The organism is Aeromonas sp. R4-3, from assembly GCF_040908275.1.
Taxonomy (GTDB): domain Bacteria; phylum Pseudomonadota; class Gammaproteobacteria; order Enterobacterales; family Aeromonadaceae; genus Aeromonas; species Aeromonas rivipollensis.
In genome coordinates this window covers 1-57,072 of sequence record NZ_JBFODK010000063.1, presented here as the reverse complement: position 1 = coordinate 57,072, position 57,072 = coordinate 1, and the positions used below count along the sequence as shown (strand labels likewise).

The 57,072-nt window shown below is 62.6% G+C and carries 48 protein-coding genes and 1 pseudogene (1 of these 49 only partly in view); 33 read left to right on the top strand and 16 right to left on the bottom strand.

Annotation, left to right across the window (positions count from 1 at the left end):
• On the top strand, window positions 1–344 hold the final stretch of the coding sequence (rimO, locus tag AB5Y91_RS20585; RefSeq protein ID WP_163156177.1) for a 30S ribosomal protein S12 methylthiotransferase RimO. Its footprint begins 985 nt before the window's first position; 344 of the gene's 1,329 nt are visible here — the last part of the coding sequence; the start codon falls outside the window, past its left edge; the stop codon is at window positions 342–344.
• Between the two features lie 150 nt (window positions 345–494).
• Here the strand turns inward: rimO and AB5Y91_RS20580 are convergent, their stop codons facing one another.
• Together AB5Y91_RS20580 and AB5Y91_RS20575 are read right to left on the bottom strand one after the other, a co-directional pair.
• Window positions 495–962 (bottom strand): GNAT family N-acetyltransferase, encoded by a 468-nt coding sequence (locus AB5Y91_RS20580; protein ID WP_368170661.1) that lies wholly within the window; start codon window positions 960–962, stop codon window positions 495–497.
• A 278-nt stretch (window positions 963–1,240) separates the two neighbouring features.
• Window positions 1,241–1,411, bottom strand: coding sequence for a hypothetical protein (locus AB5Y91_RS20575; RefSeq protein ID WP_368170660.1), 171 nt, complete (start codon window positions 1,409–1,411; stop codon window positions 1,241–1,243).
• An 11-nt stretch (window positions 1,412–1,422) separates the two neighbouring features.
• Between AB5Y91_RS20575 and AB5Y91_RS20570 the strand changes: the two are divergent.
• The 11 genes and pseudogenes from AB5Y91_RS20570 to AB5Y91_RS20520 all read left to right on the top strand — a co-directional run.
• Window positions 1,423–1,602, top strand: a pseudogene (locus AB5Y91_RS20570) (hypothetical protein); the annotation flags it as partial.
• Between the two features lie 614 nt (window positions 1,603–2,216).
• Window positions 2,217–3,899 (top strand): ABC transporter substrate-binding protein, encoded by a 1,683-nt coding sequence (locus AB5Y91_RS20565; RefSeq protein WP_106887484.1) that lies wholly within the window; start codon window positions 2,217–2,219, stop codon window positions 3,897–3,899.
• A 117-nt stretch (window positions 3,900–4,016) separates the two neighbouring features.
• Window positions 4,017–5,000: an ABC transporter permease gene (locus tag AB5Y91_RS20560; protein ID WP_042648440.1), complete on the top strand. Its 984-nt coding sequence runs from the start codon at window positions 4,017–4,019 to the stop codon at window positions 4,998–5,000.
• A gap of 1 nt (window position 5,001) precedes the next feature.
• On the top strand, window positions 5,002–5,916 hold the full coding sequence (locus tag AB5Y91_RS20555) for an ABC transporter permease (protein ID WP_368170659.1): 915 nt from the start codon (window positions 5,002–5,004) through the stop codon (window positions 5,914–5,916).
• On the top strand, window positions 5,913–6,935 hold the full coding sequence (locus AB5Y91_RS20550) for an ABC transporter ATP-binding protein (RefSeq protein ID WP_005331243.1): 1,023 nt from the start codon (window positions 5,913–5,915) through the stop codon (window positions 6,933–6,935). Before AB5Y91_RS20555 ends, AB5Y91_RS20550 begins: the two co-directional genes overlap by 4 nt.
• An 11-nt stretch (window positions 6,936–6,946) precedes the next feature.
• On the top strand, window positions 6,947–7,939 hold the full coding sequence (locus AB5Y91_RS20545) for an ABC transporter ATP-binding protein (RefSeq protein WP_106887486.1): 993 nt from the start codon (window positions 6,947–6,949) through the stop codon (window positions 7,937–7,939).
• Between the two features lie 102 nt (window positions 7,940–8,041).
• Window positions 8,042–9,757 carry a glycoside hydrolase family 9 protein gene (locus AB5Y91_RS20540; RefSeq protein WP_368170658.1) on the top strand — a complete coding sequence of 572 codons (1,716 nt, stop codon included), beginning with the start codon at window positions 8,042–8,044 and terminating at the stop codon, window positions 9,755–9,757.
• Between the two features lie 236 nt (window positions 9,758–9,993).
• Window positions 9,994–10,866 carry a BadF/BadG/BcrA/BcrD ATPase family protein gene (locus AB5Y91_RS20535; protein WP_368170657.1) on the top strand — a complete coding sequence of 291 codons (873 nt, stop codon included), beginning with the start codon at window positions 9,994–9,996 and terminating at the stop codon, window positions 10,864–10,866.
• A 202-nt stretch (window positions 10,867–11,068) separates the two neighbouring features.
• Window positions 11,069–12,934 (top strand): beta-N-acetylhexosaminidase, encoded by a 1,866-nt coding sequence (locus AB5Y91_RS20530; RefSeq protein WP_368170656.1) that lies wholly within the window; start codon window positions 11,069–11,071, stop codon window positions 12,932–12,934.
• A gap of 200 nt (window positions 12,935–13,134) precedes the next feature.
• Window positions 13,135–14,688, top strand: a complete 1,554-nt coding sequence (locus AB5Y91_RS20525; protein ID WP_368170655.1) for a methyl-accepting chemotaxis protein — start codon at window positions 13,135–13,137, stop codon at window positions 14,686–14,688.
• Window positions 14,689–14,762: 74 nt separating this feature from the next.
• On the top strand, window positions 14,763–15,119 hold the full coding sequence (locus tag AB5Y91_RS20520) for an MGMT family protein (RefSeq protein ID WP_368170654.1): 357 nt from the start codon (window positions 14,763–14,765) through the stop codon (window positions 15,117–15,119).
• A gap of 21 nt (window positions 15,120–15,140) precedes the next feature.
• On the opposite strand, the gene AB5Y91_RS20515 is transcribed toward AB5Y91_RS20520, so the two are convergent.
• Window positions 15,141–15,311 (bottom strand): hypothetical protein, encoded by a 171-nt coding sequence (locus tag AB5Y91_RS20515; protein ID WP_162852227.1) that lies wholly within the window; start codon window positions 15,309–15,311, stop codon window positions 15,141–15,143.
• Between the two features lie 116 nt (window positions 15,312–15,427).
• Window positions 15,428–18,049, bottom strand: a complete 2,622-nt coding sequence (gene topA, locus AB5Y91_RS20510; protein ID WP_106887492.1) for a type I DNA topoisomerase — start codon at window positions 18,047–18,049, stop codon at window positions 15,428–15,430.
• A gap of 360 nt (window positions 18,050–18,409) precedes the next feature.
• Between topA and astB the strand changes: the two genes are divergently transcribed.
• Complete coding sequence (gene astB / locus AB5Y91_RS20505) at window positions 18,410–19,747, top strand: N-succinylarginine dihydrolase (RefSeq protein WP_368170653.1); 1,338 nt, start codon at window positions 18,410–18,412, stop codon at window positions 19,745–19,747.
• 89 nt (window positions 19,748–19,836) lie between these two features.
• Here astB and sohB read toward each other — a convergent pair whose 3' ends face one another.
• Window positions 19,837–20,844 carry a protease SohB gene (sohB, locus tag AB5Y91_RS20500; protein ID WP_368170652.1) on the bottom strand — a complete coding sequence of 336 codons (1,008 nt, stop codon included), beginning with the start codon at window positions 20,842–20,844 and terminating at the stop codon, window positions 19,837–19,839.
• Window positions 20,845–21,068: 224 nt separating this feature from the next.
• Between sohB and AB5Y91_RS20495 the strand changes: the two genes are divergently transcribed.
• Window positions 21,069–21,824 carry a YciK family oxidoreductase gene (locus AB5Y91_RS20495; protein WP_368170651.1) on the top strand — a complete coding sequence of 252 codons (756 nt, stop codon included), beginning with the start codon at window positions 21,069–21,071 and terminating at the stop codon, window positions 21,822–21,824.
• Between the two features lie 87 nt (window positions 21,825–21,911).
• Window positions 21,912–22,796, top strand: coding sequence for a LysR family transcriptional regulator (locus tag AB5Y91_RS20490; RefSeq protein ID WP_106887496.1), 885 nt, complete (start codon window positions 21,912–21,914; stop codon window positions 22,794–22,796).
• Window positions 22,797–22,870: 74 nt separating this feature from the next.
• Here AB5Y91_RS20490 and AB5Y91_RS20485 read toward each other — a convergent pair whose 3' ends face one another.
• Window positions 22,871–24,043: an MFS transporter gene (locus tag AB5Y91_RS20485; protein ID WP_111910291.1), complete on the bottom strand. Its 1,173-nt coding sequence runs from the start codon at window positions 24,041–24,043 to the stop codon at window positions 22,871–22,873.
• Window positions 24,044–24,205: 162 nt separating this feature from the next.
• Between AB5Y91_RS20485 and AB5Y91_RS20480 the strand changes: the two genes are divergently transcribed.
• Both AB5Y91_RS20480 and AB5Y91_RS20475 read left to right on the top strand, forming a co-directional pair.
• On the top strand, window positions 24,206–25,348 hold the full coding sequence (locus tag AB5Y91_RS20480; RefSeq protein WP_368170650.1) for a MalY/PatB family protein: 1,143 nt from the start codon (window positions 24,206–24,208) through the stop codon (window positions 25,346–25,348).
• A 256-nt stretch (window positions 25,349–25,604) separates the two neighbouring features.
• Entirely contained in the window at window positions 25,605–26,933 is a 1,329-nt protein-coding gene (locus AB5Y91_RS20475) for a TAXI family TRAP transporter solute-binding subunit (RefSeq protein ID WP_368170649.1), read from the top strand.
• Window positions 26,934–27,011: 78 nt separating this feature from the next.
• Here AB5Y91_RS20475 and AB5Y91_RS20470 read toward each other — a convergent pair whose 3' ends face one another.
• On the bottom strand, window positions 27,012–27,920 hold the full coding sequence (locus tag AB5Y91_RS20470; RefSeq protein WP_106887999.1) for a LysR family transcriptional regulator: 909 nt from the start codon (window positions 27,918–27,920) through the stop codon (window positions 27,012–27,014).
• 170 nt (window positions 27,921–28,090) lie between these two features.
• Here AB5Y91_RS20470 and AB5Y91_RS20465 point away from each other — a divergent pair, with 170 nt between their 5' ends.
• The 4 genes from AB5Y91_RS20465 (at window position 28,091) to ygjK (ending at window position 33,634) form a co-directional block, all read left to right on the top strand.
• Window positions 28,091–29,347, top strand: a complete 1,257-nt coding sequence (locus AB5Y91_RS20465; protein ID WP_025326213.1) for an adenylosuccinate synthetase — start codon at window positions 28,091–28,093, stop codon at window positions 29,345–29,347.
• A gap of 269 nt (window positions 29,348–29,616) precedes the next feature.
• Entirely contained in the window at window positions 29,617–30,153 is a 537-nt protein-coding gene (locus tag AB5Y91_RS20460) for a YbhB/YbcL family Raf kinase inhibitor-like protein (RefSeq protein WP_262108877.1), read from the top strand.
• Between the two features lie 11 nt (window positions 30,154–30,164).
• On the top strand, window positions 30,165–30,968 hold the full coding sequence (locus AB5Y91_RS20455; RefSeq protein ID WP_368170648.1) for a helix-turn-helix transcriptional regulator: 804 nt from the start codon (window positions 30,165–30,167) through the stop codon (window positions 30,966–30,968).
• Window positions 30,969–31,153: 185 nt separating this feature from the next.
• Entirely contained in the window at window positions 31,154–33,634 is a 2,481-nt protein-coding gene (ygjK, locus tag AB5Y91_RS20450) for an alpha-glucosidase (protein WP_368170647.1), read from the top strand.
• Between the two features lie 68 nt (window positions 33,635–33,702).
• On the opposite strand, the gene tyrS is transcribed toward ygjK, so the two are convergent.
• The gene (tyrS, locus tag AB5Y91_RS20445) at window positions 33,703–34,902 is read right to left on the bottom strand and encodes a tyrosine--tRNA ligase (protein ID WP_139744202.1); all 1,200 of its coding nucleotides are present in this window, start codon (window positions 34,900–34,902) and stop codon (window positions 33,703–33,705) included.
• A 114-nt stretch (window positions 34,903–35,016) separates the two neighbouring features.
• On the opposite strand from tyrS, the gene AB5Y91_RS20440 reads away from it, so the two are divergent.
• Window positions 35,017–36,336 carry a peptidoglycan DD-metalloendopeptidase family protein gene (locus AB5Y91_RS20440; protein ID WP_368170646.1) on the top strand — a complete coding sequence of 440 codons (1,320 nt, stop codon included), beginning with the start codon at window positions 35,017–35,019 and terminating at the stop codon, window positions 36,334–36,336.
• A gap of 45 nt (window positions 36,337–36,381) precedes the next feature.
• Complete coding sequence (locus AB5Y91_RS20435) at window positions 36,382–37,491, top strand: anhydro-N-acetylmuramic acid kinase (protein ID WP_368170645.1); 1,110 nt, start codon at window positions 36,382–36,384, stop codon at window positions 37,489–37,491.
• Between the two features lie 105 nt (window positions 37,492–37,596).
• Here AB5Y91_RS20435 and AB5Y91_RS20430 read toward each other — a convergent pair whose 3' ends face one another.
• Window positions 37,597–38,019 (bottom strand): nuclear transport factor 2 family protein, encoded by a 423-nt coding sequence (locus AB5Y91_RS20430; protein ID WP_368170644.1) that lies wholly within the window; start codon window positions 38,017–38,019, stop codon window positions 37,597–37,599.
• A 54-nt stretch (window positions 38,020–38,073) separates the two neighbouring features.
• A complete protein-coding gene (locus tag AB5Y91_RS20425) occupies window positions 38,074–38,553 on the bottom strand; it encodes a GNAT family N-acetyltransferase (RefSeq protein ID WP_368170643.1) in 480 nt (159 codons plus the stop codon).
• A 787-nt stretch (window positions 38,554–39,340) separates the two neighbouring features.
• On the opposite strand from AB5Y91_RS20425, the gene AB5Y91_RS20420 reads away from it, so the two are divergent.
• Entirely contained in the window at window positions 39,341–40,606 is a 1,266-nt protein-coding gene (locus AB5Y91_RS20420; RefSeq protein WP_368170642.1) for a RidA family protein, read from the top strand.
• Window positions 40,607–40,700: 94 nt separating this feature from the next.
• Here AB5Y91_RS20420 and AB5Y91_RS20415 read toward each other — a convergent pair whose 3' ends face one another.
• Together AB5Y91_RS20415 and tkt are read right to left on the bottom strand one after the other, a co-directional pair.
• On the bottom strand, window positions 40,701–40,904 hold the full coding sequence (locus AB5Y91_RS20415) for a hypothetical protein (protein ID WP_234677077.1): 204 nt from the start codon (window positions 40,902–40,904) through the stop codon (window positions 40,701–40,703).
• 580 nt (window positions 40,905–41,484) lie between these two features.
• Complete coding sequence (tkt, locus tag AB5Y91_RS20410) at window positions 41,485–43,476, bottom strand: transketolase (protein ID WP_171275680.1); 1,992 nt, start codon at window positions 43,474–43,476, stop codon at window positions 41,485–41,487.
• A gap of 341 nt (window positions 43,477–43,817) precedes the next feature.
• Between tkt and metK the strand changes: the two genes are divergently transcribed.
• The 7 genes from metK (at window position 43,818) to ruvX (ending at window position 49,566) form a co-directional block, all read left to right on the top strand.
• A complete protein-coding gene (gene metK / locus AB5Y91_RS20405; RefSeq protein ID WP_025326202.1) occupies window positions 43,818–44,969 on the top strand; it encodes a methionine adenosyltransferase in 1,152 nt (383 codons plus the stop codon).
• A 68-nt stretch (window positions 44,970–45,037) separates the two neighbouring features.
• Window positions 45,038–45,577, top strand: a complete 540-nt coding sequence (locus AB5Y91_RS20400; protein WP_368170641.1) for a SprT family zinc-dependent metalloprotease — start codon at window positions 45,038–45,040, stop codon at window positions 45,575–45,577.
• A gap of 73 nt (window positions 45,578–45,650) precedes the next feature.
• The gene (locus AB5Y91_RS20395; protein WP_368170640.1) at window positions 45,651–46,343 is read left to right on the top strand and encodes an endonuclease; all 693 of its coding nucleotides are present in this window, start codon (window positions 45,651–45,653) and stop codon (window positions 46,341–46,343) included.
• Window positions 46,344–46,415: 72 nt separating this feature from the next.
• Window positions 46,416–47,147 (top strand): 16S rRNA (uracil(1498)-N(3))-methyltransferase, encoded by a 732-nt coding sequence (gene rsmE, locus AB5Y91_RS20390; protein ID WP_111910306.1) that lies wholly within the window; start codon window positions 46,416–46,418, stop codon window positions 47,145–47,147.
• A 51-nt stretch (window positions 47,148–47,198) separates the two neighbouring features.
• On the top strand, window positions 47,199–48,149 hold the full coding sequence (gene gshB, locus AB5Y91_RS20385; protein ID WP_025326198.1) for a glutathione synthase: 951 nt from the start codon (window positions 47,199–47,201) through the stop codon (window positions 48,147–48,149).
• Between the two features lie 195 nt (window positions 48,150–48,344).
• Window positions 48,345–48,899 carry a YqgE/AlgH family protein gene (locus AB5Y91_RS20380; RefSeq protein WP_290071317.1) on the top strand — a complete coding sequence of 185 codons (555 nt, stop codon included), beginning with the start codon at window positions 48,345–48,347 and terminating at the stop codon, window positions 48,897–48,899.
• Window positions 48,900–49,143: 244 nt separating this feature from the next.
• Window positions 49,144–49,566 (top strand): Holliday junction resolvase RuvX, encoded by a 423-nt coding sequence (gene ruvX, locus AB5Y91_RS20375; protein WP_025326196.1) that lies wholly within the window; start codon window positions 49,144–49,146, stop codon window positions 49,564–49,566.
• Window positions 49,567–49,592: 26 nt separating this feature from the next.
• Here the strand turns inward: ruvX and yidZ are convergent, their stop codons facing one another.
• The 4 genes from yidZ to AB5Y91_RS20355 form a co-directional block, all read right to left on the bottom strand.
• On the bottom strand, window positions 49,593–50,612 hold the full coding sequence (gene yidZ / locus AB5Y91_RS20370; protein ID WP_368170639.1) for an HTH-type transcriptional regulator YidZ: 1,020 nt from the start codon (window positions 50,610–50,612) through the stop codon (window positions 49,593–49,595).
• Window positions 50,613–50,625: 13 nt separating this feature from the next.
• Complete coding sequence (locus AB5Y91_RS20365; RefSeq protein ID WP_368170638.1) at window positions 50,626–51,795, bottom strand: MdtL family multidrug efflux MFS transporter; 1,170 nt, start codon at window positions 51,793–51,795, stop codon at window positions 50,626–50,628.
• A gap of 273 nt (window positions 51,796–52,068) precedes the next feature.
• Window positions 52,069–53,226, bottom strand: a complete 1,158-nt coding sequence (gene ampC / locus AB5Y91_RS20360) for an FOX/MOX family class C beta-lactamase (RefSeq protein ID WP_368170686.1) — start codon at window positions 53,224–53,226, stop codon at window positions 52,069–52,071.
• 248 nt (window positions 53,227–53,474) lie between these two features.
• A complete protein-coding gene (locus AB5Y91_RS20355; protein ID WP_106887516.1) occupies window positions 53,475–54,914 on the bottom strand; it encodes a sodium:alanine symporter family protein in 1,440 nt (479 codons plus the stop codon).
• Between the two features lie 724 nt (window positions 54,915–55,638).
• On the opposite strand from AB5Y91_RS20355, the gene tal reads away from it, so the two are divergent.
• Both tal and AB5Y91_RS20345 read left to right on the top strand, forming a co-directional pair.
• A complete protein-coding gene (tal, locus tag AB5Y91_RS20350; RefSeq protein WP_139745836.1) occupies window positions 55,639–56,589 on the top strand; it encodes a transaldolase in 951 nt (316 codons plus the stop codon).
• Window positions 56,590–56,782: 193 nt separating this feature from the next.
• On the top strand, window positions 56,783–56,962 hold the full coding sequence (locus tag AB5Y91_RS20345; protein ID WP_043762059.1) for a DUF3545 family protein: 180 nt from the start codon (window positions 56,783–56,785) through the stop codon (window positions 56,960–56,962).
• The last annotated feature ends 110 nt before the right edge of the window (window positions 56,963–57,072 follow it).

The window sequence follows — 57,072 nt, the reverse complement described above, 5'->3', positions numbered from 1 at the left end:
ACAGGGTTGGCTGCTTCAAATACAGCCCGGTCGAAGGCGCCAAGGCCAACGAGCTGCCGGATCCTGTGCCGGAAGACGTCCAGGAAGAGCGCTTCCAGCGTTTCATGGAGCTGCAGCAGCAGGTCTCCGTTCGCAAGCTGGCCCGCAAGGTCGGCCAGGAGATGACAGTGCTGATCGACGAAGTGGACGAAGAGGGCGCCACTGGCCGATCCTTCGCCGACGCCCCCGAGATTGACGGCCTGGTCTACCTGAACGGCGAAACCGATCTGAAGCCCGGCGATCTGGTCAAGGTCCGCATCGACGAGGCGGACGAGTACGATCTGTGGGCCAGCCTGATAGGCTAAGTCCGCAGTCCACGATGGCGCCTGCCCGACAGGCGCCAATAAAAGAGCCAGTCAGTGACCCTGACTGGCTTTTTTTATTGATAGTACGAAATGGTTATGCGCGCTGAAGCGGGGCGCCAGGCGTCACCGGGTCAACGCTTCTGACGAGGGCTAGATGCCGGTATCCGCCACCATCACCAGAACATGAACGCCTTTATCATTGACCTCCTCAAGGGCCTTGAAACCATGACGGCAATAAACGCCACCGGTCAGGTTTTCGGTTTGCAAGTACAGCTTGCTGATCCCCGCCCTGCGAGCGCGGCTGAGGATCTCTGTTACCAGCAAGGAGGCGACCCCCTGCCCGCGCGCTTTTTCAACGACATATACCCCACCTAACCAATATTCGTACTCGGGAAATATCGCCATTTCACGGATCTTGAGCTCGGCAGCCCCCACCCATTCACCGGCCTGGCGCGCCAGTACGATCAGCGGAGCCCGGTCAACCTGGGTGGCCGCCATGACCTTGGCCAGCACCTGATCTTGAGTAAAGCGACCACTGTCGCGGCACCATTCGTCAAAATACCATGAGGCAGCCACGACTGCGGCAGATGGCGCATCCGCCAGTAACAACAACTCCATAAAGCCTCTTTTTCGTATAACCCCTGACCGGCTGGGGAAGGATGAACACGGCGAGGCGAAACCCAGGGTCGCACCCGCGAGCGGCGGCCTCGCCAGCAGCGAGGCTCCGAGACCGGCATGCTCTAGACAAGGTTATCGAATGGATATCATAACCAGCCGGGGAGTGGAAGGGATCGGGAGCCAAGGCGTACTTTCCCGCCATGACCCAGCAACCGGTTCTGCAGCTGGCGCGGCAGATCGGCCGGGGTGAAGGTAAAGGCGGTCTTGGCCTGCCCGGTCTAGGTGAACTCCTGGGTCAGGATCCCGAATAGGGAGCCCAGATTGGTGTCCAGGATCGCCTGGATATTGTCACCGAACACGAAATTCCAGTTGCCCGTGGTGACATGGATGTCGGACCCCTGACCGACCACGGCAAAGCTGAAGGCCAGCTTCTCGTTGGCCTGGCCCACCCGGCTCAGAGGTACCCAGCTATGACGATGCGGAGCTGGTGGTGGTCAACACCTGCGGCTTCATCGACAGTGCGGTACAGGAGTCGCTGGAAGCCATCGGCGAGGTACTGGCCGAGGCCAAGCGCCTGAAAGAGGCCGGCGTGAAGGAGACCCTGGTCATCTCCCAGGACACCTCCGCCTACGGCGTGGACGAGGTCCACATCGACGAGGCGGACGAGTACGATCTGTGGGCCAGCCTGGTCAAGTAATCCGCTAACGGATGTGGCGCCCGAAGCCAGTCAGTGAATGCTGACTGGCTTTTTTAATGCCCCTAATCAGCCAACACAAAAATCCCTTGGCAGCCGGCGCCGGGTCCTTGCGCAAATAGGACGCCCCCCATCATCACCCGACTCACCGGGAGATGCCCCTCAGTGAGCCAGCGCACAGTTCTGCCCCTCACCCCGGTTCGCTTGTTTCAAGCTCAAAAAAAGCCACTGAAGGGGAGCAAAAACGAGCACGATCCACCTCACACTATCGTCTTTGAATTGTCATAAAGGGTGACTTGGTACTTTGTGAGAATTAATGCAAGCGTATAATTTAAAAGGATTAAAAATAGAGTTTGACGATAATGACGAGAGAGTCCGAGTTTTTACGATATCGACGAAATGAAGAGTTGTTGTTTTCCTGTTAACTCTGCTTTTCTAAGGGCGTTGGATGACACAACTACAAGGGTGCAAAACCTGACCAACATTGAGGGCCGGCATCCAAGCATGGGATCCGGTGCTCCATTCCAAAACCATGGAAGACCAATAAGAAAGGAAAAAATATGCTTGCCAAAGTATCCAAAATCGCTACCTCAGTCATGCTGGGAACCCTGATGCTCGGTGCCGCCGGTACCGCCATGGCCGCCGAGAACAAGACGGTGCTGACCCTGGTCGCGCAACAGGAGACCGCATGGGTCAAGAACTTCAACCCCTTCCTGCAGGCCGGTCTGCTGCACACCACCCGTCACTTCATCTACGAGCCGCTGGTGATCTTCAACGATATGCAGGGTGGCAAACCCGTCTATCGTCTGGCCACCAACTACGCCTTCAGCGATGACCTGAAGTCGGTCACCTTTGACCTGCGCGAAGGGGTCAAGTGGTCCGATGGTGAAGCCTTCACCGCCGACGACATCCTCTTCTCCTTCAACCTGGTCAAGGCCAACAAGGCGCTGGACGAGCGCTCCATCTGGACTCAGATCAAGGGTGTCGAGAAGCTGGGTGAACACAAGGTCAAATTCGACCTGGCCGAGGTCAACACCAACGTGGTGAACGACCTGGTGCTGGTGCCCATAGTCCCCGAGCATCAGTGGAAGTCGGTAAAAGACCCGGTTGCCTTCACCAACGACAAGCCGGTCGGCACAGGTCCCTTCACCGAAGTGGACAACTTCTCCGCCCAGCTCTATACCCAGTGCCGCAACCCGCACTACTGGGACAACGCCAACCTCGCCATCGACTGCCTGCGCATGCCGCAGATGGCCACCAACGACCAGGTACTGGCTGCTGTGATGAAGGGTGACGTGGACTGGTTCGGCTCCTTCGTGCCGGACATCGAGCGCCTCTACGTCGGCAACGATCCCAAGAACAACAAGTACTGGTTCCCCGCCTCCGGCACAGTGGCGTTCAACGTCAACTTCCAGAGCAAGAACCCGGGCAATAACGAAGCCTTCAACGACATCAACTTCCGCCGCGCCTTCTCCATGGCGATGGACCGCCAGTCCATGGTGGACATCGCAGGCTACGGCTACCCGACCGTCAACGAATACCCCTCTGGCCTTGGCAAGGCATTCGCCTCCTGGGACAACCCGGACGTCGAGAAGAAATACGGCAAATACAACAAGTTCGACCTGGAAGGTGCCAAGGCTCTGCTGAAGGAAGCGGGCTACAAGGACTGTGACGGCGACAAGTTCCTCGACACCCCGAGCTGCAAGAAGATCGAGTTCAAGGTGCTGGTACCGAACGGCTGGACCGACTGGGTCAACACAGTCCAGATCGGTGTGGAAGGGCTGCAGGCGCTGGGCCTGAACGCCAAGACCTCCACCCCGGAAGCCACCGTCTGGACCGAGAACCTGATCACAGGTGACTTCGACGTCGCCCTGCAGGGTTACTTTGCCGGTGCCAACCCGCACAAGTACTTCGAGACCGCCTTCCACTCCCGCAACATGGGTGAGCGCGGCAACCGCTTCGCGGCGCCCCGTTACAAGGATCCCGAGCTCGACAAGCTGATCGATGACTTCACCCAGACCGCCGATGCGGCCAAGCAGAAGGAGATCATGTTTGCCATCCAGGAACGCGTCGGTGCCAACCAGACCATAATCCCTGTGTTCAACAACCCGACCTGGTACGAATACAGCACCAAGCGCTTCAATGGCTGGTTCAGTGCCGACAACCCGGTCGCCAAGCCGCAGGTACACCCGGACACCCCGGAACGTCTGCTGCACGTGTTGTCACTCAAGCCAAACAGCTAATCACCTCGGCCCCCTGCGGGGGGCCTTTTTCCCCGCCATGTCTTCCATTCTCCGTCTTTGCCGGGGTTGGGGGAGCTTTGCCCGGCGCGGGGCAGGCTTGCAGTAAAAGGTATCACCATGGGATTTATACTAAGACGCTTCTCCTTCTATCTGGTCGCCTTCCTGGTGGCCGCCACCATCAACTTCCTGCTGCCCAGAGCCATGCCCGGAGATCCCGTCTCCGTCATGTTCGCCCGGGCCGGCGCCATGATGGAACCAGCCGCCCTCGAAGCCCTCAAGGCCACCTTCGGGTTCGTTGACGGTCCCATCACCACCCAGTTTCTCGCCTATGTGAAGAGTGTCTTCACCTGGGATCTCGGCACCTCGGTGCGCTACTACCCCCAACCGGTCGCCGACGTGCTCGGCCGCGCCATCGGCTGGACCCTGTTCCTGGTGGGCACCTCCACCATACTGAGCTTCTCCATCGGCTCCATCGTCGGCATCTTCGCCGCCTGGTACCGGGGGGGACGCATGGACAGCATCCTCTCCCCGCTCACTCTGGTGATGCAGGCCATTCCGCCGGTGGTGGTCTCCCTGCTCGCCCTCTTCCTGTTCGGGGTCAGTCTCGGCTGGCTGCCCATCGGCTACGCCTACAGCCCGGAGATCCCCGCCGATTTCGGTTGGGAACACATCAAGAGCATCATGCTGCACGCCATCATGCCGGTGGGCACCCTGGCCATGGTGCAGGTGGGGGGCTTCCTCATCACCATGCGCAACAACATGATCAACCTGCTCGGCGAGGACTACATCACCATGGCCAAGGCCAAGGGGCTCTCCAGCAACAGGGTCATCTTCAACTACGGCGCCCGCAACGCCGTGCTGCCCAGCGTCACCGCCCTCTCCATGGCGCTCGGCTTCGTCATCGGCGGCTCCCTCATCACCGAGGTGATCTTCAACTACCCGGGCCTCGGGCTCACTCTCTACCAGGGCATACTGGCCCGCGACTACCCGCTCATTCAGGGGCAACTGCTCATCATGACCATCACCATGCTCAGCTTCAACTTCCTGGCGGACGTGCTCTATGTCTTCCTGGATCCCCGTCTGCGTACAGGAGGCAAATAAGATGCATATGCCGACTATTTTGAAAATCCTGCTGGGCAACAAGAAGGCCGCCTTCGGCCTCGCCATCGTTGTCACCTTCGTGCTGATGGCCCTGTTTGCCCCGCTGCTCGCCAGCAACGAGCCCACCAAGCGGGTCGCCCGCCCGCACCAGCCCCCCAGCGTGGAGCTGGTGATGGGCTCCAACCGCATGGGCCACGATCTCTGGGCCCAGTTCACCAGCGGCGCCCGCATCTCCCTCATGGTGGGCTTCGGGGCAGGCCTGCTGGTCTGCGCCCTCGCCATCGGCATCGGCATCACAGCCGGTTACTTCGGCGGCGTGGTGGATGAGTGCCTCACCTTCCTGATGAACGTGGTGCTGGTGATCCCCAACCTCCCTCTGCTGCTGGTATTGGCAAGCTTTATCGGGGAGGCGTCACCGACGGTGATTGCGCTCATCATAGGCTTTACCTCCTGGGCCTATGGCGCACGCGTCATCCGTGCCCAGACCCTGGCGCTGCGGGAGAAAGAGTTCGTCATCGCCGCCGAAGTGCTGGGGGAGCCGGCCTGGCGCATCATACTGGTGGAGATACTGCCCAATCTCATCTCCATCATAGGGGTGAGCTTCATCGGCTCCATCATCTACGCCATCGTCACCGAAGCGACCCTGGAGTTCCTGGGACTCGGCGATCCGACCGTGGTCAGCTGGGGCATCATGCTCTACAACGCCCAGACCTCCAGCGCCATCCTGGTAGGCGCCTGGTGGGAGATCCTGGCCCCCTGCTTCGCCATCGCCACCCTGGGGGCGGGTCTGGCCATGCTCAACTTCGCCATCGACGAAATCGCCAACCCGCAACTGCGCTCTCACAAGGGTCTGCGCCGCTGGAAACAGCTCGCCGCCCCCGTCCCCCCCATCGCAGCCCAGGAGAAGACAGCATGAGCTCGCAACAACCCCTGCTGTCGGTGCGCCAGCTCTGCGTCGACTACATCACAGAGAGCGGCGACGTGCGCGCCGTCAACTCGGTCAGCTTTGACATAGCCCCAGGCGAAGTCTTCGGCCTCGCCGGCGAGTCCGGCTGCGGCAAGTCCACGGTCGCCTTCTCGGTGGCCCGGCTGCACAAGCCGCCCGCCTACATCAGCGGCGGCGAGATCCTGTTCAAGGGGGAGAACATCCTCGGCTTCGACGACGAGCGGCTGCGCAGCTACCGCTGGCGCCAGGCGAGCGTGGTGTTCCAGTCCGCCATGAATGCCTTGAACCCTGTGCTGCGCATGGAGGAGCAGTTCTGTGACGTGCTGCTGGCCCACAACCCCGGCATGACCCGCTACGAGGCGATCAAGCGCGCCCAGGAGCTGCTGGAGATAGTCGACATCCACCCGAGCCGGCTCAAGGACTATCCGCACCAGTTCTCCGGCGGCATGCGCCAGCGGCTGGTGATCGCCATCGCCATGGCCCTCAACCCCGAGCTCCTGATCATGGATGAGCCCACCACGGCGCTGGATGTGGTGGTGCAGCGGGAGATACTGCAGAAGGTCTACGCCCTCAAGGCGAAGTTCAACTTCTCCATTCTCTTCATCACCCACGACCTCTCGCTCATGGTCGAGTTCTGCGATCGCATCGGCATCATGTATGCGGGCGAACTGGTGGAGGTGGCGCCGGCCAAGGCGATACTGACTGCGCCCCTGCACCCCTATACCAAAGGGCTCGGCAACTCCTTCCCGCCCCTGCACGGCCCGAAAACCGTGCTGGAGGGGATCCCCGGCACCCCGCTCAACCTGCTGGAGGTGCCGGTCGGCTGCCGCTTCCAGGCCCGCTGCGGCAAGGTGCACGATCGCTGCCGTCAGGAATATACCGCCCTCGCCGAGATCCGGCCCGGGCAGCAGGCCGCCTGCCACCTCTATGACTCGGCCGAGGAACAACTGGACCACCCCATCTATCTGGACAAGGCCGCTGGCTGTTAAGGATGTCTGTCATGCAAATCGCCCAAACCGACGCGCCCATCATCGAGGTCCAGCATCTCTACAAGGACTTCGCCGTCAACTCCAATGCCATCAAGAGCGGCAAGATGCGGGCCCTCTCCGACATCACCTTCAACCTGCACCGGGGCCGCGCCCTGGCGGTGGTGGGGGAGTCGGGCTCCGGCAAGAGCACCATCGCCAAGATCATCGCCAAGATGTACAAGCTCTCCAACGGCCGCATCCTCTACCGCGGCCGGGATCTGGAGGAGTTCAACAAGGGCACTGCCCTGCTGGACTATCGCCAGAGCGTGCAGATGGTATGGCAAGACCCGTTCGGTTCGCTCAATCCGACCCACACCATCTACCACCACATAGCCCGCCCCCTGCTGCTGCACAGCAAGGTGCTCGACAAGAAAGATCTGCCGGACATGGTCTATGCCCTGCTGGAAAAAGTGGGGCTGACCCCGGCCAAGGCGACGGCGGCCAAGTATCCCCACCAGCTCTCCGGCGGCCAGCGCCAGCGGGTCAACATAGCCCGCAACCTGGCGGTGGAGGCGGAAGTGGTGCTGGCGGACGAGCCCACCTCCATGCTCGACGTCTCCATTCGAATCGGCATCCTCAACCTGATGGAGCAGATGAAGAACGAGCTCGGCGTCTCCATGCTCTACATCACCCACGACATCGCCACCGCCCGCTACGTGGCGGAAGATCTCGCGGTCATGTACGTGGGGCACATGGTGGAGTGGGGCGAGGTGGACGAGATACTGCACCACCCCCAGCACCCCTATACCCAGTTGCTCATCTCGGCGGTGCCGGATCCCGAGAAGAGCATCCATGCCGAGCTGGAGGGGGGCCGCAAGGGGGAAATCCCGCTCTGGACCCCGGAATCCCGGGGCTGCCCCTTCGCCGGTCGCTGCCATCAGGCCATGCCCCGCTGCAAGGAGAGCCTGCCGCCGGTGACCAAGCTTGCCGACAACCACTTCGTGCGCTGCTACCTGCACGAATAAGCCAGCCCCCCACTCAGGGGGCGGCTTTACCGGCCCGCGACACCTTCACCCGGGCCTCCTCGCGAGGCCCCTTCATTGCCCCAGACCAGGGAGTAAAGCTGGATGGAACTCTTGATCAATCAGGTGGGTTACGATTGTGACGGACACAAGATTGCCCTGCTGCAGACCGCCGCCGACGTGGAGATAAGCGGCCTGGTGCGACTGCGCCGCCTGCATGATGACCGCCTGCTGCTGGAGGTTCCTCTCCAGGCCGCAGGCCAGGTGCCAGGCTGGCAGGGACGCGCCTACTGGCGTGCCGACTTCAGCGCCTTCAAGGAGTCCGGCCACTACCGGCTGGAAGCCATCACAGCACAGGGCATAGTCCGCTCCACCCGCTTTGCCATAGGTCAGGATCTGCTGACCAGCCGCTGCCTCTCCGATGTCATTCACTACTTCAAGGGCCAGCGTGCCAGCGGCGCCTTCGATAGAGCCGACCGCAGCGCCCGCCTGTTTGGCACCGACCAGCGCAAGGATGTGCACGGCGGCTGGTTCGATGCCAGCGGCGACATGAGCAAATACCTGAGCCACCTCTCCTACGCCAACTACCTCAACCCCCAGCAGACCCCATTGGTGGTGTGGAGCCTGCTCAAGAGCCGGGCGCTCCTGGCGACGCGCCGCGACATCGACGGGCTGAACCTCTGCAAGCGGCTCGGTGACGAGGGGCTGCACGGGGCGGATTTTCTCTGCCGGATGCAAGATGAGAGCGGCTTCTTCTACATGACACTGTTCGACAAGTGGAGCAAGGATCCCGAGCAGCGCGAGCTGTGCGCCTACGCCACCCAGCAGGGACTCAAGTCCAACGACTGGCAGGCGGGCTTTCGCCAGGGGGGCGGCATGGCCATCGCCGCCCTGGCCCGGGCCGCCCGCGAGCAGACCGGCGGCGACTTCGATACCAGCCACTATGCCGAGGCGGCCAGGCGCGGCTACCTGCACCTGCGCGAGCACAACCTCGCCTATCTGGACGACGGCCTCGAGAACATCATCGACGACTATTGCGCCCTGCTGGCGGCGGTGGAACTAACCCAGACCCTTGGCCGCGACTGGCTCGGGGAGGCAAGGGAGAGGGCCGGCAGGCTCTGCGCCCGCCAGTTCCCCCACCCCGAGCTTGGCCACTACTGGAGTGCCAATGAGGACGGCTCGCGCCCCTACTATCACGCCGCCGAGGCGGGTCTGCCGGTGCTGGCCCTGCTGGAATACCTGGGGGTCGAGCCGGATCAGGATCGCCGCGCCCGGGTGAGCGCCGTGGTACAGCAGGCGCTGGCCGCCGAGCTGGCCCTCGCCGCCCGGGCGGGCAACCCCTTCGCCCTGGCTCGCCAATACGTGGAGGGAGTGGATGAAGCCCCCCGCATCAGCTTCTTTATGCCCCACCACAACGAGTCCGGTTACTGGTGGCAGGGGGAGAATGCCCGGCTGGCCTCCCTGGCCGCCATGGCCTTCGCCGCGGCTCGCCACTTCCCCCAGCAGAGCCCACTTCTGATGACGTTCGGTCAGCGCCAGCTCGACTGGATCCTCGGGCAAAACCCCTTCAACGCCTGCATGCTGGCGGGGCACGGCATCAACAACCCGAGCTATACCGCCGGTTATCCCAATGCCCTCGGCGGCATCTGCAACGGCATCACCTCAGGATTCGATGACGAGGCTGAGGTGGCCTTCATCCCGGAGGAGTACAGGGATCGGCTGGATCAGAACTGGCGCTGGGGGGAGCAGTGGATCCCCCACGCAGCCTGGTTCGCCCTGGCCATCAGCTGGCAGAGTACGCCGGAGGCTCGTCATGATTGAGACGCACAAGGATCGGCTCGGACATCATTGGCGCAGGAGAGAGCAGTGGATCCTCCAATCATTCAGCCTGGTTTGCCCTGGCCATCAGCTGGCAGAGTGCGCCGGAGGCTCGTCATGATTGAGACGCACAAGGATCGGCTCGGACATCATTGGCGCAGGAGAGAGCAGTGGATCCTCCAATCATTCAGCCTGGTTCGCCCTGGCCATCAGCTGGCAGAGTGCGCCGGAGGCTCGTCATGATTGAGTTCTGGGTCGGGGTCGATGGCGGGGGGACTCACACCCGCGCCCGCATTCGGGACAAGGGGGGCAGAGTGCTGGGAGAGGGGCGCGCCGCGGGCTCCAACCTGGAGCTCGGTATAGAGGTTGCTCACGCCAACGTGCTGGCGGCCATCGTCAGCGCCCGGCTGGCCGCCGGGCTTGGCATCGAGTGCGAACAGCGGATGGGGGTGGGGCTGGCGCTGGCCTCCGCCGAGCTGGCCGACTGCTACCACGCCCTGCTCGAGATGCCCTTCCCCTTCGCGAGCGTGCGGCTCACCTCCGACGCCTTCGGCGCCTGCCTGGGCGCCTTTGGTGGCCGGGAGGGGGCCATCCTCATCGCCGGCACAGGGTCCGCCGGGCTCATCTACCGCCATGGTCAGCTGCATAGCTGCTCGGGGCGCGGCTTCCCCATCTCGGATCTGGGCAGCGGCGCCTGGCTGGGGCTGCGCGCCATCCAGCAATCCCTGCTCTGCCACGACGGCATCCTGCCCCCCAGCCTGCTCGCCGTGCGCCTGCTCGATCACTTCAAGCGGGATCAGGCCGAGGTGGTGCGCTGGGCCGCCCGCGCCATTCCCGCCGACTATGGCCGCTTCGCCCCCTGGGTGTTCGACGCCGCCAGCGACGGGGATGAGCTCGCCAACCAGCTGCTGGACGAAACCTGCGCCCAGTTGCAGACCCTGCTGGAGGGGATGAGGCTGCTGGGAGCCGACCGCATCGCCCTGCTGGGCGGCGTCGGCATGCGCCTGGCCCCTCGCCTGGGTCACCTCAACCTGGTGCCCCCGCAAGCCGATGCGCTGGAAGGCGCCATCCTGTTCGCCCAGTCAAAGGCCTACCCATGCCTGCATCCCTGAGCCCTGTTCGCCCAGTCGGACACCTATCCATGCCTGCACCCCTGAGCACTGTTCGCCCAGTCGGACGCCTATCCATGCCTGCATCCCTGAGCCCTGTTTGCCCAGCCAGAGGCCTATCTATCTCTGCCCCCCTGAGCCCTGCCCGGCGTGAAGCTTGCGCCATAGAGGGCACCACACTGTTCGCCCAATCAGAGGAATACCCATGTCTGCACCCCTGATCCATACCCAGATCGACCGTCGCGACGGTGAAGACGTCTGGTTCCGCTTCACCCTGAGCCAGCTCCCGGCCAGCCCCTGGAAGCTGCACTTCTGCCTGGCCCGCCACATAGATCCCCAGTCGGTGGAGGGGGGCTCCCTGGCGCGCCAGAGCGGCAGCTACAAGGTGCTGGTGCCCCATGAGGGGGTCAGCGAGCTGCGTTTTTGCTGCCGCAACACCCCCATCAAGCGCTACTCCGATCTGCCTCAGGGCTTCTTCCTCAGCCTGACGGACGAAGGCGCCCAGCCGCAGCTGCAACCCCTGGTGCAGGCGGGCCAGGATCTCGGCCTGCCACCGAGCCCGGCGGCGGCCCCCGATCTACCCGAGGTGGAGCCCGCCAACGGCATAGTGCCCCAGCCGGCTCAGCTACGGCTGCCGGAGGGCAACTTCCGCCTGGCCGAGCGGGCCCATGTCAGCGGCCCTGTCTCCCTGGCCCCCCTGCTGGCCCATTTCAACGAGCTGACGGGGCTCGCCCTGACCCAGGATCACGACGCCGAGATCCACCTGGTCGAGGCCCCCCTCCCCCTGGAGGCTTACCAGCTCGTCATAACCACAGAGGAGATCCGCATCCGGGCTGCCGGCGAGGCGGGCTGGCGCCACGGTCTGGTGACCCTGGCCCAGTGGGCCCTGCAACACGGGGAGAGCCTGCCCTGCCTCGAGGTGGAGGACGCGCCCAGGTTCGGTTTTCGTGGCATCTTCCTCGACTGCGCCCGCCACTTTCACTCCATCGCCACCCTCAAGCGCCTGCTCAAGCAGATGAGCCTCTACAAGTTCAACCGCTTCCACTGGCACCTGACCGATGACGAGGGCTGGCGCCTCGAGATCAAGGCCTTCCCCCGGCTGACCGAAGTGGCGGCCTGGCGGGGACATGGCCTGGCGGTCGGCCCCCAGCTCAGCGGCGGCCCCGATCCTTATGGCGGCTACTACACCCAGAGCGAGGTGCGTGAGCTGGTGGCCTATGCCGCCGGGCTCGGCATCACCATCATCCCGGAGATAGACATCCCGGGTCACTGCCACGCGGCCATCAAGGCGCTGCCCGAGCTGCTGCGGGAAGAGGCGGATCACTCCCGCTACCTCTCGGTGCAATATTTTGACGACAACGTGCTCAACCCGGCCCTGCCCGGTACCTATCGCTTCCTGGAGGCGGTGATCGACGAGGTGTGCGCGCTCTTCCCTGGCACTCAGGTGCACATGGGGGGGGACGAGGTGCCGACCGGGGTCTGGACCGACAGCCCCGCCTGTCAGCAGTTGATGGCAGAGCAGGGCTATACCGATTGCCGGGAGCTGCAGGGCCACCTGCTGCGCCACTGCCAGCAATACCTGGCGGCCAGAGGCAAGCAGATGCTGGGCTGGGAGGAGATACTGCACGGGGACAAGGTGAGCCGGGATGCCACCATCTTCGCCTGGACCAGCTTCCAGGCGGGGTTGGATGCCGCCTCCGCGGGCTACCCCGTGGTGATGGCCCCGGCCCAGTCCCTCTATCTGGATCTCGCCTGGAGCCCGGACATCCATGAACCCGGCCTCTACTGGGCGGGGACCCTCAATCTGGAGCAGGTTTACCTATGCGATCCTGCACCGGCCGATTTCCATGCCAACGATAACATCCTGGGGGTGCTGAGCCCCTTGTGGTCGGAACTGATCACCTCTCGCGATCGTCTCGACTACATGTTGTTCCCGCGCATGCTCGCCACGGCCGAGGTGGCCTGGAGCGACCCCGCCCGCAAGGCCTGGGATCACTTCGCCGCCCGCCTGCCCGGCCAGCTGCAGATCCTCGATCAGTTACAGGTGCGTTACCGGGTGCCACAGAGGTAGTGTTATCTTTCTCTTTTTGGCGACCTTTTGGTCGCCATTTTTTTACCACCAAACAACAAAAATCCAACCTGGCCCCTACTTTTACTCCGCCTTTGTTGGCAAAATAAGGCCCCCGATGAGGCCGGGCAAGACGCACTGCGCCCGGGCCTGCATCCGGTTCAACCACAATAACAACCAGCAACGCATCGGAGCTTATCCTTATGGCCCGCAAACACGTCCAGATCCAGGACAGTGAAGTTGAGTTCCCCGCCGACGTGCAACTCGTCTCCACCACGGATCTGCGCGGCGTCATCACCTACGCCAACCCCGCCTTCTGCCGCATCGCCGGCTACCATGTCGATGAACTGGTCGGACACAACCACAACCTGGTGCGTCACCCCGACATGCCCAAGGCCGCCTTCGCCGACCTCTGGGATCGCCTCAAGGAGGGCAACCCCTGGCGTGGCATGGTCAAGAACCGCTGCAAGGATGGCCGCTATTACTGGGTCGACGCCTATGTGACCCCCATCTACGAGAACGGCAAGATAAGCGGCTACCAGTCGGTGCGCTGCAAGCCCGAACCCCAGCTCAAGCAGGTCGCCGCCCAGGCCTATCAGGCCCTGCTCAAGGCCGAACAGGGTGGCGCCAGCAAGCTGCCCTCCCTGCACAGTGTCAGACCCCTGCTGCTCGGCCTGCTGATGCTGGGGCTCTTTGGCTGGGCGGCCTTCTCTCAGGGGGCTCTGACGGTGCTGCTGATGCTGCTGCCCCTGCTGGCCGTCGCCGGCACTTACTGGCGCGAGCTCATCTCGCTGCCACGCTACCTCAAGCGCCTCGGCCAGCAATATGACAGCCTGACCCGGCTGGTCTACTCGGGGGACGCCCCCGGCGCCATCGCCGATTTCCATCTCAAGATGCTGCAGGCCCGCATTCGTACCGTGCTGGGTCGGGTCAACGACGCCACCCATCCCTTGCAGACCCTGGCGACCGACCTGCAGGACTCTTCCCATCAAGCCTTCCTCGACATCAACGAGCAGGACGCCCAGACCCAGCAGATGGCCGCCGCCATGACCCAGATGGCCAGCACGGCCCACGAGATAGCGCGCAACATCCAGGACACCAACAGCCAGGTGACAGAGGCACGCAGCAGTTGCCAGCATACGGTGCAGCAGCTGGATCAGACCGAGCAGCAGATGGAGCTGCTGGCCAGGCAGGCGGAGCATGCCTTCCACTCCGCCGTCGAGCTGGCGAACGAATCCGAGCGGATCGGCAGCGTCATGGGCGAGATCCAGGGCATCGCCGAGCAGACCAACCTGCTGGCACTCAACGCCGCCATCGAGGCGGCCCGGGCCGGCGAGCAGGGACGCGGCTTTGCGGTGGTGGCGGACGAGGTGCGCACCCTGTCCACCCGCACCCACAAGGCGACCGAGCAGATCCAGGGCAGCATCCGCCAGATCCAGCAGACTCTGGGCCGCTGGCAGGGGATGATGCAGGACAATCTGGCCCAGACCCGGGAATGCGCCCTGATGACGCGCCAGGGGTCAGGCAACCTGCATCTGGTGCTGGGGGAGATAGATCAGGTGACAGAGTTCTCCACCCAGATAGCCGCCGCGGCCGAACAGCAGCAGGCGGTGGTGGAGGAGATCAGCCGCAACATCCACCAAATCTCCCAGTACTCCCGCGCCAACAGCCAGAAGATCCAGGCGGTGGACAACTCCAGCCAGGAGCTGCTCAAACGCGCCAGCGAGCTCAGGGGGCTGAGCCAGACCTTCGGCTGAGCAGGATCCCCTGTTGCCCCCCAGACCACGGAAGCGCCACAATGGTGGCGCTTTTGTTTCACGCCGAGTAACACATGATGATGACCCCTCCCCCTTCCCCCTTGAACAAGGTGGAACGCATCGAGGCTATCCTGGCCCTGATCCCGGCCGGCCGCGTGGTGAGCTATGGCCAGGTCGCCGATCTGGCGGGCCTGCCCGGGCGGGCGCGGCTGGTGGGAAAAGTGCTGCGGGAGACGGACAAAACGCTACCCTGGCATCGCGTGCTGGGCGCAGGCGGTACCATCTCCTTGCCCAAGGGCTCGGCGGGTTTCGATGAACAGATAGGAAGATTGCAGGAAGAGGGGGTGCCGGTGATCAAGGGGCGGGTCAGGATACGGGAGTGGCAGTGGCAGCCCGACCTCGCCGAGCTGCTCTTTCTGATCCCGTTCTAGCGCCTGTCAGCGGCGCCGTCGCTAGTCGCTGGCAAGGGGGCCCAGGATGTCGTCGCAACGTACCTGCACCGGTATGGTCTCGTCTTCCCGCTGCAGCAATACCAGCAGACTCTGCCTGTCCACCTCCAGCACATAGGCCGTTCCTTCCCGCGTCAGGCAGGTCATGCCTGGCCGGATTTCATGTATCTCCATGACAACCTCCCTGTCTTGTGCTGCCATCCATGCAGCCCTCTCAGTATACCGCCATCTCCCAATAAAAAGGCCCCTCGCAAGGGGCCTCTTTCATCATGATGTGAGCGGTGACGCGATCAGGACTTCTTCGCCTTAGCCAGGCTCTCCTGCCACTTCCCATTGTCGTAATGGGCGGTCCAGCCCGTTGCCTTGCCGTTCACCTCCGTCATCACGTACTGCTCCTTGCTCTTGCGGCTGAAGCGCACCACGGATGCGTTACCGTCAGGATCTGACGCCGGGGCGTCGGCCAGGTACTGATGCTTGGGCGACAGCCGGTCGCGGAAGCGCTTGAGCTCCTCCACCAGTGGCGCACGAGTCTCACGGGATTTCGGGAAGTTGCTGGCGGCGAGGAAAAGACCGGCCGCCCCGTCACGCAGCACGAAGTGGGCATCGGACTGGGTGCACTTGAGCTCGGGCAGCGGCACCGGATCTTCCTTCGGCGGCGCTATGTCACCATTTTTCAGGATCTTGCGGGTGTTCTTGCAGGTCTCGTTGGTGCAACCCATGTACTTGCCGAAGCGGCCGTTCTTGAGCTGCATCTCGGAGCCGCAGCGATCGCACTCTATGCTCGGCCCTTCGTAGCCCTTGAGCTTGAACTGACCCTGCTCGATTTCGTAACCGTCGCAGTCCGGGTTGCGGCCACAGACGTGCAGCTTGCGGCTGTCGTCGATGATGTAGGCATCCATGGCGGTGCCGCAGACGCCGCAGCGGTGCTTGGCGCGCAGCGCCTCGGTCTCGGCCTCGTCACCGTCGGTGGCGGAGACGAACTCGTCCGCACTGACCAGGTTGATGGTCTTCTTGCAGCGCTCTTTCGGCGGCAGGGCGTAACCGGAGCAACCGAGGAAAACGCCGGTAGTGGCGGTACGAATACCCATCTTGCGGCCGCAGTCCGGGCAGTCGATATCGGTCAGCACCATCTGGTTGGCACGCATGCCTCCCTCTTCCGCTGGCTTGTCGGCCTGCTCCAGCTCCTGGGTAAACTCGGCGTAGAAGGCGTCCAGCACCTTCTTCCACTCCAGGCTGCCTTCGGCGATGCCATCGAGCTTGTCTTCCATCTTGGCGGTGAACTCGTAGTTCATCAGCTCGACGAAGTTCTCCACCAGACGGTCGGTGACGATCTCACCCATCTTCTCGGCGAAGAAGCGGCGGCTCTCGACCCGTACATAGCCGCGATCGACGATGGTGGAGATGATGGAGGCGTAGGTGGACGGGCGGCCTATGCCGCGTTTTTCCAGCTCGCGCACCAGGGCCGCTTCGGTGAAGCGGGCGGGCGGCTTGGTGAAGTGCTGACGGGGATCCAGCTTGACCAGCTTCAGGATCTCGCCGACGGTCACCGCCGGCAGCTGGCTGTCTTCCCCCTTGCGACCCATGGGCGGCAAGGCTTTGGTCCAACCGGCGAAGCGCAGGGTGCGACCGCGAGCCTTGAGCTCGAACTCGCCCGCCTTGACGGTCAGGGTGGAGGAGTCGTACTGGGCCGGGGTCATCTGGCACGCCACAAACTGGCGCCAGATGAGGTCATAGAGCCGCATGGCGTCCGGCTCCATCCCTTCCAGCATCTCGGCAGTCACCAGCACGTTGGAGGGACGGATCGCCTCGTGGGCTTCCTGGGCGCCAGCCTTGGAACCATAGAGCGTCGGTTCGGCCGGCAGGTAGGCGGCGCCATACTGCTCGCCGATATATTCCCGCACCGCCTCGACCGCCTCTTTGCTGAGGTTGGTGGAGTCGGTACGCATGTAAGTGATGTAACCCGCTTCGTAGAGACGCTGGGCCATCATCATGGTCTTCTTTACCCCGAAGCTCAGTCGGGTGGAAGCCGCCTGCTGCAGGGTGGAGGTGATGAAGGGGGCGGATGGCTTGGAGCCGGTCGGCTTGTCTTCCCGGTTCACCACCTTGTAGTCGACCCCTTCCAGGGCGGCCACGGCGGCGAAGGTCTCGGCCTGGGTCACCGGCTTGAAGTCGACGCCGTTGCGGCTGACCACTTCCATCCGCAGATCGGCCTTGTCACCGGTCAGCAGATCGGCATTGAGATCCCAGAACTCCACCGGCACGAAGGCCTTGATCTCGCGCTCTTTATCGACGATGAGGCGCACCGCGACGGACTGCACCCGGCCGGCGGAGAGACCGCGAGCCAGCTTCTTCCACAAGAGCGGAGAGACCATGTAACCCACGACACGGTCGAGGAAGCGACGAGCCTGCTGGGCGTTGACGCGATGGATGTTCAGATCGGACGGCTGGGCAAAGGCCTCCTGGATCGCGGTCTTGGTGATCTCGTTGAACACCACCCGCTTGTAGCGGCTGTCATCACCGCCGATGATCTCCCGCAGGTGCCAGGCGATCGCCTCTCCTTCTCTGTCCAAGTCGGTTGCGAGATAGATGGTGTCGGCCTTCTCGGCCAGACTCTGCAACTCGCTGACCACTTTCTCCTTGCCGGGCAAAATCTGGTAGTTGGCCTGCCAGCCTGCGGTCGGGTTGATCCCCATCCTGGAGAACAGGGCGTTGCGATCCTTGGCCGCCTTCTCGGATTCGCTGAGCTTGATGCCGCGAATGACAGGTTTTTTGGGCTCTGTGCTGGCGCTGCCGCTGGTCGGCAGATCGCGCACGTGACCGACGCTGGATTTCACCACGTAGTCCTTGCCCAAATATTTGTTGATGGTCTTGGCCTTGGCCGGAGACTCCACTATGACCAGTGATTTGCCCATGCTGTAACTATTATCCTCATTGCACCCGACGGGGTTGGCGTGCGGTTTTGTGGGGCTGTATAAGAGATTTGACGGGAAAAAGCAATCTTGTGAACAAATTTGCCATGCAGCCCGAACCGCCTTGCTTCTTTATTTATTAATGCGAAGGGGACGCGCGGGAAGCAACCGCTTTTTTGTTTTTATGCTATATCCCCCCCTTTTTTAGATTGGAAATGACATATCCAGCCACCCCCGTCACATAAAAAACCACCTTGGTTATCAGCTTGTTACAAAGGATGAAATCTCTTTATAATGGCCGCACGCCGCAGCTTTGTGCGCGGAAGGAACCGCTCCCCATATAAAAATCGAAAGGATGTAGTCATGAAGCACTTCGAGGTCAACTTCGACGGCCTGGTCGGCCCCACCCACAACTATGCCGGCCTCTCCTATGGCAATGTGGCGTCCCAAAGCAACGCCAAGGAAGCGTCCAATCCGAAGGAGGCCGCCAAGCAGGGGCTGCGCAAGATGAAGGCGCTGACCGAGCTTGGCATGACGCAAGGAGTGCTGGCGCCCCAGGAGCGGCCGGATCTCGCCACCCTGCGCCGCCTCGGCTTCACCGGCAACGATGCCAGCGTCCTGGCCCAGGCAGCGAAACAGGCCCCTGCCGTGCTGGCCGCCTGTTACTCCGCCTCCAGCATGTGGACCGCCAACGCCGCCACCGTCTCGCCGAGCGCCGACACCCAGGATGGCCGCATCCATTTCACCCCCGCCAACCTGACCAACAAGTTCCACCGCTCCCTGGAGCCCGAAGTGACTGGCCGCATCCTGCGCGCCGTGTTCAACAACGATCGTCACTTCAGCCACCACCAGCACCTGCCACAGAACGATCACTTCGGTGACGAGGGGGCCGCCAACCACACCCGCCTGTGCCGCGCCTACGGCGAGGCCGGGGTCGAGCTGTTCGTCTATGGCCGCAGCGCCTTCGACGTCTCCCAGCCCGCTCCCAAGCGCTACCCGGCCCGCCAGACCCTGGAGGCGAGCCAGGCCATCGCCCGCCTGCATGGACTCGGGGAAGAGAGCGCCGTCTTCATCCAGCAGAACCCGGACGTGATCGATCAGGGGGTGTTTCACAACGACGTGATAGCGGTGGGCAACCAGAACGTGCTCTTCTTCCACCAGCAGGCCTTCCTCCATACCGAGGCGGCCCTGGCCGAGGTGCGCACCAAGTTCGGAGAGGGGGAGCTGCACTTCATCGAGGTGCCGACCAATGAGGTGTCGGTGCAGGAGGCGGTGAAATCCTATCTGTTCAACACCCAGATCCTGACCCTGCCGAGCGGCGAGATGGCGATCATCGCCCCCACCGAGTGCCGTGACAATCCGGCGGTAGCCGCCTATCTGGCCAAGCTGGTGACCCTGGGCACGCCCATCAAGGGGGTGCACTTCATGGATGTGAAGCAGAGCATGCGCAACGGCGGCGGCCCCGCCTGCCTGCGACTGCGGGTTGCCATGAACGACGCCGAGCTGGCGGCGGTCAACCCGGCCTGCCTCATCAACGACAGCCAGTTTGTCCGTCTGGACAACTGGGTCGAGCGCCACTACCGCGACAGCCTGTCGCTGGACGATCTGCGCGATCCTTCCCTGGTGCTGGAGACCCGCACCGCCCTGGACGAGCTGACCCAGATCCTGAAACTGGGATCCGTCTACCCCTTCCAGCGCTGAGCACACGCTCGCAGCGAAGCTGCGACATCAGCATAAACAGAGAGCCGGGCAATGCCCGGCTCTCTTGTTTCAACCCATTGAACTGTGACTCAGCGCCAGGGACTCTGCTGCCAGAGGCGGCCGAGGGCGCCTTCCAGCGCCTGGGCCCCCTGTTGACCCAGCCGCTGGGTCAGGCTCTTGGGCTTGCGGTAGCTGATGCCGACCACCTTGTGTTGGCTGGCCTGGGCCAGCAGGTAGTCATCGCTGGTGCAGAGCGCATCCACCAGACCGAGCTGCTTGGCCTGGCTCGCCAGCCAGTGCTCCCCCGTGGTGACCTGGTCGATGTCGAGACCGGGTCTGTGCTCGGCCACGAATCCCTTGAAGCGCTCGTGGATGGCCCCCAGCTCCTCGCGAAACTTCTCCCGCCCCAGATCGTCGTTCTCGCCGAACATGGTGATGGTGCGCTTGTACTGGCCCGCGGTGTGCATCTCGAACTCGATGTCGTGCTTTTTCAGGAGTTTGTTGAAGTTCGGCAGCTGGGCAATGACGCCGATGGAGCCGACGATGGCAAAGGGGGCCGCCAGTATCTTGTCCGCCACGCAGGCCATCATGTAGCCGCCGCTCGCCGCCACCTTGTCGATGGCCACCGTCAGCGTGATGTCCTTGTCGCGCAGGCGCTGCAGCTGGGAGGCCGCCAGGCCATAGCCGTGCACCACGCCGCCGCCGGACTCGAGGCGCAGCAGCACCTCGTCTCCGGGCCGGGCGACCCCTATCACGGCGCTCACCTCTTCGCGCAGGGAGGCCACCTCCCTGGCATCCATGCTGCCGTGAAAATCGAGCACAAAGAGCCGGCTGCGCTCGTCCTCGCTCTTGGCGCGCGCCTTCTCTTCGGCCTTGCGCGCCTTGTCCATCTGCTTGCGCTCGGCCTTGCCGGCCAGGGCCGATCGCAGCTGATGACGCCCCTGCTCCAGCTCCCGGGAGAGATCCGTCACCACCAACTCCCCCTTGCGGGCCCTGGGTTGACGGCTGCTCACCACCATCAGGACGACGGCGCCTATGGCCAGCAGTAAGGTGAGGGTCTTGGCCAGAAACAGGCCGTATTCGGTCAAAAATGCCACTTGATGCTCCGCGCTATGTTCGGTTTTTTCACATAGTAAGGAGTTTGGCGGTATGGTGCAAAAACTCTGCCATGGGCCAGGGGCAGACAGTGTCAATTCACGCTACCGCCCTGTTTTCTTCACATTTTTGCCGTCTCATACTGGTCAACGGCAGGGCCGGATCAGTACACTTGCCTCCTCTATGGTCGCGCCCATCCGTCACGGATTTGTTAACAGGAGTGCACATGCTCGATTATCAGGCCCCACGGGATCTGCTCAAGGACAAGGTCATTCTGGTAACGGGTGCCGGTGACGGCATCGGCCGCGAAGCGGCGCTCACCTATGCCGCCCACGGCGCTACAGTAGTGCTGCTCGGTCGCACCAGCGCCAAGCTCGAGGCGGTCTACGACCAGATAGAGGCGGCCGGTCACCCCCTGCCCGCCATAGTCCCTGTCGATCTGAAAGGGGCCACTGCCGCTCACTACCGCGGCATGGCCGAGACCTTCGCCCAGCAGTTCGGCCGCCTCGACGGCGTGCTGTTCAATGCCGGCCTGCTCGGCACCCTCTCCCCCTTCGAGCACATCCAGGAGAAGGAGTGGGACGAGGTGATGCAGGTCAACGTCAAATCCGAATTCCTGCTGACCCAGGCCCTGCTGCCCCTCATTCGCCAGACCGCCAAGGAGCACGGCGAGGCCTCCATCGTCTACACCTCCTCCAGCGTGGGCCGAAAAGGGCGCGCCTACTGGGGCACCTATGCCATCTCCAAGTTCGCCGTCGAAGGCATGATGGAGGTGCTGGCGGACGAGCTGGAGCATACCGGGGTGCGGGTCAACAGCCTGAACCCGGGCGGCACCCGCACCAAAATGCGGGCCAGCGCCTTCCCGGCGGAAGACCCCCAGTTTCTGAAGACCCCGGCCGACCTGATGCCGCTCTATCTCTATCTGATGGGATCGGACAGCCGTGGCAAGACAGGCCAGACCTTCGTGGCCCAGCCCAAATAAATCAACAAACTAACCAGATGGGGTTAAAGTGAAGAGGGGCGCCAGTCGCGCCCTGTTGAATCCCATCGGCCCCTGACAGGTTGCACTATGTTTCGTCCCAAGAGCACGTTTGAGCAATGGCGGATCTTCCAGGCCGTGGTGGACTGTGGTGGTTACGCCCAGGCCGCAGAGGCGCTGAACAAGAGCCAATCCTCCCTCAATCATGCGGTCGCCAAGCTGCAACAGAGCCTGGGGCTGGCCCTGCTGGAGGTGAGGGGACGCAAGGCGGTGCTGACGCCGGCGGGGGAGATCTTCCTCAAGCGGGCCCGTCAACTCAGCCAGCAGGTGGAAGAGCTGGAGAACCTGGCCAACAACCTGGAGCGCCAGTGGGAGCCGCAAATCAACCTCTATGTCTCCGCGCTGCAACCCAGGGAGCGGCTCTACCGGGCGCTGGCGCACTTCCATCCCCGCAGCCGGGGTTGCCGCATCAATCTGCACGAGCGGATCCATTGCCACTTCAATGCGCTCCAGGTGGGGGACCTGATGCTCTCAGAACACCTGCCCCACGATCGCACCGGCCTGCCGCTGGACGAGGTCTGCCTGCTGCCGCTGTGCGCGGCCGAGCATCCCCTCGCCGGGCAGGAGGATCCCATCACGGCCGAGCTGCTCGCCAGCCATAACCAGATAAGCCTGCACCCGCCCATCCACCGCTCGGTGGACTGGAACGACGCGGATGACACCGGCTGGAAGGCGACCCACTATCACGAGGTGCTCAGCATGGTGCGCCTCGGCCTGGGCTACGCCTGGGTACCTGGCCATCTGGTGCGGGAAGAGCTCGCCAGCGGCGCCCTGGTGCAGCTCGATCTGGCCGGAGGCAGCGAGCGCTACCTCTACACCTACCTGCTCACCCCCTCCACCGATGCCCTGGGCCCGGCGGCCGAGCTGCTGTTGCGCTGCCTGCGCAACGAATACCAGGCCGACAGCGGCAAGTAATGCGCCGCCGACCACAGCGGTCGGCCCCTGCCTATCCCCCCAGCGTCAATGCCGTGGCCCCCGCCATGGGCGCCTCACACATTGGGCACCCGCCAGCAGGCGGCCAGCGCAGCCAGCGCCAATGCGGTGGCCACCATGAATACCCCGTGGAAGCTCCAGATCTCGGCCACAGTCCCCGCGATCGCGCCCGCCATGATGGAGCCGGTGCGAATGCTGTTGGCAAACAAAGTAGTCGCGACCCCGGCCCGACCCGGCATCAGATCCTGGAAATAGGACATGCCAATGCCGGCGACAATGCCGATGAAGATGGCGTTGAGCAGTTGCAGGGCGATGAGGGCACTCTGGCTCGACAGTGTCACCAGGCCGGCGTAGAACCCCACCCCGGCCAGCACCGCCAGCAGCATCATGGGCCGCTTGCCAAAGCGCCGGGTGTAGTAACCCGCCAGCAGCATGAAGGGGATCTCCAGGGCCGCCGCCGTGCCCATCAAGATACCGGCCAGCTTCTCCTCCAGCCCCAGCTCCCGGGTGATGTAGAGCGGCATGTTGATGAGGTACATGCTGTTGCAGGTCCACATCAGGGTGGAGGCGATGAAGAGCGCCCGCACCGAAGGATCGCGCCAGCTGCTGACCCGCTCCCCCCCGCCATGGCTGCTCGGCAGCGGCAGGGAGGGCAGCCAGCGCCAGACCACCAGGGCGCAGACCAGATAAGCCAGGGCGGAAGCCAGATACATCACCTCGAAGCCGTAGCCGATGGCGAGCGCGAAGGCGGCCGGCGGCCCTATCACCCAGGCCAGGGAGAACTGGGCCCGCAGCACAGAGCTGAACATGTCCGCCCGCTTGTTACGGCTGTCGGCGTATTCGCGCGCCAGGGCAAACAGCTGGGGGCTGGCGGTGGCGGTCAGGCTCGCCAGCACCACCCCCAGGCTCACCAGCAGCCAGTATTGCCGGTTCCAGGCAAACAGCAGGGAGAGCACTATGCCAGCAAGGCAGCAGCGCAGGATCAGCTGCTTGCGATCCCCCCCGTTGTCGGAGCGATGGCCGAGCCACTGGCTGATGAGGATGCCGATCACCGCGTTGACGGTGTAGAAGAGCCCGACCAGGAAGGGGCGCACCTGCACCTCTTCGGCCAGAAACAGGCTCAAGGTGGGCACCTGGAGTGCCACCGCCACCCCTGTCATGAAGGTCACGGCGAGGAAAGAGAGAGAGACGGGATCCGGCCTCTTGCGGGCAGCACTCAGCAAACTCATAGAGATACCATTGATATGGAAGAGAAAAGGAAGCCAGAAGCCGGCGGATATACAGTATGACGGCGATTATTTTATGCGATTATCAACAGCCACCTCAAGGCTTGCGAGGCCAGGTCCAAGTCCGTACATTGGTAAGCCCTCTGGCCAGTACAAGGATTTCACATGTTTGATTTTGATCGGGAGATAGATCGCAGCGGCACCATGAGCCTGAAGTGGGACAAGTACAAGGGTCAGGATGTACTGCCCATGTGGGTAGCCGACACCGACTTCGCCTCGCCCCCCGCCGTCATCGAGGCCCTCACCGCGCGGGTGGCCCACGGCATCTTCGGCTATTCCCGCCCCTCCCCCCGGCTGATCGAACTCATCATCACCCGTCTGCAGCAGCGCTATGGCTGGACCATATCCCCCGAGTGGCTGGTCTTCCTGCCGGGGGTGGTGCCCGGTCTGAACCTCGCCTGCAAGGCCTGGAGCCAGCACGGCCGTGGCATCATCACTCCCAAGCCGGTCTATTACCCCTTCCTGCAGGCGCCTGGCTTCAACGATCGCCCCCTGCTGACAGTCCCCATGATGGAGGAGGCCGGACGCTGGGTGCTGGATCTCGAGGAGCTGGAGCGCCAGGCTCCCTCCGCCGACCTGTTGCTGCTGTGCAACCCGCAGAATCCGGGGGGTACCGTCTTCACCCGCGAGGAGCTGCTCGCCATCGACGCCATCGCCGAGCGCCACAATCTGGTTGTCTGCTCGGACGAGATCCACTGTGATCTGCTGCTGGATAAAGAGGCTCGCCACATTCCCTACGGTGCCCTGAGCCCGTCGGCCGCCGAACGCTCTGCCGTCATGATGGCGCCGAGCAAGACCTTCAACATCGCCGGCCTGTGCTGCTCCTTCGCCGTGATCCCCAACGCCCGCCTGCGGCTCAAGCTGCAACAGGCGATGCGCGGCATCAGCGCCGACGTCAACCTGCTGGGTTTCGTCGCCGCCGAGGCGGCCTACGAGGGCGGCGAGCAGTGGCTCAGGGAACAGCTCGACTATCTGAGGGCCAACCTGACCCTGATCGAGCAGGCGGTGGCCCGCTGGCCCGGCGTCAAGCTGGCAAGGAATCAGGCGACCTATCTCGCCTGGATCGATGTGAGCGCCCTCGGGCTGGATGATCCCGTCGCCTTCTTCGAGCAGGCGGGGGTCGGTCTCTCCCCGGGCGCCCAGTTTGGCGATGGCCAGTTCGTGCGCCTCAACTTTGGCTGCACCAGGGCTCGTCTCACCCACGCCTTGGCGCGCATGGAGAAGGCCATTCTCCAGCGCAGCGTCTGACAAGGAGCGCGCGCTCCAACGCTGGCTGCACCAGGGCTCGCCTCACCCAAGCCTTGTCGCGCATGGAGAAGGCCATCCTCCAGCGCAGCGCCTGACAAGGAACGCGCCGCTGACCGCAAGGGGGCGGCGGCCATTTCGCCGCCCCCTTGACGGGAATGGTGAAAGCCATTCAGGTTCACATCTGATATAGATAAGATGTGACACATGACGGGATGAGCCTGGCTCATCTTTTTTTCAGCCATTGTTCCGGTTCACTATGCACCCACGAGCCCTGCGTCCCCTGTTGCGCCTCTCACTTGCCGCCCTGCCCTGGCTGGCGGCCATGCTGGCACAGCCCCTCTCTGCCACCCCCGCCTATGTCACCATAGGCACGGGGGCGCTCAACGGCGTCTACTACCCCACGGGGGGCGCCATCTGCCGTCTGCTCAACGACGACAGCAGCAACCACGGGCTGCACTGCACGGTGCAGAGCACCTCGGGCTCCATCGCCAACCTGGCCGCGCTGGCCAAGGGCGACATCCAGCTGGCGTTGGTGCAGTCGGATGTCTTGTACCATGCGGCTCACGGCAGCGGCCCCTTCGCGGGCCAGACCCCGAACGATCAGCTGCGCAGCCTGCTGCGGCTCCACAAGGAGTCCCTGACCCTGCTCGCCAGCGCCACCAGCAACATCAGCACCCTGGCGGACATCGAAGGCAAGCGGGTCGATCTGGGCGCCCCCAATTCAGGGGACAGGGTCACCAGCCGGGCACTGCTCGACGCCATGGGCTGGCAGGAGAGTCAGTTCGCCGTGCCTCCCGTCGCCTCGGCAAGCAACCGCCTGGAGGGACTCTGCAACGGCACCCTGGATGCCGCCTTCCTGGTCGCCGGCCACCCCAACCAGGGGATAGGCGATCTGACAGGTCGCTGCCAGGCCCGCCTCATTCCCATCGAGGGGGAGCAGGTCGACAAGCTGCTCAAGCAGTATCCCTACTATGAGCGCAGCCGCATCGGCGCCAACCTCTACCCGGGGCAGACCAGCGCCGTCGCCACCTTTGCGGTGACCGCCGAGCTGGTGGCCGAGGCCAGCCTGCCTGAAGATCAGGTGCGCACCCTGCGGGACGTGCTGAGCCGCAATCTCAAGCAGTTCACTCGGCTGCACCCGGCGCTCACCACACTCACCCCGGAATCCATGCAGGCGGGGGACATACTCCCGCTCCACCCCGGCATGCTGGATGCCGCGCCCACCCTGTTGCCAGACGCCCTGGCCCCCTCAGGGGCCGAGGCCATCTCGGGGGCGCTCCCCACTGCGCCGTCCGCCCCCACCAGTGCGGCCACCCCGCTGGAAGGGGCAGAGGTGCTGCCAGAGCAGCCCGCCGGCGCCACCCTGCCGGCCAGTCCGGATGCGGTGACGACGGAGCAAGCCCCGGCGCTGACCACGCTCCCGACGCAGGCAGAAGCAGCTTCAGCGCAGGGCAGCCAGCCCGACGCGACCGGGGTCGCCACCCCCTCGGCAGCAAAGAGCACAGCGCCGACCGCGACGCCCGCACCGGTCAGCCCAAGCGGCGCCTCGCCGGTCACCGGCGATACGCCCGCCCCCGCCCAATGACGGGCAGAGCACAATGCAAGAGGCCACCCCAGGGTGGCCTCTTGTCATCCGGATGTGCGCCGACGAGCGGCACCGGGCTTATCCCTTGGGAAGCGGCAACGAGTCCGGGCTCAGGATCTCCTCCTCCACCCAGTGCAGCAACTGCTTGATGGCCCGCGACAACACCTGGTTCTGGCGCACCACATACCCCAGGCTGGTACCGGGGAAGTCGGTCAGCCGGGTCACGGGGGCGGTGAGCTTGAGGCGCGGGTGGAGCGAGAAGTCCGGCACTATGGCGACGCCAAAGCCCGCCTCCGCCCAGTCGAGCTGGGCATCCACGCTGCCCACCTCCATGATGCGGCAGCTCGGCAGCCCGAGCAGGGGCAAGGAGGGGTCTATCAGCGCCCGGGTGCGGGTGTCGTGCCCCAGCAAGATGAGAGTGGGCTCGTCGAGGGGATCGCTCTCCCCGGCCTTGGCACGGGCCTGCCAGCGGCTGAGCCCCTGCCCCAGGGCGCACCAGGTCACCTGCTGCAATTCTGTGTAGAAGAGCGGCTCGCTGCGCTTTTGCGCCATCACGAAGCCGAGATCCGCCTTGCCCGCCCTGACCAGATCCGCCGCCTGATCCGAGGTGGTGTTGAACAGGGTGAGATCGATGCCGGGAAAGGCCTGCTTGAAGCGCTGGAACGGCTGGATCAGCAGCAGCCGCGAGATGATGTCGCTGGCGGCGATGGCGAGCGTCCCCTGGCTCAACTGGCTGAGGGCGTTGAGATCGGACTGGCAGAGCTGCAGCTCGTTGATGGCGCGCTCGGCGCTTTGCAGCAATCGCTCCCCCGCCTGGGTCAGCCGAAACGGACTGCGCTCGATGAGCTTGACCCGGGTGGCCTGCTCCAGGTTCTTGAGGTGCAGGCTGACGTTGGGCTGGGTCATGTGCAGTTCGGTGGCTGTCTGGCCGAAGTGCTGCAGGCGGGCCAGGGTGACGAAGGTATTTAACCAGTGAATATCCAGCATGACGACGTTCTCATCCAGCGCTGGCGCGGCTTGGCGCACCATGGCACGTTGTGTGCCGATAAATTGGTCACGATTATATGGTTTTCTTATCGGAATTATAAAGATAATTAATTTTTCTAATCCGTAGAGGGCTCCTAGGATGGACGCCTAACGTCTTAGGAGAAAGAGTCATGTCGTCTATCGTAGTCGTAGGTGCTAACTGGGGTGATGAAGGCAAAGGCCGCATCGTCGATTATCTGGCAGGCCAATCCGCCGCCAGCATCCGTTTCCAGGGCGGCAACAACGCCGGCCACACCGTGGTCAACGATCTTGGCACCTTCAAGCTGCACCAGCTGCCAAGCGGCGTCTTCAACCCGGATTGCCTGGTTGTCCTCGGCCCTGGCATGGTCATCAGCCCGGAGCCGCTGACCAAGGAACTGGCTGAAGTGAAGGCCGCCGGCGTGACTCCGAAGCTCGCCATCTCCGACCGCGCTACCTTCTGCCTGCCGATCCACGCCCTGGAAGATACTCTGGAAGAAGTTCGTCTGGGTGATGGCGCCTATGGCTCCACCCGTCAGGGCATTGCTCCGGCTTACGGTGATCGGGTCATGAAAAAGGCGATCCTGGTCGGCTGGCTGAAACAGCCGGAAGTACTGGTCGAACGCATCCAGTTCTTCCTCGACTGGAAACTGCCGCAGCTCAAGGCCCTCTACCCGAGCTTCGAGTTCAGCCAGACCGCCCAGGAGATGGCCGACTGGCTGCTGGAAGTGTCTGCCCCCTGGATCGACGCCGTCTGCAACGTCAGCGAGCCGCTCAAGGCCATCCAGGCCCAGAACGGCACCCTGCTGTTCGAAGCCCAGCTGGGCGCCGGCCGTGACCTCATCTACGGTGAGTACCCCTGGGTGACCTCCTCCCACGTCTCCGGCGCCTACGCCGGTATCGGTGGCGGCCTGCCGGCCCTGCGCCCCGAGCGCGTGATTGCCGTGGCCAAGGCGTTCAGTACCTCTGTGGGTACAGGCACCCTGATCACCGCCATGGAGAACCAGGAAGAGTTCCGCAAGTTCGCCAACGAGTTCGGCGCCACCACCGGCCGTCCCCGTGACATCGGCTACTTCGATGCGGTCGCCACCAAACAGGGTCTGGAGATCCAGGCTGCCAACGAAATCGCCCTGACCAAGCTGGACTGCCTCTCCGGCATGCCGGACTTGAAGATCTGCGTGGCCTACGAAGGTGCCAACACCGAGAACCCGATCTGGCCGCAGACCGCCGGTCTCAAGCCGGTGTACGAGTCCATGGAAGCCTGGAGCGAAGACATCTCCCACATCCGCAAGTTCGAAGACTTGCCCAAGGCTGCCCAGCACTATGTGCTGCGCATCGAAGCCCTGCTGGGTGTGCCGGTGCCCATGGTCTCCGTCGGCCCGGGCCGCGAGCAGATGATACTGCGCTAAGCCGCTCGCATCGCTGCCGCTAAGGCAGATAAAAACCGGTCTCCATGAGGCCGGTTTTTTTATGGCCGCCCACCACTAGCCGCAGCGGCGTCCCCAACCCTCTCTCAACCCCTCTCATTTCCCCACAAAGCGCAGTTCGGCTCAAAATAGACCATCCACAACCACATATTGAGCAGCATGGTTGAACCTGGCTTGCCCCCCGCCGCTAGACTGATCCCGTCATCAGGATCTCCCCATGGAGATCCCCTCATCCATAAAGGAGCACCACAATGAAATTACCCCTGAGTTCTGCCCTGCTCTCCCTGCTGTGCCTGGCGGCCCTGCCCGCCGCCGCCATGACCTTGAAGAGCACGGACATCCAGGAAGGCCAGCTGATGGACAAGGCATTGAGCTTCAACGGCTTCGGCTGCAAGGGGGAGAACCACTCCCCTCAGCTAAGCTGGCAGGACCTGCCGGCCGGCACCAAGAGCGTCGCCATCACCGCCTATGATCCCGATGCCCCCAGCGGCAGCGGCTGGTGGCACTGGCTGGTGGTGAACCTGCCCGCCAACCAGAGCGCGCTGGCCAGCAACGCCTCCGGCAAGCTCAAGCAGGGGCTGGAGCTTAGAACCGATTTCGGCAGCCAGGGTTACGGCGGCCCCTGCCCCCCGGCCGGGCACGGCATGCACCGTTACCAGTTCACCGCCTGGGCCCTGCCCCAGGATCTTGAGGTGAAGGCAGATACCCCGCCCGCCATGGTAGGCTACATGCTCAATGCCATGGCGCTGGGCAAAGCCACCCTGACCGCCACCTTCGTCACCCCCTAGGAGCCCGCCGGATGAGCACTCCCCTGCTGCAACTGAATCACTATTTCGGGATCCGCCAGCAGCCCCTGCACAGGGTGTTCATCTATGCGCCGACCCTCATCTGGGTGCAGCAGGGCCACAAACAGCTCTGGTGGCAGGAGAGGCGCCTGTCGTTTGACAAAGGGAGCTGGCTGCTGATCCCGGCGGGCCACCAGCTCACCTTCGTCAACCAGCCCGAGCAGGGCAAGTTCAGCTCCCATGCCCTGACCCTGCTGGCCCCGCCCCCCGCCGAGTGGTTGACCGGCGCCCCGACCACCCCGCAGAGGGAGCCGCGCCTTGAGATAAGCCCGGCGCTGGCGTTCTGCTTCGAGCTGGTCTGCTCCATGGCCGGCCGCACGCTGAGCGAGGCGACCCAGATCCAGCTGCTGCACGCTTTCTATGCCGAGCTGCACGCCGCCCATGCCCTCGACCTGCTGTTTCCCGCCAACACAATGACGCTCGGGGAGCGGCTGGCTCGCTACCTGGGGGTGGAGCCCGGCGCCGATCACCGGCTGGAGACTCTGGCCCCCCACTTTTCCATGAGCCGCGCCTCCCTGGTGCGCAAGCTGGCCGCCGAGGGGCGCAGCTTTCGCCAGCTGCTGGCCCAGGTGCGCATGAGCCACGCCCTCACCCTGCTGCAACAGGGACTGAGCCCGCTGGAGACGGCCCTCGCCTGCGGTTACGACTCCCCCAGCCGCTTTGCCGCCCGCTTCAAGCAGGAGTTCGGTCTGACCCCCCATCAATATCTGCGCACCTGCCCCTCAACGACCCCGCAACGCCAAGTAAATAGTTACTAAAAACAATTCCTGTGTAACCTCATGTAACCCGGTGATCCCGATCACACATCTCCCCGTCCGTACTGTGACGTAGCGCCAACCTTTCCGCTTTCTTTCCCCTAGAATGGCTTTGAAAAACGTTTTTACTAAAATAAACACAAAAAAAGCACCTTCCTTAACCTACAAGATCGTCATTGGAGCGAGATATGTTTCGTAAAAATTTACTTTCCGTCGCCCTGGGTGTCGCCCTGTTTGGTCTGGCCGCCTGCAACGGCAATGACTCAAGCGCACCGACCCAGCCCGACGCCACCCTGGCGAACCAGTACAGGAACGTGATCGATCGCACCGGTACCCCGCTCCAGTTCCGTGACTTTGACAGCTACTCCAACCTCAAATACAACCCCCTGCTCGATCTCGGGGCCTGGCACGGCTTCCTGCTGCCCAAAAGCGACAGCGAGTGGGGGGGCTTCACCGGTCCCATGGTGATCGCCGAAGAGTACAGCCTCTTCTTCGCAAGGGAGCTGGACAGGCTCAGTCTGGGGGACGAGAGCGGCCGCCAATACCCCCTCACCAGCGCCAGCAAGCATGAGATCTACGCCATCCCCGGCGCCCTGGTGCAGCGCTTCGAATTCGAGCCCTTCACCCTGGAGCTGGAGCTGCGCTACGGCGATGCCCGCACCGCCCTTGTCCGCACCCGTCTGGTGAACAATCAGGATGCGCCCCTCACCCTGACGCTCAACTGGCAGGGGGAGCTGCTCCAGCAGTGGGATGCCAAGAAGACGGTCGCCGAGCAGTATCCGGACTGGACCCGCACCCTCCGCCAGAGCGAGCAGGGGATCGAGTTCCAATTTGGCGAACTGCGCAGCACCTGGAACATCATGCAAAGCGGCAGCGCCAGCTATCGCATCGACCGCACCCTGCCAAGCCGCACCACCCTGGATGAGAAGGGGCTCGGCTATGTGAGCGAGGCCAGCCTCACCCTGGCCGCCAAGGGTCAGCAGGATATCTACACCCTGCAGAGCTATGTCCACTCCGCCGAGGAGGCGAGCCGCTACCAGCAGAGCCGCCAGACCCTGCTGGCCAACCCGGCAGACGCCTTCGATGCCTCCATCCGCCGCTGGGAGGGCTACCTCGAGCGCGGCCTCTCCAACCAGGGCATCCCCGAGTCGGAGCGCCGCATCGCGGTCAAGGCGATGGAGACTCTCAACGGCAACTGGCGCTCGCCGGCAGGCGCCATAAAGCACGACGGCGTGACCCCCTCCAACACGGCCCGCTGGTTCGACGGCGTCTGGGCCTGGGATAGCTGGAAGCACGCCTATGCCATGGCTCACTTCAACCCCGACGTCGCCAAGAACAATGTGCGCGCCATGTATGACTACCAGGTCCAGCCCGATGATCCGGTGCGCCCGCAAGACGCCGGCATGGTGATCGACGCCGTCTTCTACAACAAGCTCGCCGATCGGGGCGGCGATGGCGGCAACTGGAACGAGCGGGACACCAAGCCGCCCCTCTCCGCCTGGGCCATCTGGGAGATCTACAGCGCCACTCAGGACAAGGCCTTCATCGCCGAGATGTATCCGAAGATCCAGGCCTATCACGACTGGTGGTATCGGGCGCGGGACAACAACCGCAACGGCATCATAGAGTACGGCGCCACCCGCCACGTCGAGCACAACGACGAGTTCGGCAACATCACCTTCAAGGTGCGATATGGGAACGGCGTACCCGCCGTGCTGGATCTCGCGCGCTGCACCGACGAGGGGGATGGCTGGTACGGCTGCGCCGGCATGCCGCTCTACCAGCAGGTGCTGAGCACTGGCGGTTACGACGAGATGGACATAGGTGCCCAGCACGGCGCCGGCTGGGAGTCCGGCATGGACAACGCCGCCCGCTTCGGCTTCATCGAACAGGATCAGCTCAAGCGTTACGCCGACAAGGCCTATGGCGGCGACATCGACAAGGCCCGCCAGGACTGGAACGTCGCCTTCTTCGAGAACCACGAGGGGAGCGGTGAGCTGATCGGCTTCTCCATCGATCAGGAGTCGGTGGAGCTCAACGCCTTCCTCGCGAAAGAGAAGCGCATCCTGGCGGACATGGCAGATCTGCTCGGCAAGCCGGATGAAGGGATCCGCTACCGCGACGGCGCGACCCAGCTCGCCGGCTACATCAACAGTTGCCTGTTCGATGAAGCCTCCGGCTTCTATTACGATCGCCAGATTGCCCAAGGCGATGTGGCGGACGCCAACGGCTGCGTCGGCAAGTTGCTGACCGCCCGTGGCCGTGGCCCGGAAGGCTGGAGCCCGCTCTGGGCCGAGGTGGCCGACAAGGAGAAGGCGGCGCGGGTGCGCGAGGTGATGCTGAGCAGCCAGGAGTTCAACACCAAGGTGCCGCTCGGCACGGCGGCGCTGACCAACCCGGCCTATGACCCCGACATCTACTGGCGCGGCCGGGTCTGGCTGGATCAGTTCTACTTCGGGGTGAAGGGGCTGGAGAACTACGGCTATCGCGACGACGCCCAGATGCTGGTCAACAAGCTGTTTGCCAATGCCGAGGGGCTGGCGGGCACTGGCCCCATCCGCGAGAACTACAACCCGGAAACCGGCGCCATGCAGGGGGCCAGCAACTTCAGCTGGAGCTCGGCCCACCTCTATATGCTCTATCGCAACTTCCTGAAAAAAGAGGGCTAACCCTCAGCGGTAATTAGCCAACAAAAAGGCCTCCAGATGGAGGCCTTCTTTCTATCAGGGGAACGCGCTTACTTGACGGTCACCCGGGCAAACTTGCGCTTGCCGACCTGATAGACGGCGGTGCCGGCAGCGATCAGCGCCTTGCCATCGTCCAGCTTGTCACCATCCACCTTGACCGCGCCCTGCTTGATCATCCGCAGTGCCTCGGAGGTGGTCTCCACCAGACCGGCGTCTTTGAGCAGGTTGGCGATGGCCAGGCCGTCCCCTTCCAGGGCCAATTCGACTTCCGGCATCTCGTCCGGGATGGCGTTCTTGGAGAAGCGCTGGGTGAAGTCTTCGTGGGCCGCTTCGGCCGCCGCCTCGTCGTGGTAGCGGGTGATGATCTCTTTCGCCAGCCAGATCTTCACGTCGCGCGGGTTCAGGGTACCGGCTTCGATGCCGGCCTTGAAGCCTTCGATGTCCGCCAGCGGGCGGGAGGAGAGCAGCTCGTAGTAGTTCCACATCAGGGTGTCGGTGATGGACATGATCTTGCCGAACATCTCCCCCGGGGCATCGTGCACGCCTATGTAGTTGGCGGCGGACTTGGACATCTTCTTGACGCCGTCCAGACCCACCAGCAGTGGCATCATCAGCACGCACTGGGCGGCCATGCCGGCATCTTTTTGCAGCTCGCGACCCATCAGCAGGTTGAACTTCTGATCGGTACCGCCGAGCTCGACGTCCGCCTTGAGCGCGACCGAGTCATAGCCTTGCAGCAGCGGATAGAGGAATTCGTGAATGGCGATGGACTGGCCGCCGCTGTAGCGCTTCTTGAAGTCGTCACGCTCCATCATTCGGGCCACTGTCTGCTTGGCCGCCAGCTTGATCATGCCGGTCGCGCCCAGCTCACCCAGCCAGCTGGAGTTGTACTCGATGCGGGTCTTGGCGGGATCCAGGATCTTGAACGCCTGCTCCGCATAGGTGAGGGCGTTGTGCTTGATGGCCTCTTCGGAGAGCGGCGGGCGGGTGCTGTTCTTGCCGGAGGGATCCCCCACCATGGCGGTGAAGTCGCCGATCAGCAGGATGATCTCGTGGCCCAGATCCTGGAAGGTCTTCAGCTTGTTGAGGATCACTGTGTGACCCAGGTGAATGTCCGGAGCCGTCGGGTCCATCCCCAGCTTGATGCGCAGCGGGCGCCCTTCCTTCAACTTGGCGACAAGTTCTTCTTCAACCAGAATTTCTTCCGCTCCGCGCTTGATCTCGGCTAGCGCCACCTCGAGCTGGGACATTTTTTGACTCTCCAATCACGATTCCACAGGGCCAGACATATTACTGGAATGGCAGGCCAATTGGAAAGGCGGTAAACTCCGACCTTCTTCTGGGTTCAACTTCGTCAGCTTCTCATGGTCATTTGGCACGCCTTCAACTCTCTTCCTACCTGGCACCGCAAGATGGTGCTTATTCTGAGCATTCTGGTGATGATGCTGGCAGCCTGGCCAAGCGAACAGGCCGTCGCCACCCGGGTCGATGACAGCGGCAACGAACTTGCCCTGCACCAGCCCGCCGACGCGGCCGCCGCGACCGATGAACTCGAGGCCGCGCAGCCCCTCACCCCGTCCAAGCCGCGCTACATCACCAAGCAGGTGAAGGTGCGCCGTGGCGACAACATGGGGGTCATCTTCCAGCGCATCGGGCTCAATACCACGGATCTGCATCTTATCGATCAGCTCGACGGCAGCGATCCCCTGCGCATGCTGCAGCCGGGACAGGAGCTCACCTTCAAGCTCACCGAACAGGGAGAGCTGCACAGCCTCTATTACCCCCACAGCCTGGAGCAGGCGCTCAAGGTGAGCCGCAAGGACGACAGCTTCGTGGCCAGACCGGTGCGCCTCGAGCTCGACACCCGCGAGCAGGTGGCGAAGGGGGAGATCCGATCCAGCTTCTGGGGCGCCGCCAGCGAGGCGGGCATGACGGAGGATCAGATCATGGACTTGGCCGCCATCTTCGGCTGGGACATCGATTTTGCCCAGGACCTGCAGCCGGGGGACAGCTTTAGGGTGGTCTATCAGGACAAGTATCAGGATGACGAGCGGGTAGCCTCCGGCGACATCCTGGCCGCCGAGTTCATCAACCAGGGGGCCATCTATCGCGCCGTGCTGAACCAGGATGGCAACTACTACACCCCGGAAGGCAAGGCGATGCGCAAGAGCTTCCTGCGCGCCCCGGTCAACTTCAAATACATCAGCTCCAACTTCAATCCGCGTCGCCTGCACCCTGTCACCGGCAAGGTGCGCCCCCACAACGGCATCGACTACGTGGCCCCCGTGGGCACCCCCATCATGGCGGCGGGCTCCGGCAGCGTGGTGGCCGCCGGTTACAACCAGTTCAACGGCAACTACGTCTTCATCAAGCACGCCGGCAACTTTGTGACCAAGTACCTGCACCTCTCCAAGCGCACAGTGAACAAGGGCCAGCGGGTGAAACAGGGGCAGACCATAGGCCTGCTCGGCGGCACGGGCCGCGTCACAGGCCCGCACCTGCACTATGAATTCGTGGTGGGCGGCGTGCACAAGAACCCGCGCACCCTCACCCTGCCCCAGGCCGAGACCCTCACCGGGCGGGCGCTGGCCAGCTTCAAGGCCGAGGCCAGGCCACAACTGGCCAAGCTCGACAGCACGGATCTGCAACTGGCCCAGAACAAGCGGGACAGCAACGGCAGCTAAGGCTCGCCCCACTTGGCGGTAATGAACAGACAACAAGGAGAGGCCATGAGCGAGCGCTATATCGGATTGATGTCGGGTACCAGCATGGATGGGATCGATGCCGTGCTGGTGATGATCGAGGGGGATGAACTGAGGGTCGAAGCGGCGCTCTGCCACCCCTGGCCAGAGGCAACGGCGCGCGAGCTCCACGCCCTCTGCACCCCGGGGGAGAACGAGATAGACCGCATGGGGATGGCCGACAATCGAGTGGCGCAGGAATTTGCCGCCGCCACCCTGGCGCTGCTTGCCAAGGCAGGGCTTGAACCCAAGGATATCCGCGCCATCGGCTCCCACGGCCAGACAGTGCGCCACCGCCCCCAGCTCGGTTTTACCCTGCAGATAGGCAATGCGGCCCTGCTGGCCGCCTTGACCGGCATCGATGTGGTGGCCGACTTTCGCACCCTGGACATGGCCCTCGGCGGTCAGGGAGCGCCCCTGGTGCCCGCCTTCCATCAGGCGATATTTGCCAAATCCCATGCCCTTCGGGTGGTGCTGAACCTCGGCGGCATCGCCAATATCTCTGTGCTGCCGGGCCACGCCGACGGCGTCTATGGCTTCGATACCGGCCCCGCCAATACCCTGCTCGATGGCTGGTATCGCCGCCATCAACCCCAGGGTGGCAGCTACGACGCCGGTGGCCAATGGGCGGCCAGTGGCCAGCTTGTGCCCGCGCTGCTCGAAAAACTGCTGGCTCACCCCTACTTCGCCGCCCCCTATCCTAAGAGCACGGGGCGGGAGATGTTCACCCTGGAGTGGCTCGACGGCGAGCTGGCAGGCACGGCATACGCCCCGGTGGATGTGCAGCGCACCCTGCAGGCGCTGAGCTGCCACAGCATAGCCCGCCAGCTGCCTGCGGTGGATGAGACGCACACCAGGCCAGAGCTGTTCGTCTGCGGCGGCGGCGCCCACAACGGCCCCCTGCTGGCGGAGCTCGCCGCCCTGCTGCCCCGCTGGCGCCTTGAAAGCACGGCGGCACTGGGGCTAGCCCCGGACTGGGTGGAAGGAGCCGCCTTTGCCTGGCTAGCACAGCGGTTTATGACGCGCCAGCCGGGCAACCTGCCTGCGGTGACCGGCGCCAGCCGACCGGCCGTACTGGGTGCCCTCTACCCCGCCTGAGTACCTGAGTACCTGAGTACCAGCGCCATTAACCCCTGAGCCGTCACGTGCTCAAACAAATGCCGCCCAAAGGCGGCATTTGTGCATTGGGGTGGCAAAGGCAGATCAGCGGGGGGTGAGCCGCTTGTTGAACAGCTTGAAGCTGGCTCTGGCGATCAGGCCCTGCTCTATGAGGTAGATGCAGAGCATCTCTATGGTGCCCGGCCCCTCCGGGAAGTTGCGGGTGACGCTCTCATGGTCGATGACCACATTGTCGTAACTGTGGCGAGAGAGCAGGGTCGCATGCAGATCCGGCTCTGCGAAGCGCGAGACCATGTTCGCCGCCATCTGCGCCTTGTCCCGGGCGATGATCTCCCCCTCCAGGCTGTACTGGGCAGCATCATCGGCATAGGTGGCCAGCCAGGCCGCCACATCCTTGCTGTTATAGGCATCCAGCTGCGTCTGCACTATCTGCTCTATCTGTCCTATCTGTCCTGTCTGCTGCGCTGCGACACCCTTGGCTTCCAGCTGCTCTGCTTCAACTCTCATTGATTCCATCCTGCCCTGGCGGGCGTGGTTAGCGTCGGGCGGTGCGCCCTGTGGTCAGCACTCACTCTCCCACTCCCGGGCGCCAGCCTCAAGGGTGAGAGAGAGTCGCAGCATGTCCTTGTGCTGGATGCCGCTCTCGAAAATGGGGTCGGGGTAGTGGTGCAGAAAGTGATCCTTCACCACGGCATCCACCCTAAAACCGAGGCGCTGATAACAGGTGAGCGGATAACCAAAGGTGCCCGTACCCAGCTCCACCCGCCTGATGCCGCGGACCGCAAGCTTGGCCAGCCCATGGCGCAGCAGACCGGAGCCTATGCCCTGGCGCTGGTGATCCGGCCTCACGGCGACATTGAAAATTTCGGCCGTCCCCGGACTCAGGGCCCTGGCGACGCAGACCCCGACCAGGATGCCCTGGGCCCGGGCGGCAAAACACCAGGCCCCTGGGAGGTATGACCTTATCCGCTTCTCTGAGGGATCCGCCTCCAGCAACAAGGAGAGGGGGATCTCAGCCGCAGCTATATTTCCGTACTCCATCTTTATCTTCCTTTGCTTCATCGCCGCTCGCCGCCAGCCAGATGCCGATCGCAAATCAGGGCGTCTCGCCCCAGGATCTGCCGCCTCAGCCCAGAGGCGCAGTGGCGGTGCTGCCATGGCATGCTTCAGGTCTATGAGGCCAGATAAAAAATCACCCCAGAGATTGCGCCATGGCGCTATTTCATGGCCCGCATGACTTTCCCATGCAAATATATTGCATGATATGCCAGCCATATCGCTACTCATATTCTTGCCGAACATGGCTAGCATACTTTTAATCACCATAACAGCCCTATCACCCGTACATAAAATACATATCCATGCATGAACAATTGAATTAACTGCACGGCGTTACCGCTGATTAACCTATGGTTCACAGCCTGGCTCCCTATCTGGCGGGAGTGAGCCCTCGTCTCAGGCTGATCCTCCGAAAAATGGGGCTGATTACACCATCAGCAGGGCATTTATTCCCTGAATTGAATCGCAACGGGACTATATTTCAGTGCGTTGAGCCAACGCATAAAAACGAGATCCCGGTTTGCCCTCCCCCCTTGGCCACTCATAGAATCCCCCTGTCTGAGATATTTCACCCTGTTCCAGCCTCCTTTATCCACTCCCTCTCGGGCGCGGATTGACAGTGATCACCGAGGACCCGATGCCCTTCTATACGTGGCCACGGGCCATCGGTTGCCATACCGGATCTGCCTTGTCGGGTATGGAGGAGCGCGATCGAATGGGGTGGCCCATACCCTGCGATAACAACGAATAGCAAGAAGAGGAATATCCTATGAGTGGCACCATCATCAAGGCTGCAAGAAATACCCCCCATGCCCCCCAGGATCTGGGCCCCTACACCCAGAGCGTGGCCTTCTCCCATTACAACAATATTGCCGCCCAACTGCCGGTCGATCCCAGGACAGGCAAGCTGGTGAGTGGCGATATCCAGGCACAGGCCAGACAGTGCCTGACCAATATCCAGGCCATAGTCGAGAGCATCGGCCACGTCATGGACGACATGGTGAAAGTGACCCTCTTCCTCAAGAACATGGGGGATCTGGAGGCGGTCAACGCCGTTTATCGCGAATTCTTCCCCCGCAACCTGCCAACCCGAACCGTGCTGGCGGTGGCCGGTCTGCCGCTTGGCGCCGCCATTCAGATGGACGCCCTGCTCTCCAACGGGGAAGGCACCTTCCCGCAAGCCCCCTGCCCCCTTATCAAGCTCGCCCGAAACAGCTGCCGGGCGCCGGCCGACCCCCTCTCGACCCATACGGTGGCCTTCTCCCACTACAACAACATCGGCGCCCAGCTGCCGGTGGATGCCGCCACCGGCCAGCTGGTTACCGGTGGCATCCAGGAGCAGGCGGCCCAGTGCCTGCGCAATATCAAAAACGTGCTGGAGAGCATAGATGTGCCCTTTGACGACATCGTCAAGGTGACCGTCTACCTGACCAGCCTCGCGGATCAGGGCGCCGTCGACGAGGTCTACCGCACCTTCTTCCCGGACTCCGCCATCGCCCGCGCCGTGGCTTATCTGCCCGCTCGCTCCGTTGTCAGCGCAACTGCCCTGCCGCTCGGTGCCCGGGTGCAGATGGATGCGGTCATCTCCCACGGTGACGGCACCCCGCCCCAGCTGGTGGAAGACAGACACAACCTGGTGATCCCTGCCCGCAACACCGACCAGGCACCACGCAGCCCACTCCATAGCCAGAGCGTCGCCTTCTCCCACTACAACCATATCGCCGGCCAGCTGCCGATCGACATGGCCACCGGCAAGGTGCTGACCGGTTGCATCAAAGAACAGACCGCCCAGTGCCTCGGCCATATCAAGACCATCGTCGAGAGCATCGGCCATGTGATGGACGATATCGTCAAGGTCAATATCCAGCTGAAGAACATCGAGGATCTGGACGCAGTAAACGCCATCTACACCAAATACTTCCCGAGCTATCTGCCCGCCCGCACCGTTATCGGCGTGAGCGAGTTGCCCGCCGGCGCCCTGATCCAGATGGATGCGGTGATGTCCAATGCGGAAAGCACCCCGCCGCAGGCGTAAGATTTGCCTTAAATGATAAAAAGACACCGGCATAAGCCGGTGTCTTTTTATCGGGTGTCAACATTGACAACCTTGTGCGTCAAGTTTTCCTTCGTTAACCGATAAATTGTTTAAGCTCCACCTCTTTCAATTTAAAGGCCTCATATTCCTGCGAATTTCTGCTCTTGGCGGCAGTGATCCATTGTACGCCGGTTTCATCGACATGTTTGAATTCCAGTCTGAATACGTATTTTGCACTGGTGACCATAGCCATCACCATTCCTGCCAGAAAAGCGACGGCGGGGAGAAACAACGTCATACCCTTACCCTGCGCTTCAGTAGGTATAAAGTAGAAGAGGATACTGGATGTAATTAACCCGAACAATAACATGTTTATTAGTTTGTCCTTCCATGTAAGCACTTTTACTTGTACATCAGAGATCCTGTTCAAATCATACGAATCAGAATTTATCTTCAGCTTTCCCTCTGACTTATCAATCAATACAGAACAAGCCATTGTAAATACCCCATCCTTTTTAAAATGCTGTAAATCAACTGGTTTACTTAAAAATCACTCACTACCATGATCGAACGACAAATAACTCGCCTGCCCTATATCACTGGAAACGATACTGCAACGAATACGGATTAATCACCATTCAGATGCACAGCATATTATGAACGGAATCGTATGGCACCAAATAAATGCAGCCATACCGAGAAATTGGAGGTCGCCAACATACTAGGTTGTAAAACTGAATTATTCACTCAGGGTTGACCATGTCTCCCAAAGAATAAAATTTTCTTATAAAAAACGCCCCCCATCTTGCGATGGAGGGCGTTTTATCGTTCCGGCTATTGGGCCAAGACGACCCAATATTCAGCGCTTACAGGGGCTATTACAGGGACTCTGCGGTCGCAACCACGTTTTCCACGGTAAAGCCGAATTCCTTGAACAGCAGCTCGGCCGGGGCAGACTCACCGAAGGTGGTCATACCGATGATCTTGCCGCCGAAGCCCACGTACTTGTACCAGTAGTCGGCGATACCCGCTTCGATGGCGACACGCTTGGTGACGCTGGACGGCAGGACGGACTCCTTGTACTCGGCAGATTGGGCGTCGAACACGTCGGTGGCCGGCAGGGAGACCACGCGCACGGCGCGGCCCTTGGCGGTCAACTGCTCATAGGCGGCCACGGCCAGCTCCACTTCGGAACCGGTGGCGATCAGGATCAGTTCCGGGGTACCGGCGCAATCCTTCAGCACGTAGCCACCCTTGGCCACATCGGCCAGCTGCTGGGCGGTGCGGTCCATCTGGGGCAGGTTCTGACGGGAGAAGATCAGGGAGGTCGGGCCGTCATGACGCTCGATGGCGTGCTTCCAGGCGATGGCGGACTCTACCTGGTCACAGGGGCGCCAGGTGCTCATGTTCGGGGTCAGACGCAGGGAGGCGATCTGCTCAACCGGCTGGTGAGTCGGGCCATCTTCACCCAGACCGATGGAGTCGTGGGTGTAAACGAAGATAGCGCGCTGCTTCATCAGGGCGGCCATGCGCAGGGCGTTGCGGGCGTACTCCATGAACATCAGGAAGGTGGCGCCGTAGGGGATGAAACCACCGTGCAGGGCGATGCCGTTCATGATGGCGGACATGGCGAACTCGCGCACGCCGTAGTGGATGTAGTTGCCTGCCGCGCTCTCGGGAGTCAGAGACTTGGAGCCGGACCACATAGTCAGGTTGGACGGGGCCAGATCGGCGGAACCACCCATGAACTCGGGCAGCAGCTTGCCGAAGGCTTCCAGGGCGTTCTGGGACGCTTTACGGGTCGCTATCTTGGCCGGGTTGGCTTGCAGGGTCTCGATGATCTTGGCAGATTCAGCGGCCCAGTTGGCCGGCAGCTCGCCAACGGTGCGGCGCTTGAATTCGGCAGCCAGGGTCGGGTGCGCGGCTTCATAGGCGGCAAACTTGGCAGCCCAGTCGGACTCGAGCTTGGTGCCTTTCTCCTGGGCATTCCACTCGGCGGCGATCTCGGACGGGATGACGAAAGGCGCGTGATCCCATTTCAGGAAGGCACGGGCGGCGGCGATCTCGTCGTTGCCCAGCGGTGAGCCGTGGCAATCGTGGGAGCCGGACTTGTTCGGTGAGCCGTAGCCGATGATGGTGCGGCAGCAGATCAGGGTCGGCTTGCCGGTCTCGGCCTTGGCGGCTTCGATGGCGGCGTTGATGGCTTCCGGGTTGTGACCGTCAACAGCCGGGATGACGTGCCAGCCGTAGGCTTCGAAACGCTTGGGGGTGTCGTCGGTGAACCAGCCTTCCACATGACCGTCGATGGAGATGCCGTTGTCATCCCAGAACGCAATCAATTTACCAAGCTGCAGGGTACCTGCCAGGGAGCAAGCTTCGTGGGAGATACCTTCCATCAGGCAGCCGTCGCCCATGAAGGCGTAGGTGTAGTGGTCGACGATGTCGTGACCCGGCTGGTTGAACTGCTCGGCCATGGCCTTCTCGGCGATCGCCATGCCCACGGCATTGGTGATGCCCTGACCCAGGGGACCAGTGGTGGTTTCGATGCCAGGGGCATAACCGTACTCCGGGTGACCCGGGGTGCGAGAGTGCAGTTGGCGGAAGTTTTTCAGATCATCGATGGAGAGGTCGTAACCGGAGAGATGCAGCAGGGAGTACAGCAGCATGGAGCCGTGGCCGTTGGACAGCACGAAGCGGTCACGGTCGGCCCACTTGGGGTTGTTCGGGTTGTGCTTGAGGTGGCCACGCCACAGCACTTCGGCGATATCTGCCATTCCCATGGGGGCGCCCGGGTGACCGGAGTTGGCTTTTTGAACGGCATCCATACTCAATGCGCGAATGGCATTGGCAAGCTCTTTACGAGAAGGCATCTGTATCTCCTGCGATTGCTTCATTTGATGGCCAAGATTAAGGCGCGTTATTGTCCCAGCAGGGCGGGCGCGGTGCAAATATTATCTGGGCGAATAAAGTGGCTTTGGGAGCACAATCGCTTTTCTGGCCCGGGAAAACGATTCAATCCGTACCCTCCCTTACCCCCATCGGGGTGGTTGCCCCCTCAGCCTTGGTCCGGGCGGGTCCAACCCCAAATAGTGCTGGCAATCACCCTGTGACCTAATTAAAATAGACGTCCAGATGTAGATACCTCTACAGACATACCGTCATTTTCCGGTTATGGCCAAGGCGATAACCCCATACGAATCGAGAACCAATCATGGCAAAGCTGTTTACTTCCGAGTCGGTCTCCGAAGGCCATCCCGATAAAATCGCCGACCAGATCTCCGATGCGGTGCTGGACGCCATCCTGGTGCAAGACACCAAGGCGCGCGTCGCCTGCGAGACCCTGGTCAAGACCGGCATGGTGATGGTGGCCGGCGAAGTAACCACCTCTGCCTGGGTCGACATCGAGCAGATCGTGCGCGACACAGTGCGCGAGATAGGTTACACCCACTCCGACATGGGCTTCGATGCCGACTCCTGCGCCGTGCTGAACGCCATCGGCAAGCAGTCCCCGGACATCAACCAGGGCGTCGATCGTACCGATCCGCTGGAGCAGGGCGCCGGTGACCAAGGCCTGATGTTCGGCTACGCCACCAACGAAACCGACGTGCTGATGCCGGCCCCCATCACCTACTCCCACCTGCTGGTGAAACGCCAGGCCGAAGTGCGCAAGAACGGCACCCTGCCGTGGCTGCGCCCGGATGCCAAGAGCCAGCTGACCTTCGCCTACGACAACGAAGGCAAGATCCTGGGTGTGGATGCCGTGGTGCTCTCCACCCAGCATTGCGACTCCATCAGCCACAAAGATCTGGTGGAAGCGGTGCGCGAGGAGATCATCAAGCCGGTGCTGCCGGCCGAGTGGATCACCAAGGACACCAAGTACTTCATCAACCCGACCGGCCGTTTCGTCATCGGTGGCCCCATGGGTGACTGCGGTCTGACCGGTCGCAAGATCATCGTCGACACCTACGGCGGCATGGCCCGTCACGGTGGTGGCGCCTTCTCCGGCAAGGATCCGTCCAAGGTTGACCGTTCCGCCGCCTACGCCGCCCGCTATGTCGCCAAGAACATAGTCGCCGCCGGTCTGGCTGCCCGCTGTGAAGTCCAGGTTTCCTACGCCATCGGCGTGGCCGAGCCGACCTCCATCAGCGTCGAGACCTTCGGCACCGGCAAGGTCGCCGAGGAGCTGCTGGTCAAGCTGGTGCGCGAGTTCTTCGAACTGCGTCCCTACGGCCTCATCGAGATGCTGGATCTCAAGCGTCCCATCTACCAGGCGACCGCCGCCTACGGCCACTTCGGCCGTGACGAGTTCCCCTGGGAGAAGACCGACAAGGCCGCTCTGCTGCGCGACGCCGCCGGTCTGTAAGGCTGGCCGTTGTGATAAAAGGGGAGCCTGGCTCCCCTTTTGCTTATCCGCTACCCGACGAGACCTCGATGTCTGCCACCAGATCCCAACTCGACGCTTCCCTGCTCCAGCTGCTGCACCAGCGGGTCGACGCCTGCTTTGTACAGGCGGAGGCGCGCCTCGGCCGTTCCTTCCCGCGCCCGCAGATCCACTGCAACATGCGGGGCCGGGCGGCGGGGTCGGCGCGGTTGCAAACCTGGGAGCTGCGCTTCAACCCGGCGCTCTATGAGGCCAACCAGCAGGCCTTTCTGGCCGAGGTGGTGCCCCACGAGGTGGCGCACCTGCTGGTCTATGCCCTCTGGGGAGAAGGGCGCGGCAAGTCCCGGGTGCTGCCCCACGGCCGCCAATGGCAGTCGGTGATGCGGGATGTGTTCGCGCTCGCTCCCAACACTACCCACAGCTTCGATCTCGCCGTGCTGGCCCAGCGCACCCATGCCTATGCGTGCGCCTGCCAGCAGCATCGGCTCTCGGTGCGTCGTCACAACAAGGTGGTGCGCGGCGAGGCCCGCTATCACTGCCGCCGCTGTCGCCAGCCCCTGGTGTTGCAGCTGGGCTCGCCAGCGGATTGAGTCAACCCGTGTCGCGCCCCTGTGTTAGGGTGCGCAGCTTCTTCAGCCAAATGTTTCATTGCCAAGGATCTTCATGTTTCGCTCTCTGATTTCCCTCTGCCTAGCCCTGCTGGTCAGTGCCCCGGCCCATGCCGAGGCCCCCCAGACCTTTCGCGCCGCCAAGCAGGATCTGAACAAGCTCTACCAGAGCCACCCCACCACCTTCTATTGCGGCTGCAACATCAAGTTCAGCGGCAAGCAGATGGCCCCCGACTGGGAGAGCTGCGGCTACCTGCCGCGCAAGCAGGCCAATCGCGCCTCTCGCATCGAGTGGGAGCACGTGGTCCCCGCCTGGGAGTTCGGCCACCAGCTCCAGTGCTGGCAAGAGGGCGGACGCAAGAATTGCGGCAAGAGCGACGAGTTCAACAAGATGGAGGGGGACATGCACAACCTCTTCCCCGCCATCGGCGAGGTGAACGGCGATCGGGCCAACTACCGCTTCTCCGACTGGAACGGCAAGCCGAACCAGTACGGCAAGTGCCAGATGCTGGTGGACTTCAAGGATCGCCGGGTGCAGCCGCCCAAGGGGCCGGTACGCGGCCAGATAGCCCGCGCCTACCTCTACATGGGCCAGCAGTATGGGCTGCGCCTGGCCGCCCAACAGCGTAAACTGTTCGAGGCCTGGGACAGGCAGTACCCGGCCGACCGCTGGGAGTGCGAGCGCAACCTCCGCATCGGCAAACTGCAGGGCAATACCAACCCCTTCATTGAAAAGCAGTGCCAATAGCCCCATTTGACAGGGAAGGGACACCCCCTTCCTATCATGAAACGCGTTCAAGCCAAGAGATTGTGATCAGCCATGCGCATTCCACGTATCTATGAACCGGCCGCCCTGCAGGTGGGCCAGACTCTCGCCCTGTCGGAAGACGGTGCCAACCACATCGGCCGGGTGCTGCGCATGCAGCCGGGTCAGCAGCTCGAGCTGTTCAACGGCGACGGCAACCAATATGCCGCCACCATCACAGGCGTCGGCAAGAAATCGGTGGATGTGCGCATCGACAGTTGCGAGGCCCGCTCGGTGGAGTCCCCCTTCGCCATCCATCTGGGCCAGGTGATCAGCCGTGGCGACAAGATGGACTTCACCATCCAGAAATCCGTGGAGCTGGGCGTCACCTGCATCACCCCGCTCTTCTCCGAGCGCTGCGGCGTCAAGCTGCCCGCCGATCGGCTGGAGAAGAAACGCGAACAGTGGCAGAAGGTGGTGATCAGCGCCTGCGAGCAGTGCGGCCGCAATGTGGTGCCAGAGGTGCGCATGCCGATGGAGCTGGACGCCTGGCTGGCGGAAGAGACCAAAGAGCTCAAGCTAAACCTGCACCCGCGCGCCCCTTACAGCATCAATACCCTGCCGGTACCCGAACACGGTGTGCGGCTGCTGATCGGCCCGGAAGGGGGCTTGTCCAGCGACGAGATCGCCCGTACCGTGCAAGAGGATTTCAAGGAGATGCTGCTGGGGCCGCGGGTGCTGCGCACCGAAACCGCCGCCCTGACCGCCATTACGGCGCTGCAGTGCCGCTTCGGCGATCTCGCCTGAAACAGGTTTTAAGAATCTCACTCGCAATCGAGCCACCAGAAGGAATCTCGGATGACCATCAAACTCGGCATAGTGATGGACCCCATCTCGGCCATCAACATCAAAAAGGACTCCAGCTTCGCCATGCTCGAAGAGGCGCAAAAGCGCGGCTACGAGCTCTTCTATCTGGAGATGAAGGATCTCTACATGCAGGCGGGGCGCGCCTTCGGCACCATGCGTCCGCTCACCGTCAAGCATGACTACGCCCACTGGTTCAGCCTGGGGGAGGTGGTCGATCAGCCGCTGTCCAGTCTGGACGTGATCCTGATGCGCAAGGATCCCCCCTTCGACACCGAGTTCATCTACGCCACCTATATGCTGGAGCGGGCCGAGGACGAGGGTTGCCTCATCGTCAACAAGCCCCAGAGTCTGCGCGACGCCAACGAGAAGCTCTACACCGCCTGGTTTGCCGAGCACACCCCGACCACCCTGGTCACTCGCCGCGCCGACAAGCTGCGCGCCTTCCACGCCGAGCACAAGGACGTGATCCTGAAGCCCCTGGACGGCATGGGCGGCGCCTCCATCTTCCGCATGAAGGAAGATGACGCCAACGTGGGGGTCATCATCGAGACCCTCACCGCCCACGGCAGCCAGTACTGCATGGCCCAGACCTTCCTGCCCGCCATCAAGGATGGCGACAAGCGGGTGCTGGTGGTGGACGGCGAGCCAGTGCCCTACTGCCTGGCCCGCATCCCGGCCCAGGGAGAGACCCGTGGCAACCTGGCGGCCGGCGGCCGCGGCGAGGCGCGTCCCTTGAGCGAGGCGGACTGGGCCATCGCCCGTGCGGTCGGCCCCACTCTCAAAGAGAAGGGACTCATCTTCGTCGGGCTCGACATCATAGGCGACCGGCTGACCGAGATTAACGTCACCAGCCCGACCTGCATCCGTGAAATCGAGGCGGCCTTCCCGGTGCATATCACCGGCATGCTGATGGATGCCATCGAACGCCGGCTGGGAAAATAACCCCAGGAGACGCCCCCTCGAGGCCGTCACCCAGGCAGTGACACCACAGGGGCCAGCGCGGCCCCTGCTCTTTTCTGTTGCGCGACGATGTGAGCCAGCCCCCGGACTTCCGGCTTTTCTACGCGAAAAAGCGGTTTTGCCCGCCGCCGTCAACTGCCATAATCACCCCAAATACCTTTGCACTCTTTGATATCTATGCAAACACTGCAAAACCACTTTTTGCTCGCCATGCCGAGCCTCACGGACGTCTACTTCGAACGCTCCCTGGTCTATCTGTGCGAGCACAGCAGCGAGGGAGCCATGGGACTGGTGGTCAACATCCCGGTGGACATGTCCCTGGACGCCATGCTGACCAAGCTCAAGCTGAGCCCCCCTGCCACCGCCGAGATGAAGCAGCCGGTACTGCAAGGCGGTCCGGTCCATGCTGATCGCGGCTTCGTGCTGCACAGTTTCAGGCCCGGCTTCAACTCCACCCTGCAGGTGAGCGACGAGATGATGGTCACCACCTCCAAGGACATCCTCGAGACCCTGGGCACCGCCGAGGCGCCGGACCACTGGCTGGTAGCCCTGGGTTACGCCGGCTGGAGCGCAGGGCAGCTCGAGCAGGAGCTGGTGGACGGCTCCTGGCTGGTGATCCCCCCCAACCCCAGGCTGGTGTTCGACACCCCCATTCATCAGCGCTGGCAGCAGGCCGCCGCCAGCATAGGCGTCAATCCTCTGCATCTCTCCAGCCAGGTGGGGCACAGTTAGATCCCTTGTCACGCTCTTTAGTTGGTGCAGTTCCCATTTAGTGCCCCTCATCCCCAGCCCTTCTCCCGCGAGGGGAGAAGGGGGTAAATCGGCACGTTTCGGATATATCTGCGGCAACCAGTCAGCTAAAACGGAGTTAGCCAGATTCGAGCGAGCATAACCTCGGCAGGTTCCCTCTCCCTTCGGGAGAGGGCTAGGGTGAGGGGATACGACATCTTTTTATTCATCTATTTCGAGGACATCCATGTCATCACGCAGCATCATGGGCTTTGACTACGGCACCAAGAGCATTGGCGTCGCCATCGGCCAGGAGCTCACGGGCACGGCCCAACCCCTTCGTTCCCTCAAGGCCAACGACGGCATTCCCAATTGGGACGAGATTGAAAAATTGCTCAAGGAGTGGCAGCCGGATCTGCTCATTGTCGGCCTGCCGCTGAACATGGATGGCACCGATCAGGAGATCACGGTGCGGGCCCGCAAGTTCGGCAACCGCCTCCATGGCCGCTTCGGCAAGCCGGTGGAGTTCAAGGACGAGCGGCTCACCACCACGGATGCCCGCGCCCGCCTGTTCGAACGCGGCGGCTACAAGGCGCTCGACAAGGGCAGCGTGGACGGAGTCTCCGCCCAGCTTATCGTCGAAGCCTGGATGGAAGAGCAATACGGTTGAGTTCAGGGGGCCATTGGCCCCCTGCATCAGGCATCTCCCGCCGGCGCCAGCGCAGCCTCTCCCCCGCCCCATGGGAACAGGGCAAGTCCCTCCGCCGCCAGGCCATAGAGCCGCTTCGTCTCATTGCGCAGCCACATCACCTTGGCATCCTGGTTATGGCGTTTGTGCCACAGCAGGATGAAGGCTATCTCAAGTTGCTTGTAGAGTGATTCGGGGAGCGGCAGAGGCATGGCGATAAGGTTGTCGTGGTACCTGGCGGCATAGCCAGCGCAATAGGAGGGCGCCACCGCGATCAGCTCATGGCTCGACTGGGAGGCGATATGCAGGGCCTGCTCGAAACTCGCCACCATGATGGGTACCTCCCGCCTCTGCCCCTCGTCCTCCAGCAGATCATCCAGCGCCCAGCTGTCGCTGGCCTCCCACACCACGCTTACCTGGGGACAGGCCAGGAAGTTCTCCAGGGACCAGGTCTGCTGGAGCAGGGGGTGATCTTTACGCAGGAACACCACGGGCCTGTCGCTGAACAGCACCTCGTGATCGATGTAATAGGGCAGCCGGTTGACCCTGGCCTGGGAGCGACCGTGGGTCTCCCGTGCGCAGAAGCCGAGATCCGCATCCCCGTTGACTATGTCGTTGAGGGAGTGGTGATCCCACCCCAGCATCCTGACCACAGAGTGGGGGTACTTCTGGTAGATGGTCATGGGCAGCTCGCTCAGGAAGCTGGTGCAGAAGGGGGACTCCATCACCAGGCTGAAGCGGGCCCCCTCGGGGATCGCCTCGCTATTGAGGGAGGTGATGCTGTCCGTCAACAGGAACCAGGCCTTGAGCTCCTCCTCCAGGGTCAGGGAGAGCTGGGTCGGCTGCAGCCCCTGACGTACCCGCACCAGGAGGGGATCGTCAAACCAGTCCCGCAGCTTGGCGAGCGCCTTGCTCACCGCCGAGGGGGTGACGCAGAGCTTCTTGGCCGCCCCTGTCACGCTGCGCTCCTGCATCAGGTGCTTGAAGACCACCAGCAGGTTCAAATCCAGTTCACCCAGGTTGCGCATCTTTCCTCTCCCCTTATCCCCGCGACCGCGCTTCGCGCAGCGCGAGCCATGGTAGCAGCCCTTTGACGGCCAGGTAACTGAGCAGGGTCAACAGCAGGGCAGAGATCAGCATCAAGGATGGGGCCACGCCAAGCTGGCCCAGCAGCCAGATATAGAAGCCGGAGAGGCTGATCTGCATGATGCAGAGCAGGGCGCTGGCAAATGCCGCCTGGTGCTGACACTCCGCCAGCGCCTCCCCCATCGCCACCCCGAAGCCGCAGGAGAAGCCGATGCAGACCAGGGCAAAGCCCGGCAACAGCAAGGGGATGTCGCCCCCCAGCTGCCAGCTGCCGAGCAGGAGGCAGGCTGCCATCAGGTAGGCCAGATGGGAGAGCGCCAGCACCCTCTGCTTGCCCAGCCAGCGCAGCAGCAGCGGGGTCAGGAAGGAAGCTGACATGCTCACCCCGGCCATCACCATCATCACCAGGGAGTACTGCTCAGTGGTGAAGCCAAGCCCCTGCATCAGGATCAGCGGCGAGACGCTGACATAGACCAGGATGGCGGTCACGCTGGCACTGGTCAGCAGCGAGTGCAGCATGAAGCGAGGGGAGCCCAGCAGGGCAAGGGGCCGGGTCGCGCCACTCTGCTGGCGGGCCGGGCGAGTCTCCCTGAGCAGCAGCAGGTTGACCAGACCGCTGACGGCGGCCACCAGCGCCATCGCCACGAAGATCCCGCGCCAATCGAAATGCGACAGGATGAGATAACCGAGCACGGGCGCCAGCACCGGAATGACGCAGATCACCCCGTTGATCATGGAGAGCGCCATCGCCAGCCGCGCCTCGCTCAGCACATCCCGCAGCACGGTAAAGGTCATGATATAGAGCGCCCCCGCCCCGACCCCCTGCCAGAATCGGCCGAGATAGAACTGGCTGATCCCCGCAGCATTGGCAGCCACCAGGGAGGCAAGGACAAAAATCAGCGCGCCCCCCACCACCACCCAACGCCGGCCATGGCGATCCGCAATCATCCCCCCCAGCAGCACAGTGGCCGCCATGCCGAACAGGTAGATGGAGAAGGCGGTGTGGATCTGCGCCTCGCTCGCCTGCAGGGCATCGGCAATCTGGGGCACGGCCACCAGATAGAGATCGATCCCGACCGGGTAGAGGATGATCATCAGGAAAGTGCACAGCAGGAAAATGCCCATGGATGCTCCATTGCGAAAGGCCCGCCCACGCAGACCATGCCAGCCAGCGTCGATGGCGGGAGCAGGGGGGACAGGTTGAACATGCGCAGCACTATAGGAGGGGCGCCCGCTCGCACCTAGTGACGAGATGGCGAACGGTAGATTCCAGTTTGGAAATTCGGTGGCGAGGGGCAAGCCATTGGGGCCATCAGGTGATGCGTGATGGCGCCGGCAGCACCGAAGAGTACGCCGGGCTATCCCGGCGTACTCATGTCAATCAACGGGGCCGAACTGTCACTCCGCCAGCTTGCTCAGGATGGCGTGGGCCGCCTTGACGCGGGCGTCATTGGGATAGTTGCGGTTGGCCAGCATGACGATGCCGACGCCCTTCGCGGGCACGAAGGCCACATAGGCGCCGAAGCCGTTGGTCGCGCCTGTCTTGTTGTAGAGCCGCGCCTCCCCCGTCTCCCGGGACCCGGCAACGGGGCTGACCGGATTGGCATTGTAAGTCACCGCCGGGGAGTTGCCCGCCAGCAGCGCCGCTTCACTGACGGGATAGGGGTAGCTCTCCCAGCCGAGTCCCTGGGTCATGGTTCCCACCGAGTAGAAACCGGTGTGGGTCATGGCGATCGCCTGCTGCAACGGCTCGTCGCCACCGTCTGCCATATTGGCGCCGACGAAGGCCAGCAGATCCGCCGAGCTGGTCTTGATGCCATAGGCCTCGTCCGCCAGGATCCCCGGGTTGACCCGGATGGGCTTGTCCTCTTTCGAGTAGCCATAGGCGTAGTTCCCCATGGCCGCCGCGGGCACCTTGAGATAGGTGTGGGCCAGGCCGAGCCCGGGCAGCAGGGTCTGGCTCATCAGCTGCTCAAAGGGTTGCCCCAGGCTATGGGCCGCCAGGTGGCCGAACAGGCCGATGCTGGGGTTGGAGTACTGGCGATGGGTGCCCGCCGGGTAGGCTGGCGTCCATTGGCGATAGTAGGCGCGCATCTTGTCGGTGGAATCCACCTCGTCGGGGAATTGCAGCGGCAGGCCCCCGGCGCTGTAGGTGGCGAGTTCGGCCATGGTGATGCCGTCGAAGGCGGTGCCTTTGAGCCAGGGGGCGTGCTGACTCACCTTGTCATCGGGCTGGAAGCCGCCCTTGACCACGGCGTAGGCCCCAAGCGTTGCCGTAAGAGTCTTGCTGACCGAGCCAATCTCGAACAGGGTCTGCTCGCTCACGGGGGCACCGCTCTCCCGGTTCGCCACCCCATAGTTGAAGTAGTGGGCCTTGCCATCTTTCAGCACGGCCACCGCCATGCCCGGGATCCTGTACTCCTTGAGCACGGGCCGGATGCTGGCATCCACCAGGGGGCGCAGGGGATCGCCCTGGTTGTCCGCAGCGGCCTGAGTCAGGCCGGCCCAGAGCAGGGTGCCCGCCGTCAGCAATGTCATCCGCACCTGTTGTTGCATGGTCATTCTATCCTCTCGGTTGCTTGGGATCGCCGCACCAGCGACGAGCTATGGGGCCAGCATAACGGGCCAAGGTGTGCTGGATGTGAAGTGGCGTGAAGTCTCGTCGCTGTTGCCAAGGAGGCCTTCAGCCCGCCTCCTGTGAGCCCTGTCATCCCATGCCACAGCCCCGGGCGGGCATGGGCCCATATAGAAGAGGGGAGCCCATGGCTCCCCTCTTTCATTACCCAACCGGATCAACCCAGGACTCAGGCCTGCTTGCTCTTGGGCGGGTTGTCCCAGATCCCCGCTTCCAGCTGGCTGCGGATCTCCGGGTACTTGTTGGCATCGAAGGTGGGGACGCGACCCAGCTTGAGCTGATCGTTGTAGTCCTTGGCCAGCTTGATGGCGACCCCCGAGAGCAGCAGTATGGCGATCAGGTTGACGATGGCCATCATCCCCATGGAGACATCCGCCAGGGCCCACACGGTCGGCAGCTCGCCCACTGAACCAAACATCACCATGCCCAGCACGAACATCCGGAACAGCATCAGGCCGCCCTTGTGGTTGTGCTCCAGGAACACCAGGTTGGTCTCGGCGTAGGAGTAGTTCGCCACTATGGAGGTGAAGGCGAAGAAGAAGATGGCCGCCGCGATGAAGATGTTGCCACCACCACCGACCTGGGAGGAGAGCGCACGCTGGGTCAGCTCGACCCCGGTGACGCCGGAGCCCGGCTCGAACTGGCCGGACATCAGTATGATGGCGGCAGTACAGGTACAGATGACTATGGTGTCGAGGAAGACCCCCAGCATCTGCACATAGCCCTGGGACGCCGGGTGCGGCGGATAGGGGGTCGCGGTCGCGGCGGCGTTGGGGGCAGAGCCCATGCCGGCTTCGTTGGAGAAGAGACCGCGCTTGATGCCGTTGATCATCGCCTGGGAGATGGCGTAACCCATGGCACCGGAACCCGCCTGCTCGATGCCGAAGGCCGACTTGATGATGAGAACAAAGACCCCGGGCAGCTCGCTGATGTTCATGGCCACCACGAACAGCGCCATCAAGATGTAGGCCAGTGCCATGAAGGGCACCACCAGCTCGGCGAAGCGGGCTATGCCTCGGATGCCGCCGAAGATGATGAGACCGGACAGCACCACCAGTGCCAGACCGCTGACCCAGTCAGGGATGCCGAAGGCGACGTTCATGGCCAGGCTGATGGAGTTGGCCTGCACCGCATTGAATACCAGACCGAATGCCAGCAACAGACAGAGGGAGAAGACCACCCCCATCCAGCGCATGCCGAGACCACGCTCCATGTAGTAGGCGGGACCGCCACGGTAGTTGCCGTCTTCGTCCTTGACCTTGTAGAGCTGGGCCAGGGTGCTCTCGACGAAGGCGGTGGCCATGCCGATGAAGGCGATCAGCCACATCCAGAAGATGGCGCCAGGCCCCCCCAGATAGATGGCGACGGCCACGCCGGCCAGGTTGCCGGTGCCCACACGGGCGGCCAGGCTGGTACACAGGGCCTGGAAGGAGGAGATGCCGGCACTGTCGGATTTGCGGCTATTGCGCAGTACCGAGAACATGTGGCCGAAGTGACGGATCTGGATAAACCCCAGGCGGAAGGTAAAGAAGAGTCCGACCCCGATCAGCAGGTAAATGAGCACGGCTCCCCACATCAGGTCGTTAATCATTGCAATCAAGGTGTCCATAATTCTCTCGTTGTTATCACATCCATGGTCAGTCTGCGCTGACCGCTCTCTGTCAATTTCCGAATTAGCATTGCGCCGAAGGGGCGGAATCTAGCATAGGGAGGGAATTCAGAATAGTGATTAGGCTCACTGGAAAGACAAAAAACGAGCGATTTGATGCAAAAAAGCTTCATTTAGCACGCAAATAATCAACAAAACTTGATGCGCAATTCTACAGCCGACAAATAAGACCCGAAAGGGGCTCGTTTGTCGATATTCCCATGACGATAAAAACAGATGCCTTGACGGGCGGCGGTAAGGCAAGCGTTTGCCTCTGATGTCGCCCAGCCAGGGGTTTGTCACGCCAAACGTTTTACACGTAATTAAATTTCAAGTATCTGACAAGAGTATTTGTGTGACCCACTGCACAAAATGAAGAATCAACTAAAAAAGTTGCTTTTGTGCCGGTCGCAGGGCGTTGCCAAAAAATCAGTAAAAGTCGTTTTTTATCAGACACTTTCCGCCTGTCGCTCCCCCCTCTCCCACCACCTGGGTGATTCACGTACAAGGCTCCCTATTGCAGGAAGCGCCACATCCGTATTAATTAGGCAGGCAGTGGCGATGGGCCACCCCCATCGTGCTTTTCTGAGCCTGAGTCGCCGGGTTTTTGTAATTTTATTTCAGAACGGCCGTCTCACGCCCGCAACCCCTGGGATTGCTCCCTCATATAGAGATGATATTTGCTATGGCCGATAAATTAACCCAGCTGAAAGCCCTGACCACGGTAGTTGCCGACACCGGCGACATCGAAGCCATCAAGCGCTACCAGCCCATCGATGCCACCACCAACCCCTCCCTGGTGTTGAAGGCATCCGAGATCCCCGAGTACGCGGCGCTGATCGAAGACGCCATCAACTGGGCCAAGTCCCAGAGCCAGGACAAGGCACAGCAAATCATCGACGCGGGCGACAAGCTGGCGGTCAACATAGGTCTGGAAGTACTGAAAATCGTCCCGGGCCGCATCTCCACCGAGGTGGATGCCCGTCTCTCCTTCGACACCGACGCCAGCATCGCCAAGGCCCGCAAGCTGATCCGCCTCTACAACGAAGCCGGCATCACCAACGATCGCATCCTGATCAAGCTGGCCTCCACCTGGGAAGGCATCCGTGCCGCCGAAGTCCTGGAGAAAGAGGGCATCCAGTGCAACCTGACCCTGCTGTTCTCCTTCGCCCAGGCCCGTGCCTGTGCCGAAGCCGGCGCCTTCCTGATCTCCCCGTTCGTGGGCCGCATCCTCGACTGGTACAAGGCCAAGCACAACCGTGACTACACCGCGAGCGAAGATCCGGGCGTGGTCTCAGTCACCGCCATCTACGACTACTACAAGCAGCACGACTACCAGACAGTGGTGATGGGTGCGAGCTTCCGCAACACCGGCGAGATCCTGGAGCTGGCCGGTTGCGATCGCCTGACCATAGGCCCTGCCCTGCTGGAAGAGCTGAGCAAGACCGAAGGCGCCGTGGTGCGCAAGCTGAACTACACCGGCGAGCGCAAGGCAAAACCGACCCCCATGACAGAAGCACAGTTCCGCTGGGAGCTGAACCAGGACGCCATGGCGGTCGAGAAGCTGGCCGAAGGCATTCGCATGTTCGCCGTCGATCAGGGCAAGCTGGAAACCATGCTGGCCAGCCGTCTGTAAAAGACGGGCCGAGGCCATCTCGGCCAACCCCCTCCACAGGAGGTGTTGCGCCGATAAAACCGGGCTCCCGCAAGGGCAGCCCGGTTTTTTTTATCCACCTTCCCGATTGTCACAACTTGGTCATAAAAACGTTTTATTTTCAAATGCGTCGTGTTATACGAATGGTGAAAACCATAAAACCAAGGAGGGAGCCATGGACATGTTCAACTTCGATTTTGACGAGGTCGTTGAGCTGGGTTCACGTAGCCGCGGGACAACGGGAAAGAAACGTAAATGGCGTGAGATAGAGGCGCTTAAAGACAAGCACCGCCTGCAAAAGGAGCTGCAAGCCATCGACATCGCCTACGAAGGTTCGGACGAACTGGAGCTGTAGTGTCACCGGCGTCGCCCCTGACGGATGAAGAGCACATGGATGCAGGCCGCCCCCTGATCGAAGGCCACCCCCACCACATCCAGCTCGTCCAGCACGTTGCCGCTCACCGA

Excerpts from the sequence above, each read along its gene's own strand:
- AB5Y91_RS20530 (WP_368170656.1), top strand. The coding sequence starts at position 11,069 with ATGTCTGCACCCCTGATCCATACCCAGATCGACCGTCGCGACGGTGAA.
- AB5Y91_RS20380 (WP_290071317.1), top strand. The coding sequence starts at position 48,345 with ATGCAAACACTGCAAAACCACTTTTTGCTCGCCATGCCGAGCCTCACG.
- AB5Y91_RS20465 (WP_025326213.1), top strand. The coding sequence starts at position 28,091 with ATGTCGTCTATCGTAGTCGTAGGTGCTAACTGGGGTGATGAAGGCAAA.
- AB5Y91_RS20515 (WP_162852227.1), bottom strand. The coding sequence starts at position 15,311 with ATGGAGATACATGAAATCCGGCCAGGCATGACCTGCCTGACGCGGGAA.
- AB5Y91_RS20435 (WP_368170645.1), top strand. The coding sequence starts at position 36,382 with ATGAGCGAGCGCTATATCGGATTGATGTCGGGTACCAGCATGGATGGG.
- AB5Y91_RS20345 (WP_043762059.1), top strand. The coding sequence starts at position 56,783 with ATGGACATGTTCAACTTCGATTTTGACGAGGTCGTTGAGCTGGGTTCA.
- AB5Y91_RS20495 (WP_368170651.1), top strand. The coding sequence starts at position 21,069 with ATGCTCGATTATCAGGCCCCACGGGATCTGCTCAAGGACAAGGTCATT.
- AB5Y91_RS20535 (WP_368170657.1), top strand. The coding sequence starts at position 9,994 with ATGATTGAGTTCTGGGTCGGGGTCGATGGCGGGGGGACTCACACCCGC.
- AB5Y91_RS20455 (WP_368170648.1), top strand. The coding sequence starts at position 30,165 with ATGAGCACTCCCCTGCTGCAACTGAATCACTATTTCGGGATCCGCCAG.
- AB5Y91_RS20525 (WP_368170655.1), top strand. The coding sequence starts at position 13,135 with ATGGCCCGCAAACACGTCCAGATCCAGGACAGTGAAGTTGAGTTCCCC.
- tyrS (WP_139744202.1), bottom strand. The coding sequence starts at position 34,902 with ATGTCCCAGCTCGAGGTGGCGCTAGCCGAGATCAAGCGCGGAGCGGAA.
- AB5Y91_RS20560 (WP_042648440.1), top strand. The coding sequence starts at position 4,017 with ATGGGATTTATACTAAGACGCTTCTCCTTCTATCTGGTCGCCTTCCTG.
- AB5Y91_RS20415 (WP_234677077.1), bottom strand. The coding sequence starts at position 40,904 with ATGACGTTGTTTCTCCCCGCCGTCGCTTTTCTGGCAGGAATGGTGATG.
- AB5Y91_RS20520 (WP_368170654.1), top strand. The coding sequence starts at position 14,763 with ATGATGATGACCCCTCCCCCTTCCCCCTTGAACAAGGTGGAACGCATC.
- AB5Y91_RS20460 (WP_262108877.1), top strand. The coding sequence starts at position 29,617 with ATGAAATTACCCCTGAGTTCTGCCCTGCTCTCCCTGCTGTGCCTGGCG.
- AB5Y91_RS20550 (WP_005331243.1), top strand. The coding sequence starts at position 5,913 with ATGAGCTCGCAACAACCCCTGCTGTCGGTGCGCCAGCTCTGCGTCGAC.
- AB5Y91_RS20425 (WP_368170643.1), bottom strand. The coding sequence starts at position 38,553 with ATGGAGTACGGAAATATAGCTGCGGCTGAGATCCCCCTCTCCTTGTTG.
- rsmE (WP_111910306.1), top strand. The coding sequence starts at position 46,416 with ATGCGCATTCCACGTATCTATGAACCGGCCGCCCTGCAGGTGGGCCAG.
- AB5Y91_RS20430 (WP_368170644.1), bottom strand. The coding sequence starts at position 38,019 with ATGAGAGTTGAAGCAGAGCAGCTGGAAGCCAAGGGTGTCGCAGCGCAG.
- AB5Y91_RS20470 (WP_106887999.1), bottom strand. The coding sequence starts at position 27,920 with ATGCTGGATATTCACTGGTTAAATACCTTCGTCACCCTGGCCCGCCTG.
- AB5Y91_RS20440 (WP_368170646.1), top strand. The coding sequence starts at position 35,017 with ATGGTCATTTGGCACGCCTTCAACTCTCTTCCTACCTGGCACCGCAAG.
- AB5Y91_RS20420 (WP_368170642.1), top strand. The coding sequence starts at position 39,341 with ATGAGTGGCACCATCATCAAGGCTGCAAGAAATACCCCCCATGCCCCC.
- tal (WP_139745836.1), top strand. The coding sequence starts at position 55,639 with ATGGCCGATAAATTAACCCAGCTGAAAGCCCTGACCACGGTAGTTGCC.
- AB5Y91_RS20565 (WP_106887484.1), top strand. The coding sequence starts at position 2,217 with ATGCTTGCCAAAGTATCCAAAATCGCTACCTCAGTCATGCTGGGAACC.
- AB5Y91_RS20395 (WP_368170640.1), top strand. The coding sequence starts at position 45,651 with ATGTTTCGCTCTCTGATTTCCCTCTGCCTAGCCCTGCTGGTCAGTGCC.
- ampC (WP_368170686.1), bottom strand. The coding sequence starts at position 53,226 with ATGCAACAACAGGTGCGGATGACATTGCTGACGGCGGGCACCCTGCTC.
- AB5Y91_RS20555 (WP_368170659.1), top strand. The coding sequence starts at position 5,002 with ATGCATATGCCGACTATTTTGAAAATCCTGCTGGGCAACAAGAAGGCC.
- AB5Y91_RS20580 (WP_368170661.1), bottom strand. The coding sequence starts at position 962 with ATGGAGTTGTTGTTACTGGCGGATGCGCCATCTGCCGCAGTCGTGGCT.
- AB5Y91_RS20540 (WP_368170658.1), top strand. The coding sequence starts at position 8,042 with ATGGAACTCTTGATCAATCAGGTGGGTTACGATTGTGACGGACACAAG.
- gshB (WP_025326198.1), top strand. The coding sequence starts at position 47,199 with ATGACCATCAAACTCGGCATAGTGATGGACCCCATCTCGGCCATCAAC.
- metK (WP_025326202.1), top strand. The coding sequence starts at position 43,818 with ATGGCAAAGCTGTTTACTTCCGAGTCGGTCTCCGAAGGCCATCCCGAT.
- AB5Y91_RS20475 (WP_368170649.1), top strand. The coding sequence starts at position 25,605 with ATGCACCCACGAGCCCTGCGTCCCCTGTTGCGCCTCTCACTTGCCGCC.
- yidZ (WP_368170639.1), bottom strand. The coding sequence starts at position 50,612 with ATGCGCAACCTGGGTGAACTGGATTTGAACCTGCTGGTGGTCTTCAAG.
- AB5Y91_RS20480 (WP_368170650.1), top strand. The coding sequence starts at position 24,206 with ATGTTTGATTTTGATCGGGAGATAGATCGCAGCGGCACCATGAGCCTG.
- AB5Y91_RS20355 (WP_106887516.1), bottom strand. The coding sequence starts at position 54,914 with ATGGACACCTTGATTGCAATGATTAACGACCTGATGTGGGGAGCCGTG.
- tkt (WP_171275680.1), bottom strand. The coding sequence starts at position 43,476 with ATGCCTTCTCGTAAAGAGCTTGCCAATGCCATTCGCGCATTGAGTATG.
- AB5Y91_RS20365 (WP_368170638.1), bottom strand. The coding sequence starts at position 51,795 with ATGGGCATTTTCCTGCTGTGCACTTTCCTGATGATCATCCTCTACCCG.
- ygjK (WP_368170647.1), top strand. The coding sequence starts at position 31,154 with ATGTTTCGTAAAAATTTACTTTCCGTCGCCCTGGGTGTCGCCCTGTTT.
- topA (WP_106887492.1), bottom strand. The coding sequence starts at position 18,049 with ATGGGCAAATCACTGGTCATAGTGGAGTCTCCGGCCAAGGCCAAGACC.
- AB5Y91_RS20400 (WP_368170641.1), top strand. The coding sequence starts at position 45,038 with ATGTCTGCCACCAGATCCCAACTCGACGCTTCCCTGCTCCAGCTGCTG.
- AB5Y91_RS20490 (WP_106887496.1), top strand. The coding sequence starts at position 21,912 with ATGTTTCGTCCCAAGAGCACGTTTGAGCAATGGCGGATCTTCCAGGCC.
- AB5Y91_RS20485 (WP_111910291.1), bottom strand. The coding sequence starts at position 24,043 with ATGAGTTTGCTGAGTGCTGCCCGCAAGAGGCCGGATCCCGTCTCTCTC.
- astB (WP_368170653.1), top strand. The coding sequence starts at position 18,410 with ATGAAGCACTTCGAGGTCAACTTCGACGGCCTGGTCGGCCCCACCCAC.
- AB5Y91_RS20545 (WP_106887486.1), top strand. The coding sequence starts at position 6,947 with ATGCAAATCGCCCAAACCGACGCGCCCATCATCGAGGTCCAGCATCTC.
- ruvX (WP_025326196.1), top strand. The coding sequence starts at position 49,144 with ATGTCATCACGCAGCATCATGGGCTTTGACTACGGCACCAAGAGCATT.